Origin of the sequence: Eubacterium xylanophilum ATCC 35991 (genome assembly GCF_000518685.1) — a bacterium.
In the GTDB taxonomy this organism is placed as follows: Bacteria; Bacillota; Clostridia; order Lachnospirales; family Lachnospiraceae; genus Eubacterium_F; species Eubacterium_F xylanophilum.
This window is the reverse complement of sequence record NZ_JAEB01000010.1, coordinates 57,672-115,342: the sequence shown is the minus strand read 5'-3', so window position 1 is coordinate 115,342 and position 57,671 is coordinate 57,672. Positions and strand designations below refer to the sequence as shown.

Annotated in this window: 45 protein-coding genes and 1 riboswitch (2 of these 46 cut by a window edge); all 45 genes read right to left on the bottom strand. The window is 39.6% G+C overall.

Annotation, left to right across the window (positions count from 1 at the left end; all coding sequences use genetic code 11):
• Window positions 1–449, bottom strand: the 5' portion of a protein-coding gene (locus tag L877_RS11835) for a potassium channel family protein (RefSeq protein WP_051437624.1). Its footprint begins 202 nt before the window's first position; the window shows 449 of its 651 coding nt (coding positions 1–449); its start codon is at window positions 447–449; the stop codon falls past the left edge of the window.
• 12 nt (window positions 450–461) lie between these two features.
• Window positions 462–1,886 (bottom strand): potassium transporter TrkG, encoded by a 1,425-nt coding sequence (locus L877_RS11830; protein WP_051437623.1) that lies wholly within the window; start codon window positions 1,884–1,886, stop codon window positions 462–464.
• A gap of 211 nt (window positions 1,887–2,097) precedes the next feature.
• Window positions 2,098–3,003, bottom strand: coding sequence for a hypothetical protein (locus tag L877_RS11825; protein WP_034784880.1), 906 nt, complete (start codon window positions 3,001–3,003; stop codon window positions 2,098–2,100).
• A gap of 128 nt (window positions 3,004–3,131) precedes the next feature.
• Window positions 3,132–3,207: riboswitch (cyclic di-GMP riboswitch) on the bottom strand.
• A 202-nt stretch (window positions 3,208–3,409) separates the two neighbouring features.
• Entirely contained in the window at window positions 3,410–6,835 is a 3,426-nt protein-coding gene (locus L877_RS0102520; RefSeq protein WP_026834755.1) for a lectin like domain-containing protein, read from the bottom strand.
• A gap of 29 nt (window positions 6,836–6,864) precedes the next feature.
• A complete protein-coding gene (locus tag L877_RS0102515) occupies window positions 6,865–7,986 on the bottom strand; it encodes an aldo/keto reductase (RefSeq protein ID WP_156922963.1) in 1,122 nt (373 codons plus the stop codon).
• 137 nt (window positions 7,987–8,123) lie between these two features.
• Window positions 8,124–9,383 (bottom strand): leucine-rich repeat domain-containing protein, encoded by a 1,260-nt coding sequence (locus tag L877_RS0102510; RefSeq protein WP_026834753.1) that lies wholly within the window; start codon window positions 9,381–9,383, stop codon window positions 8,124–8,126.
• A 54-nt stretch (window positions 9,384–9,437) separates the two neighbouring features.
• Window positions 9,438–11,324 carry a leucine-rich repeat domain-containing protein gene (locus L877_RS0102505; RefSeq protein ID WP_026834752.1) on the bottom strand — a complete coding sequence of 629 codons (1,887 nt, stop codon included), beginning with the start codon at window positions 11,322–11,324 and terminating at the stop codon, window positions 9,438–9,440.
• 154 nt (window positions 11,325–11,478) lie between these two features.
• Complete coding sequence (locus tag L877_RS0102500) at window positions 11,479–17,946, bottom strand: immunoglobulin domain-containing protein (protein WP_026834751.1); 6,468 nt, start codon at window positions 17,944–17,946, stop codon at window positions 11,479–11,481.
• Window positions 17,947–18,144: 198 nt separating this feature from the next.
• Window positions 18,145–19,449, bottom strand: coding sequence for a hypothetical protein (locus L877_RS0102495; protein ID WP_026834750.1), 1,305 nt, complete (start codon window positions 19,447–19,449; stop codon window positions 18,145–18,147).
• Between the two features lie 53 nt (window positions 19,450–19,502).
• The gene (locus L877_RS11820; RefSeq protein ID WP_034784878.1) at window positions 19,503–19,901 is read right to left on the bottom strand and encodes an HAD family hydrolase; all 399 of its coding nucleotides are present in this window, start codon (window positions 19,899–19,901) and stop codon (window positions 19,503–19,505) included.
• Between the two features lie 10 nt (window positions 19,902–19,911).
• Window positions 19,912–20,562, bottom strand: coding sequence for a M15 family metallopeptidase (locus L877_RS0102485; protein WP_051437622.1), 651 nt, complete (start codon window positions 20,560–20,562; stop codon window positions 19,912–19,914).
• A 21-nt stretch (window positions 20,563–20,583) separates the two neighbouring features.
• Window positions 20,584–23,073, bottom strand: a complete 2,490-nt coding sequence (locus tag L877_RS0102480; protein ID WP_026834748.1) for a DEAD/DEAH box helicase family protein — start codon at window positions 23,071–23,073, stop codon at window positions 20,584–20,586.
• 53 nt (window positions 23,074–23,126) lie between these two features.
• Window positions 23,127–23,495, bottom strand: a complete 369-nt coding sequence (locus L877_RS0102475; RefSeq protein WP_026834747.1) for an arsenate reductase family protein — start codon at window positions 23,493–23,495, stop codon at window positions 23,127–23,129.
• A gap of 56 nt (window positions 23,496–23,551) precedes the next feature.
• Entirely contained in the window at window positions 23,552–23,713 is a 162-nt protein-coding gene (locus tag L877_RS14365) for a hypothetical protein (protein ID WP_242837108.1), read from the bottom strand.
• On the bottom strand, window positions 23,703–24,095 hold the full coding sequence (locus L877_RS14360; RefSeq protein ID WP_242837107.1) for a hypothetical protein: 393 nt from the start codon (window positions 24,093–24,095) through the stop codon (window positions 23,703–23,705). Before L877_RS14360 ends, L877_RS14365 begins: the two co-directional genes overlap by 11 nt.
• A 215-nt stretch (window positions 24,096–24,310) precedes the next feature.
• Entirely contained in the window at window positions 24,311–24,511 is a 201-nt protein-coding gene (locus tag L877_RS0102460) for a DUF4177 domain-containing protein (RefSeq protein WP_026834746.1), read from the bottom strand.
• 44 nt (window positions 24,512–24,555) lie between these two features.
• Window positions 24,556–25,083, bottom strand: coding sequence for a nitroreductase (locus L877_RS0102455; protein ID WP_026834745.1), 528 nt, complete (start codon window positions 25,081–25,083; stop codon window positions 24,556–24,558).
• 33 nt (window positions 25,084–25,116) lie between these two features.
• Complete coding sequence (locus tag L877_RS0102450; RefSeq protein ID WP_026834744.1) at window positions 25,117–25,476, bottom strand: MmcQ/YjbR family DNA-binding protein; 360 nt, start codon at window positions 25,474–25,476, stop codon at window positions 25,117–25,119.
• A gap of 54 nt (window positions 25,477–25,530) precedes the next feature.
• Complete coding sequence (locus L877_RS0102445; protein ID WP_026834743.1) at window positions 25,531–25,941, bottom strand: peptide deformylase; 411 nt, start codon at window positions 25,939–25,941, stop codon at window positions 25,531–25,533.
• Window positions 25,916–26,398 carry an NUDIX hydrolase gene (locus tag L877_RS0102440; protein ID WP_026834742.1) on the bottom strand — a complete coding sequence of 161 codons (483 nt, stop codon included), beginning with the start codon at window positions 26,396–26,398 and terminating at the stop codon, window positions 25,916–25,918. Before L877_RS0102440 ends, L877_RS0102445 begins: the two co-directional genes overlap by 26 nt.
• Before the next feature lie 98 nt (window positions 26,399–26,496).
• The gene (gene sfsA, locus L877_RS0102435; protein ID WP_026834741.1) at window positions 26,497–27,153 is read right to left on the bottom strand and encodes a DNA/RNA nuclease SfsA; all 657 of its coding nucleotides are present in this window, start codon (window positions 27,151–27,153) and stop codon (window positions 26,497–26,499) included.
• The gene (locus L877_RS0102430; RefSeq protein ID WP_026834740.1) at window positions 27,153–27,473 is read right to left on the bottom strand and encodes a hypothetical protein; all 321 of its coding nucleotides are present in this window, start codon (window positions 27,471–27,473) and stop codon (window positions 27,153–27,155) included. Before L877_RS0102430 ends, sfsA begins: the two co-directional genes overlap by 1 nt.
• Window positions 27,474–27,555: 82 nt before the next feature.
• Complete coding sequence (locus tag L877_RS0102425) at window positions 27,556–28,407, bottom strand: Cof-type HAD-IIB family hydrolase (RefSeq protein WP_026834739.1); 852 nt, start codon at window positions 28,405–28,407, stop codon at window positions 27,556–27,558.
• Between the two features lie 10 nt (window positions 28,408–28,417).
• Window positions 28,418–29,119: a 5'-methylthioadenosine/S-adenosylhomocysteine nucleosidase gene (gene mtnN, locus L877_RS0102420; RefSeq protein WP_026834738.1), complete on the bottom strand. Its 702-nt coding sequence runs from the start codon at window positions 29,117–29,119 to the stop codon at window positions 28,418–28,420.
• A 115-nt stretch (window positions 29,120–29,234) separates the two neighbouring features.
• Window positions 29,235–29,792: an elongation factor P gene (gene efp / locus L877_RS0102415; protein WP_026834737.1), complete on the bottom strand. Its 558-nt coding sequence runs from the start codon at window positions 29,790–29,792 to the stop codon at window positions 29,235–29,237.
• 92 nt (window positions 29,793–29,884) lie between these two features.
• The gene (locus tag L877_RS0102410; protein ID WP_026834736.1) at window positions 29,885–30,454 is read right to left on the bottom strand and encodes a TetR/AcrR family transcriptional regulator; all 570 of its coding nucleotides are present in this window, start codon (window positions 30,452–30,454) and stop codon (window positions 29,885–29,887) included.
• An 8-nt stretch (window positions 30,455–30,462) separates the two neighbouring features.
• Complete coding sequence (locus L877_RS0102405; RefSeq protein ID WP_156922962.1) at window positions 30,463–31,959, bottom strand: phytoene desaturase family protein; 1,497 nt, start codon at window positions 31,957–31,959, stop codon at window positions 30,463–30,465.
• 646 nt (window positions 31,960–32,605) lie between these two features.
• Window positions 32,606–33,298 (bottom strand): endo-1,4-beta-xylanase, encoded by a 693-nt coding sequence (locus L877_RS11810; protein WP_084554736.1) that lies wholly within the window; start codon window positions 33,296–33,298, stop codon window positions 32,606–32,608.
• 27 nt (window positions 33,299–33,325) lie between these two features.
• Complete coding sequence (gene pgaD / locus L877_RS0102390; RefSeq protein ID WP_026834734.1) at window positions 33,326–33,829, bottom strand: poly-beta-1,6-N-acetyl-D-glucosamine biosynthesis protein PgaD; 504 nt, start codon at window positions 33,827–33,829, stop codon at window positions 33,326–33,328.
• A gap of 12 nt (window positions 33,830–33,841) precedes the next feature.
• Window positions 33,842–35,161, bottom strand: a complete 1,320-nt coding sequence (pgaC, locus tag L877_RS0102385; protein ID WP_242837106.1) for a poly-beta-1,6-N-acetyl-D-glucosamine synthase — start codon at window positions 35,159–35,161, stop codon at window positions 33,842–33,844.
• A gap of 52 nt (window positions 35,162–35,213) precedes the next feature.
• A complete protein-coding gene (gene aroD / locus L877_RS13795; RefSeq protein WP_084554735.1) occupies window positions 35,214–36,455 on the bottom strand; it encodes a type I 3-dehydroquinate dehydratase in 1,242 nt (413 codons plus the stop codon).
• Between the two features lie 238 nt (window positions 36,456–36,693).
• Complete coding sequence (locus L877_RS0102370; RefSeq protein ID WP_026834732.1) at window positions 36,694–37,830, bottom strand: aminopeptidase P family protein; 1,137 nt, start codon at window positions 37,828–37,830, stop codon at window positions 36,694–36,696.
• Between the two features lie 16 nt (window positions 37,831–37,846).
• Window positions 37,847–38,803 carry a YqeG family HAD IIIA-type phosphatase gene (locus L877_RS14520; RefSeq protein ID WP_084554734.1) on the bottom strand — a complete coding sequence of 319 codons (957 nt, stop codon included), beginning with the start codon at window positions 38,801–38,803 and terminating at the stop codon, window positions 37,847–37,849.
• Window positions 38,804–38,837: 34 nt separating this feature from the next.
• Window positions 38,838–40,181, bottom strand: coding sequence for an ATP-binding protein (locus tag L877_RS0102360; protein WP_026834731.1), 1,344 nt, complete (start codon window positions 40,179–40,181; stop codon window positions 38,838–38,840).
• A 13-nt stretch (window positions 40,182–40,194) separates the two neighbouring features.
• Window positions 40,195–41,508, bottom strand: coding sequence for an ATP-binding protein (locus L877_RS0102355; RefSeq protein ID WP_207637218.1), 1,314 nt, complete (start codon window positions 41,506–41,508; stop codon window positions 40,195–40,197).
• 10 nt (window positions 41,509–41,518) lie between these two features.
• Window positions 41,519–43,294, bottom strand: a complete 1,776-nt coding sequence (gene argS / locus L877_RS0102350; RefSeq protein ID WP_026834729.1) for an arginine--tRNA ligase — start codon at window positions 43,292–43,294, stop codon at window positions 41,519–41,521.
• Between the two features lie 278 nt (window positions 43,295–43,572).
• A complete protein-coding gene (aroA, locus tag L877_RS0102345) occupies window positions 43,573–44,877 on the bottom strand; it encodes a 3-phosphoshikimate 1-carboxyvinyltransferase (protein WP_026834728.1) in 1,305 nt (434 codons plus the stop codon).
• Window positions 44,878–45,076: 199 nt separating this feature from the next.
• The gene (locus L877_RS0102340) at window positions 45,077–46,015 is read right to left on the bottom strand and encodes a transketolase family protein (protein ID WP_026834727.1); all 939 of its coding nucleotides are present in this window, start codon (window positions 46,013–46,015) and stop codon (window positions 45,077–45,079) included.
• A complete protein-coding gene (locus L877_RS0102335) occupies window positions 46,012–46,839 on the bottom strand; it encodes a transketolase (protein ID WP_026834726.1) in 828 nt (275 codons plus the stop codon). The genes L877_RS0102340 and L877_RS0102335 overlap by 4 nt, the downstream gene beginning before the upstream one ends.
• A gap of 26 nt (window positions 46,840–46,865) precedes the next feature.
• Entirely contained in the window at window positions 46,866–47,525 is a 660-nt protein-coding gene (gene fsa, locus L877_RS0102330; RefSeq protein WP_026834725.1) for a fructose-6-phosphate aldolase, read from the bottom strand.
• Between the two features lie 64 nt (window positions 47,526–47,589).
• Window positions 47,590–48,900 (bottom strand): bifunctional diguanylate cyclase/phosphodiesterase, encoded by a 1,311-nt coding sequence (locus L877_RS0102325; protein WP_026834724.1) that lies wholly within the window; start codon window positions 48,898–48,900, stop codon window positions 47,590–47,592.
• Window positions 48,901–48,950: 50 nt separating this feature from the next.
• Complete coding sequence (locus L877_RS0102320; RefSeq protein ID WP_026834723.1) at window positions 48,951–50,555, bottom strand: MBL fold metallo-hydrolase RNA specificity domain-containing protein; 1,605 nt, start codon at window positions 50,553–50,555, stop codon at window positions 48,951–48,953.
• Window positions 50,556–50,630: 75 nt separating this feature from the next.
• Window positions 50,631–55,928, bottom strand: coding sequence for a hypothetical protein (locus tag L877_RS0102315; RefSeq protein WP_026834722.1), 5,298 nt, complete (start codon window positions 55,926–55,928; stop codon window positions 50,631–50,633).
• Between the two features lie 122 nt (window positions 55,929–56,050).
• Window positions 56,051–57,094 carry an aldose epimerase family protein gene (locus L877_RS0102310; protein ID WP_026834721.1) on the bottom strand — a complete coding sequence of 348 codons (1,044 nt, stop codon included), beginning with the start codon at window positions 57,092–57,094 and terminating at the stop codon, window positions 56,051–56,053.
• Window positions 57,094–57,671, bottom strand: partial view of an aspartate--tRNA ligase gene (gene aspS / locus L877_RS0102305; protein ID WP_026834720.1) — the 3' end only. 1,222 nt of this gene lie beyond the right edge of the window; the window shows 578 of its 1,800 coding nt (coding positions 1,223–1,800); its start codon lies off the right edge, out of view; its stop codon occupies window positions 57,094–57,096. Before aspS ends, L877_RS0102310 begins: the two co-directional genes overlap by 1 nt.

The window sequence follows — 57,671 nt, the reverse complement described above, 5'->3', positions numbered from 1 at the left end:
ACACAAAGACCCTCACCGATATCTATATACTCCATAAAGTCTTCAGATATGAGTGTTCTCGCCATTCTCAGAGCTGCCTCTTCCTCTGGAATAACCACTTCTGTTGCTCCCATCTTTATTAGAATATCCTTAGTTGTAGAGTTTGGAGCTGTTGCAATAATACTGGAAATGCCCGCATTTTTTGCTGCAATAACACACATAATCGACTCTTCTAGATTTCCACCGCGATCTACAACTGCTATATCTGCATTCTCAAGCCCAATCTCCGACAGGGCATCAATACTTCTCATGTCGAGAGAAACAGCATAAGTAAAACGATGCGCATTTTTCTCAATTATTACAGAATCTGAATCTGCCACTATGGTCTCTGCTCCAGTCTTTCTAACCGCCTCTGCAAGCTTCATTCCATAACCGCCAAGACCTAGTATTGCATATGTCTTCTCTTTCATATCTTCCTCCTCTTATCCTATGTAAAAACGTCCACTGGCGAACTTAACTTGGTTTTTCCCTGTACCAGGACTAGCAAACAACAAAGCCATGGAAATAGGTCCTACTCTTCCCAAAAACATCGCTATAATGATGATAATCTGTGTCAAACTACTGAGAGACGCTGTCACATCTCGACTCAATCCCACAGTTGATATAGAGCTAACTGTCTCATAAACTGCATCCACAACATTTATTCCATCAATTGCAGATACCAGTATGGAAATAGACACTACCAAAAATAAATTAAGAGCAAATATTGCCGCAGCTTTGCGAATCTGCTCCTGAGATATTTTCTTGCCAAAAACAACCGCCTCATTGCGATTTCTGATAAATGAAACAAAGTTGAGACAAAGTACAAAAACCGTAACTGTCTTAACTCCTCCTGCAGTTCCAACCGGCGATCCCCCTATAAACATCAAAACATCTCCAAACAGAGCACTGCTCTCAGAAAGTCCTTTTTGAGAAATAGTCGTAAATCCGGCGGTTCTACAAGTGACAGATTGAAAAATGCTATTCATGATTTTATCATTTGTAGACATACCACCAATTGTCTCAGGATTAGAATATTCCAAGATGAAGAAGCACAAAGCGCCACCTAATATCAACCCAATGGTCAAAATCAAGACAAGTCTCGTATGCTCTCCAAACCGCCTCTTAGTTCTCTCATATCCCAGAAATCTTCTATAAGATTTGGTTAATGTAAGCCTTATATCGTACCAAACAACATAGCCCAAACCACCCAAGATTATCAATCCCATAGTTGTACACATAACCAGATAATCTTGATTAAAACCGATTAGACTATCTGGCCCAAGTATATCTATTCCCGCATTACAAAAAGCAGAAATCGATGTAAAGAGAGAATACCAAGCTCCCCTGACAATTCCATACTTGGGAATAAATCTAATGGCATAAAAGGCTGTTCCCAACAACTCCACAATCCAAGTTCCCAGTATGACCTCGTGGAAAAATGACGTAACATTCTTTAGACTCTCCAGATCATATGCATCTCTCAATACCAATCGGTTCTTGACAGAAATCCTCTTTTTGGTACAAAAAATAATAATCATACTCACTGCTACAATTCCAAGTCCACCCAACTGAATGAGCAAGAGAATCACAATCTTGCCAAACAAGCTCCAGTATAAATATGTGGGAACCACAACACCTCCGGTAACACATACGCTTGTTGTTGCGGTAAATAGTGCCGTCAAAAAGGATGTCCACTGTCCACTTGCCGAGGATATGGGAAGCATTAGCAACAACGCACCGAGCAATATAATTCCTAAAAATCCAAGCGGAATCAGCTGAACTGACGTAAGTCCCTTTTTTTCGGAACATTTTTCCATATCGCCCACTTTATCTCGCTCTTTTTTTCCTAAAAACTTAATATCCAAAAGCAAAACCCCTTTTTCATTTCTTTATTCTATTTTATCCCATTTCTGCTCAAATCTCAAGGGGACCTTAAGAGTTTTTGCCACTTTAATTACTAGGGGCTCTAGACGTGAAAAACCCGGGTGAGACAATCTCACCCGGACCTTCCACATTAACCGTCAGCATTTGCTATATGAAAATCTGGCACGTGTGTACCTGGCGTAAGCAAAAATATTACTCATCACTCTCGTCTTCGTCATCTGGCTCGTCTGGACTGTTGTCCTCTTCCATATCCTCGGAAACAATAACCTTGAGCTTAGCTTTCTTCTTTCCTATCTCCGCGGTAATAAATGCCGAGCCCTTACCAACAATAGTGAGTTCTCCCTTGCCATTCACTGTAACAACTTTTTTATTTGAACTTGACCAATCTACGCCCGATGAATACTTAATAGCTTTAGCATTACTAATCTTCTTACCCTTAAGTTTTGCTGTGAATGATACAGAAAGTCCATAATCCGCACCCTCTTCATCGACTTCATCATCATCATCTTCTTCATATTCATCATCTGCATCATCTTCATCATCTGCATCATCACTGCCTTCTTCATCATCCTCTTCCAATACGCTATCATCTTCATCATCGTCGTCATCATCATTTCCAAGATAAAGCACCAAGTTTCCTGCCTTATCAAGGTCGTCTCTATCCTCCACATTGATTGCGAGCTTACTAATGCTTACTCCATATACTGTGACTTTGAAGATCACTGTCTTCTTTCCCCACTTTCCTGTCACCTCCGCATCGCCAGCTTTCTTCGCTTTCATAACACCCTTCTTAACGCTCACAATTTTGCCATTTGAGGATGACCAGCTGTACTTTGAAGCCTTGTCAACACTAGCTGTATAATCCTCGCCAATTATCATTGTTACCTTTTTGGTGGTAACTTTTTCCCCTGCCTTTTTCTTACTTTTTTTACTTGCCTTACTATTCTTGCGTTTTTTACTTTTCTTACTCTTCTTACTCTTCTTGCTTACGCTAGCTTTAGCTGATTTCTTCGCCAGAAGAACTCCATCAGATACACAAAAACTCATTGTCAAACTCAATGAAAGCATAATTACTAAAAGTGTTCTTAATCCTCTCATATGTTTCCCTCCTTTGACTCATACAGTGCAATTCATCCTTGATTTACACTTCGCTGACAGTATCATATATTTTCCTCTAACATAAAAAAAACACACTGACTGGTTAACAGCACTAGCGTGTACATAATAATTGCAACTGGCTGACATTTTACAGTCCCTATAGCTTTGCGTCACAGGATTTCTCCTGCTTTGCCAAATGTTCAATTGTTAAGTGTATTATAACACAACATTTCTCTGTTGTAAACAGTTAATTTAAAAAAATTATTGTCTTACGAACAACGTGAGTAAGACCAGCAGTATGCGTTTCCAATTATTGTCTTACGACCGTAGGGAGTAAGACCAGCAATATGCGATTCCTTTAATGTCTTATGACTAGCAATATGCTCCCCAAAAATGCCAGGCTATATTAGCCTGGCACCCTTAATAATCTACTTCTGGCAAGAGTCTTCTTGCCTCGTTTCGCAACTACTCTCACATAAATCCTTTTATTCTTCTTGATTCTTTTGCCTTTAATCTTCGTAATCGTGGCGAATCTTACTCTCTTAGCTTTAATCCTTTTGGCTCTTCTAAAACGCTTCTCTCCCTTGTATCTAACCCAAATCTCATATCTGCTAGCGTCCTTGACAATTCCCCATCTGACACGGAGTTTTCTGCCCTTCAGTGATGCTTTGAGACCTTTATTAAGCAGCGCTACAAGATTTGTTTTTTTGTTCTTGCTCTTCTCTTTTACAATTGGAGCAGCCGTATTCACTGGCTTTGCTGTTGGCGTCGGCTTTGCCGTCGGCGTAGGCTTTGCCGTCGGTATTGGCTTTGCTGTTGGCGTCAGCTTTGCCGTCGGCGTTGGCTTTGCCGTCGGCATCGGCTTTGCTGTCGGTATTGGCTTTGCTGTCGGCGTAGGCTTTGCCGTCGGTGTCGGCTTTACCGTTGGTATTGGCTTTGCTGTCGGCGTCGGTGTTGGCTTTACCGTTGGCGTTGGCTTTACCGTCGGCGTTGGCTTTACTGTCGGCGTAGGCTTTGCTGTCGGTGCCACTGTTGGCTTTACCGTTGGTATTGGCTTTGCTGTCGGTGCCACTGTTGGCGCCGGCGTGGAAGATATAGCTTCAATTGTCTTACTAGTCAATGTCTCGCTCTCTTCACCATAATAATTATCATATATATACCATACTAGTTTTTCTTCCGGAATATCAACATAAGCGGAAACTTTTACTTCATATTCCTTGCCTGCTGCCAAATCATCCAAAACCAGCACAGTATTCTCCGCGCTAAACTTCTTAGATAACCACTCCTCGCTTCCCTTCTCGCGGTACTTAACATCATAGCCGGTTATTCCCGATTCACTTTGATCCTTTACAGTCACAGATATCTGTCCCGGCTCCTCTGTGAGCTTTATTATCTCTGCTTTTACCGGAATGATTACAAATTCTACAACTCGTGTTGAGTTTAAATCCAGCTCTCCTGCAGCTTTTACAACTGCATTTGCAACTCCACACTTAACATTGTCGACATACTCAACTGTATATTCTTTGCCATATTCAAGCGTCGTAGGAGAAAGCAAATTCGCTTTTGCCTCGACCTCTGGCTCTATTGACTCACCTGTGTAGGGCCATAATTTGCCAAGCTCAGTATATGAACTTTTCTTAATTCCGCACCATCCAATACCGACTCTTGAAATTGTTAAAGGATATACCGAAGTTCCTATTCCATCCACCGAAGCCGTGAGATATGTCTTTCCTTCAGACTTCGGAGTCAGTTTTACCTCTGAGCAATCCTTTTCCTCATTTGGCTCAATATCAAGCAGTTCTTCACCGCCCTTTTCAAGTGCCCACTTAATCTGTGCACCTTGAGGGAATTCCGCTTTATTGCCCCCTGTCAATTTTATTTTACATGAGAATGTCTTATCCCTAAATATGTACGGATCTCGATCGCCGGATATAATCATCTCCAAGTCATAGTCTTCACCCAAAACCTGTGTACAAAAGCCCTTGATTGGGAAATTGTCAAATGCCGGATTATCCAATCCAATCTCACTGGCAACCTCTTCCTTATATTGGCTCTTAGAATAGTCTTCCCACCTGCCATCGCGCATTATAAAACTCTCGTCCTCATTAATAATGCCTACACTATAAGTACTATAATAACCGTCATCTCCATATCCGATAGGCATATTTATGGAGTAATCACCACTTGGTGTCTTCTGAGTAACTACAATCGAATAATACTGCCCCCTCTGAAGTATAATCTTATCTATTCCTATGTTGTTCGAAACTTTTACAGCTTTTTTATGAAACCCTCCGTACCTATAGTCATCTTCCATTGTTCCCACAAGGACTCCATCCTCCGGGTTTTTGAACCCATCGTGGAGAATGTAAATCTCGTATTTAACATGAGTATTAGGCGTAACCGTTTGACAAGATACTTCGTTGAGTTGTTGACTGACCTCTGCCTTGAAAACATTGGCCATCTTACTCTCCTCAAGTAATTTAGTGTCCATCATATCTGTCACCTGCATAAAGTCGTGCTCATCCAGATAATAACCACTTTCCTGATTGGCCTTATCAAAAGAGAGTGCCTCAGGAAGATTCAATGATTGGTCATAATATGATATCCAAAAATATCCCGTGTGAACGGAATCTTGGCTGGCTTTGTACTCATATTTGCCTGTCTCTTCGTTGTAAACTCCCTTATCTTGACCATTTAAAAGTCCCCAATCGCCCCTGCCTTTATTGGGAAACTCTTCTTCTGCCGATCCCCAACTATTCTTGACGAGCCAGGCACCGTTACCACCATTGGTCGCACCTTCGTGAACTCCATCGGGGAACAAATCGCAAGATGGTTGGTGTCCCTCGACAAAATTCTCTCTAGGATAATTGTCGTCCCATCCTATAATCTCCACCGCGTGGTTTGCCCTTTCCTTTCTCCATGTATAATGAGCCCAATTCTTTGAAATATACATGCCCTCTTTCTTCAAATCTTGATTTGGATTATTGGAATCCGCATGAAACGCAATCTCAACACCCCTTTTAGCCATAAGCTGTTCCTTGATGGCCGCAGTTCCGGCGGGATTATATGCATAATCCCCAAGCTTGTCCTCACTAGCCGGAGAAGGCAAAACAAACGATTCCTCGAGTATATAAGACTGAGCAAATCGCAAACTACTGTCAATCGACCAGTCGTCATCCGCGCTATAACAGTAGTTATTAAATCCTCCGTCGAAGTATTGCTTGTCTATTCTTCCTGCCGCACCTTTGTATTTGTAGGCTTCTGATTTAGCTTCATAAACCGGACCATGTCCCGATGCAAATGCATTGGTCGCAAGGACAGGAGTCCCCCCAAAATCTAGGCGATCCGTTACCGAGACCCCCTCTTTATGATGATCCCCCTCACCGTACTGAGGGCTTGAGGGATCGTCCAAAAAAGTTGATGCAAAGTAAGCCAAATGTTTTTCAGAGAGATCAAGTGAGCTGGCATCTAGACCTTCTTTTTCTGCCAGACCTGATCCAAGAATGCTCGTCTCCGCCGCAGCGATAGCTGCAAACCCCCAACAAGTGCCGAACGGAAGTTGAGACTTCACCGGCGTAACAAGTCCCTTTTCCCTCATATCAAGTCGCTCAGGAAAAGACTCCGCTTTTTCAAGGAGTTTCCTCTTCTCGCGGATTGTATCAAACTCATATTGATCTGCCTTATTTAGTGTAATCTTGACATCTTGGGATTCATCAGTCTTGGCCTCAAGCACCGGGCAGCCAAATCCGACTGTCCCCCGCACTAAACTGTCAGCTCCAAACACCAGACAAAATGACATAATCAGCCACAGAACATTTCTGAAAACTCTCATCAAACCACCTCCCATACTTTGTAGCGGTTCTATGCGTCCAAAATCTCAGCTGCCTCCTTCATCAAGTCAATTATAGGAAGATGTTGTGGACACACGCTCTCGCACTGACCACAGGCTATACAATCCGAAGCTTTTCCACTTCTCTCTGTGAGAACATTGTAAAAGTTTTTGGATCTCCAATCATCCGGATAACGTCTCAATGTATTAATTGATCTAAATACATCCGGAATACTAATCTTGGATGGGCACCCATCACAGCAATACTTACAAGCTGTACAGCCAATCTGTGGCACACTTAATATCTTCTCAGTAGCTTCATCGATAAGCTTCAATTCCTCATCTGTTATCGGTTCAAAATTCGTAAATGTTTTGAGATTATCCTCCATCTGCTCTGTGTTGGACATTCCAGAGAGAACCGTCATAATTCCGGGCTGTGATGCCACAAAACGAAGAGCCCAAGAGGCAATCGAATCATTTGGTCGCATCTTCTTATATGATGCCTCTATCTCCGGATCCATCTCCGCCAGCATTCCTCCTCTAACCGGCTCCATGACGATAATCGGAATATTTCTCTTGACTAATATATCGTACAATCTTTGAGATCGCACAACCGGATTCGTTCTATCCAAGTAATTATACTGAATCTGAACAAATTCCACCTCCGGATGTCCATCGAGGACCTCCTCAAGAAGCTCTGGACTTCCGTGGAATGAAAAGCCAAAGTGCTTAATCTTTCCCTCTTCCTTCTTCTTCAGTGCCCAATTGAAGCAATCATATTTCTCATAGTTGTCAATATTTCCACCCTCTTCAATCGAATGAAGCAAATAAAAATCAAAGAAATCAACTCCAGTTCTCTCAAGCTGTTCGTTAAATATTCGCTCTACATCCTCCGCCTTCTTAATCTCCCATGCCGGCAACTTCGTCGCTAGCATAAATTCATCCCTATTATGTCTCTTCACAAGAGCCTCTCTTGCGGCTACTTCTGACTTTCCGCCGTGATAAATATATGCAGTATCCAAGTAATTCAATCCTGCCTCCAAATACTTATCAACCATCTGGCTCACCTGTTGAATGTCAACTTCTCCATCCTTTTCCGGAAGTCGCATCAGACCAAAGCCAAGCTTTGGCATTTTACTTAATTCTATCCCCATAGTGTTTCTCCTTTCTGTTTAAGAAACAAACAAAAACTTACTAATAATTTTAACATATTGCTCTGGGGATAGCAAGCGCATGTAGTGCCCGCCACTCAGCTTTCAACCTACGAAAAAATGACGCCGAAAATTTGCAATTAAATCTTATACCATTTATCAACATAATTCAGTGCGTCATATCTTTTATACCATTTCTTGTACAATTTAATAGATTCTTTTGGGACGGCTATTTCTCTGAAAATAGGTATTGGAGTGAAGCCGTCTTCGGAACCGCTTAATACAGGAGGTTTCTTTGCAGTAAAAGTAACTTTATGACAGCACGCATCCCAACCAAAGCCATGAAGTGTTGACGTCTTGAGATTCTTTGATAATACAGCATCGTCAAAACGACCCGGCTCCCAGTCCACCCCATCATCGGAACCAGCAATAACACTATAGTCGTCTACCATTTTTTTTACATGATTGGACATTTTATATGTGCCGCCTTTTGGACAAATAATTACTGCAAGAGATTTGTCTTTTGTTCGGTATATTGTCTGTTTGTCTCTTTTAAGATATTTGTTATTTTTTGATAATTTTACTTTTTTTATTGTATAACTATTTAGCCCTGAACAGTAAATATTTTTGAGTGTTGAAGGGAGTGTAACAGAAGTACATTTTAGCCTTTCAAACACACATGGAGTCAAGTATTTCACACCCTTCGGTACCACTATTTTTTTGCTCTTATTAAATATGACAATTAAATTTCCTTTTTTGTCAATAATGCACTTATTTTTTATCTTTAAATATTTATTATTTTTAGAAATATTAATAGTTTTTAATTTAGGGCATCTGTTGAAGCAGTCCCCTGCAATCTTTTTGAGCTTTGTTGAAATATTAACTTTTGTCAATTTATTGCACCCATAAAAAGTACATCCCTCTAATTCTTTAAGATTCTTTGGAAGGTTTATGGATTTGATATTAAGCCCGCTAAATGAAGTATAATAAATTTTATATATACTATCGGGCAAAATTATCTTGGTAATATGATTTGTAGTTTCATCGGAAGCCGAGCAACCATGGGCAATTTCCGCTATAATTCCAAACATATTTGCAGAAAAATCTTCCGTCTCCATACCACCTAACTCAACTACTTTCATGCCGTCTATCTTCCCCGGAACTTTGAAGGTTTTGTCCTTATTAGAACCTATTGAGATATCGGTGATCCAGCATGTCTTGTCGCTCTCATTCATTTTTCCTTTGAAGGTGCTTCCGTTAATTATCTTACTGAAAGTTTTTGCATTTTTCCATTTGTTCGGTGTTTTAGCACTTATATTATTGATATTTACTGTAAGTGAAAATGTCAATAAAAGTAGGAAAAATGCGATGATTGATAAATTATTTTTGGTTTGCTTCATTTATATGTCTCCTTTCGTTTAAAAAACAAACAAAATCTTACTATAAATCTTAACTTACGCTTTTTTACTTTTCACGACTTTGAGTTCTCTTTCGAACCATTTTCCGTATTCTTTTTTATTATTTACAATTCTGTACGGACGAATCCTCACATAAAATTTCCCAGGTTTCTTAGCCTCTTTGTACTTGAATTGGGTCGAATATTTCACAGGATTGCAATATTTATCAAAAATCTTCTTTGTGTGTTTTTTATCTTTAAACACTTGCAAGTGAATGCCCTTAGCACCATTTACATCTGTCGCATAAATATCCATCTTAATTTTCGATTTGTTCAGACTAAAGTTTCCGCCAAGCCATGAGAAAGTCTTAGAAAACTCAAATGGAAAATACACCTTTGTAGAACAACTATATGCTATAGCATTTGCGCTCATTTTCGTCGTAGGGCTAAGTATTTTAAGATCAATCTTATTCCAGCGATTACCGCCAAAACATCCATCCTCAATATCTTGAATATGCGCAGGAACGACTATTTCCCCTTTTCCAGCCCCATAAAATGCATTTTTCTCCAAAACTCTCAAATTAGTATTTTGCAATAGCTTGCTTACATTCAATGTGCTGCAATTCTCAAATGCCCCCTCAGATATCCTTGTGACAGCCTTAGGCAACTCCACTTCCTCCAGGTCAAAACAATTTCTAAACATATATCGAGGCAAAACATCAAACGAATTTTCAAATTTGACCTTGGTTATTTCGGAGTTAGCAAAAGACTCAACCAAAGTCTTAATAGTAGCAGGTATCACTACTTCTCGAACTTTAGTTTCAGAATACAAACTACAATCAATTTTCTCAACTGACGGTGCAATCTTGATATCCTCAAGTCCCCAACCATTCCACATACTCTCTAAATATGTGACATTGTCCGGAATACTTATCTTCGTTTCCTTGCCGTAGTATCCCCTGACAACATTGCCATCAGGTGTATATTCAAAGTTTTTGCCACTATACTTGCCACACAATAATCCACTTTTGAGTTTTACATAACCCGCATCTATCATCCCCTGTATAAAATTTGTATTATTGTGCATCTTATCCACAAGTTTATTAATCAACTCTTGTGACAGAGATTCTGCCTCAAAAACGACCTTGCAATTATGGGAAGCATAACTACCACTCTTAGAGGTTTTAAACATCTTCACATTTGCAGGGAAAACAATCTCAGCGAGATCTTTGCCCTTTATAATTCGCAAATCTTCTCCACCATAGATTCCGTATAAATCAACAACCTCGCACTCCTCAGCTACTTTGAGTTTCTTCACTCCACTAGCTACCATAATTAGTTCTTTGATATCTTTAGAATACACAACTCCATCTCTAAACCGGAATCTCGACTCCTTCTTCGCAAAAGAAAAATGTTCTGAGTCAAACGTATACAATACGTTCTTTTCTACTGGGGTAGTAAATACTGTTCTTTTTACTTTCCCATAACCAATAATAGAATTAGTTCTGTGAAAACCATTGATATACTCGTAATTTCCAGGAACATTTATCTCCTTTAAGCTTTTACATTGAAATGCTGAATCACCAATCGCTTTAACTGATTTTGGAACACTTACTTTCTTTAGTGAGCATTTGTAAAATGCCGCCGGCTTTATTTCTTTCAAGCCTTCTGAAAGCTTTACTGATGTAACCTTGCTACAATTCATAAATGCCTTGGCGGGGATCTTGGTGATTCCCTTTTTTATTACTATTTTCTTAATTCTTTTCTTTTGCGTCTCTGTCGGTGCATCCTTTTTTTTCATTGCACCTCGACCTTCTACATAATAAACACCTTTTTTGAGTGATATTTTGATTGCTGCATCTGCCTTTCTCACTGACATACCAGCACTTGTGATTCCAATTACTGCTAGCGTTAATGCGCTAATTGCTATAATGCTTTTTCTCATTTTGTTTCCTCTCTATTTGTATTATTTTTGTGAAATATCTATTCACAGCTACTATTATATTAGGAATATGTGTCAAAATTACGCGTTTCCCTTCTATTGCATGTAAAAGGTTGCGACACAGAGTGCCGCAACCAATATTCTCACAAACATCTATTTACTTTACTGTTATCTTAACCTTTGCTGTCTTCTTGCCAAGTTTTACTTTCATAACGCCCTTTTTCTTCTTCTTGCCTGCCTTAAAGGTGATGACAACTTTGCCGACCTTCTTAAGCTTTTTCTTGACTTTTCCTAATTTCTTAGGTACCTTGACTTTCAGCTTGTCTGTTGTCTTTTTCTTCTTTTTCTTGGCTGTCACCTTGAAAGTAATCTTAACTTTCTTATTCTTCTTGACAGTTATCTTTTTCTTAACTGCCTTGATTTTCTTAGTAGGATTCTTAGCCACCTTCTTAGCAGTGCTCGCTTTAGCTTTATTAGCCGTAGTCGAAGACGATGAGGATGATGATGATGAAGAAGTAGGTTCCACCGAACCATTCTTCAAAGCCTCTATGTCTTTTTGAAGTTGCTCTATCTTCGCATCTCGCGCAGCATCTTCCTCGACTTTCTTCTTTTCTGCTTCGATTCTAGCTTCATAGGTTGCTGTATCGTCTATGCTTTCAACCTTATATCCATATTGGCTGCTACCGGAGAATAAAAGCTCATACATGATTGCTTCCTCACCAGCAACGGCATTCTCGAAGAATATGATAGCCTTGCTTCCCTTTACTTCTATTGTTTTTCCAGCAATATCAGTAGCTTCAATATCACTTGCATTTTTGTCAGGATATATTGTTTCCTTGCCATCCGGTGTTATGATGTGAACATATCCAAGGATGATATTCTTAGCAGCTGCCATAGAAAATCTAGTTCCAGGAAGAATTAGGCTACACTGATCACTGAATTTAATTCGAAGTGATTTAGCTCCCTTAACTTCATATGCCTGAACATTATTTTCAACCATCGGAAGGATTGAGCTTGGAAGGGTACTTTGACATTCATCCGGAATACTTACAACAGATATCGTTTTACTTGTATGATATTCCTCATAACTGTCCTCGTTTCCACGAGTCACCTGACAACAATATGTATATTCTTTGAATGCGCTATCACCTGTTAACGGAGATTTGACACTGGCATACTTATCTGCCGCATCCGGTTTTGGATTCTTGTCCGTTTTTACCGTGAGAGTCTTGCTATTTGCTCCCTTTACTGCGACCAAATTGCCATCATCATCATAGGTATACCACTGATAATTCCAGTCCTCTCCATTATCTCCAACAATCGCTGTATAGGTAATGCTTCCACCTTCTACTACATAGTTTTTATCTGTCTTAATTCGGATTGCTTTATCCTCCATGGCGCTTTTTAGTTCACCTATGTATTCTATCTGATTTCCACCAGCCTTAACTATACATCTATAGGTTGTACTCATGGTTCGCCAGTTAATATTCTCATCAACTGTGATATCATAAGTTGACAGGTTTTTACCCTCTGCCAAAGTGACATATCGACCCTGTACATTATCATATGCTGACCAAGAATATACAATATCCAAACCTTCAGTTGCCACTGCAGAAGCATCCAAACGTATTTTTTCTCCGCCACTTACCCAGAATATTTCTGACTTTGACGAAATACCCTCATCGTAGTAGTTTTCATCAACAAGTACTGCGTAATTATCATCGGGATCATCATCTTCAACATACTTGAATTGAAGGATTCCATCTGTCTTTCTATAAAGCTCAAATGTTGCAGTAGCTTTACTATAACTATCCGAAACAGTACATCTATAGTAGCCTTGATCACCTGGTTGTGCATTCTTAACTACATATGTGCTGATGTCCTTTTTATCGGTAATCTTGTAAAATGTTTTGTTATTTGACGAATACTCCCATACGTAACTTAGACCATTTGGATCATCTGTTTTAGCAGTAACAGGAAGAGAGACATCCTCTCCGTCTTTGTATCCAACAAAAACTTTATAATCACTCTTTCCGTAATCATATTCCTCGGATTTCATCAAAGGACTAGATAGCGTTAATCCCATACTTCCTTTGAGAGTAAATTCAACACTATCAATTGGCTCCCCATCAACATTGCTAATCTCGCAGGTGTATTTACCGATATCATATGGTTTTACAGCTGCTATCTTGTACTGGGATGATGTAGCACCCATAATTGCAATGTCATTATTGTACCACTGATACTGAACTTCTCCTGTTCCTCTCAGTCGTTCAACTGTAAAGGTCACCGGTTCACCAAACTTTCTGGTGAATTCCGAATAATCATTGAGTGGACCAAATACTCTGATGTTACTCATTTTCCTCACTACATATACTTCATCAAATGCTAATAATCTATCTCCATTTGAATCATAAGAGTTCTTAAAATAAGCTTTCAATGTATAACGCCCAAAATCATTTTCAGTTAAAGTCTTTTCAATCACCGGACTCTTGACATCTAAATATTCGACAGAGAACTCATCAACCGGCAACCCGGTATCTGAATCCACACCTTTTTCAAATGTCCACTGATACAATAGGTCTTCTTCTGAATTAACATTTTCTACACCTATGCGTATCTTGTCACCAACGTTGTTTCGACCATTATCTTCGAAAGCACCGTATTCACCTACAAGATCATAAGTAAAATGTTTCTTGTTAATAGCAGGTTCAACATCAATTGTAACCCACTCTTTTTGTTTGTTCTCTTTGTCGCCATCAATAGTGGCTGTTACTGCACATTTGAATCTTGATTTTTTAAAGTCTTCTGACTTTAATTCCGGCACAGTATATGAACTTTTGTTGGCTCCCTCTATAATCTCATCCACACCGTTGACATTTACATACCACTGGTATTCAAAGTCAAGTTTGTGTGAATTACCATTGACTTGAATTCCAACTTCCATTGTCAGAGGCTTAGAATATTCTCCGGTAACCACTCCACCATCAAGATTTGCTGCAGCTCCCTTGATATATGGATGCCAAAATGCATCAACGTCTACCACGATGAATTGGACCTCTCCAACCTTGGTGCTATCTTCATAAACCGAACAAATATATGCGCCAAAATCTTCAACTTTAATATTCTTCAGCGAGAGAACATTTTTATTATTATCCAACTCACGACCTGCGAAAGTCCACTGATATCTTACATTATTCAATCCCTCCGGTGCTGTCACTTCTACAACTAAGTCTTTGTTCATGCCTTCGTTAACACTGACAAAGTTCGCACTAGGAGTTTTTATAACTATACCGTGGTCTTCTGATACGTAGAATGTTACTGCTTTAGCTTCGATGTATGTACTCATATCATCTGTAGCTTCTGTTCCTGCTGGAGCCGCATAAACATAACATGTATATGTTCCAAAATCCCCCACTGTTGCCGGATTTTTCTCATATACTTGTCCTGTGGATAGCTTTCCGGAAGAATTCTTGATAGCCTTTCCATCGTGATACCATACATATTTGAGTTCGTATTTGCTATCCTCTTCTTTAATTTGTGCATTTACTCCAAGAGAAATCTTATCTCCCACGGCAACTTTTACGCTTTGATCTGTTGTACGACTAGCATTTATCGTCACAAGTGGATTGGCATTTTGGATTTCAAAATATTCAGTTTTATTAATTAATGTCTTTGAAGTATCCTTGTTGACAATCTTAACATTCAACCTGAAATATGGCTCTTTGACATTTCCATTGTCATACTTTTCAACCTTATCCACTCTAAAAGTGTTATCAGCGTCTTCGGAAGATACCTGGATCCAATTTGATGACCCTATTTCGCGATTATAAACCCATCTGTACCAAGTATACTCCACTTTATAATTATCATTAGGTCCAGCATACTTTGATGAGATAATATTTACAGCTGAACCTATCGTAGCTGGAACAGCATATCTGTTGGTATATCCGTTCATTCCAGAAACACCGGATACGTAGCTGTTAACTATGCGCTCTGCCTGACCTTCTGCATATATTTTCTTTTCTTCAATTTTCTCACCTACATTCCAATAAAAACTATCTCCGTCTACGTAAGTATCCGAATTAGGATTCTTGTATTTGATTGTCAAACTTACATTGTAAGGGTGATTTAAATAACCTTCATCTGTAAGTGTTGCGATGTCATCTAACACAAGTTTATGCTTAAATGAGGATGAAGTATTATCTAGTTTTACGAGTTTACAATATACACCCACATCATAATTTGTATCAGTCTCTGGATCATACGTAACTCTCGTATTATAAATAGTATATCCATCTTTAATATTTGGATTTTGTGATAAATCCTTCAAGCTAAAATACTTATATTCCAGTGTACTCCACTCATACTTAATATCTGCCTTATCATTCAATACTCGTATTTCAGGCTTTGCCTCAAAGGACTCACCAACCGGACAAACATTGGTCTCTTTGTCAAATACCTCATACAGCTCGGCTCCATCGTTTGATATAACCTCATATGGCTTCTCAAGTATGCCTATTTCAAATGTACCACTTGTTTTATAAGCAACTTTCTTTTGGGAATCTCCCTTTTGGCACACAAGAAGAGAAACCGTATACTTTCCTCTATTGGCATTTGTTGCGTCAGGAACAACATATGTGGCACTATTAGCTCCCTCAATGATATTATCCTCATCGACTGAATCTCCCTTATACCACTGATATCCAGCAATTTCGTATCCATCTGACACAGCTGCATTCTCGCCTATTTTTACTTCTAGCGGAATATTTTTCTCGTCTGCATCAACTGATACTTTCTTTCCGTATACATATGCCGGTGCTTTTGGTGCATATATAATCTCATACTCTGTTTTATGTCTTGAAACCTCGGCATTATTCTTTCTGAGAACTGTCACTCGCTGAATATATCTAGTTGTAAGAGCATTGGCAGATGTTACCGAAGCATTGTTAAATATTCCTATTGAGGCAGTATACTTGTTGTCTCCAAGCGCAAGCTTAATTCCCGTCTCTGATTTACCGGTAATCGTAAGCTCTGACTCCGTTGTCAATGTGCCATAACCAAAAGGAATTCTCCTCTCTTCGCCTGTCTTTGGATCGGTAAATGTATAATCATAATATACTTCGTAATCTACTGATTCATCTCTGTTAAATAGTTTTTTTGTATCATATTTAGGCAGCTCCAAATCAGGGACTCCATCATTTTTATATATGTAAAATGTTCTGCTCTCCGGATCAGTATATGACACTGGATCGATCCATTTTACATTAATATCTATATCATTAAGTGCTATATTATCTTTGAGATAATCCTTGGCATCCTCGTATAATTTGAATGCATATTCATTTTCTCCATCCTTTAAGACTTTATCACCTGTCAAAAAGTGTGCATATGGAATATTTCCAACAGTTCCCAAGCTATAACGTCCATAGCCACTACTGGAGTTGGCTTTTACCAAGCCATCTTCCGCAATTAATTGAAAATAATTCATACCTGATTCTTTGAAAAGATCTGAATTGGTAACAAGCATTTCCTGCAAGTCATCAGTTGAATCGACTTCTGATAGTTTGACACCATCTACAGAATTATCGGCATTCTCACTCTTGGCCTTGATTGCCATGTAATAGAAGTTATCACCTTTATAGACCTTATCATAATATACAAAATAGTAGTCATACAAAGCTTTTCCAGATTCATCGCTCTCTGTGGCAAACTTCTCATAGATGAATTTGTTATCACCTTTTACATTTGCACACTTTGCGGTGTATTCGAAGTATTGTTTATATGTATATGACTCACCATCCTCACTTTTGAAGGCATATTCTACATTCAATCTATTGGTTCTATCTAGATTCTCCATGACATCAATGCCATCTTTTATACTTATATCAGCAAAAGAATTAAATACTACTTCTTTTCCATCATTTGCCCATAAGTATTTAAAAGAATTTGTATTGAAATCCTTTGGAGCTGTCGAAGCAAGCTTCACCTTAGGAGCTTTATATATCACGCGTTCGCCTTGACTGCAATTCATAATAAATTTAATATTATTGGTATCAAACTCAATTGGAGATTCGTAGATTACTGAAAGAGTATTTTCTCCTACATATGATTCTTCTAGATTTTTGGGACTTTCACCATCTACAATATCACCCTGATATAGCCCCGCTGTACTTGATAGATTTACTCTGATGGAAAAATCCACATTTTTAGATGAAGCTTTGTTACTTTCATAAAAACTCTCCATATCAAGAATATCATCATATGAAAAACTTGTTGTTTGATATTTGAGATTGTTATATGTTTCACCTTGGGATATTCTGATAACTGCTCCATCAACACTTGCGTTTTCTACAGTAGTAGAGCCCTTGCCTGCCTTCACAAGCTCTGGCGTAAAATTCCTTCCTAAACTAAGTTTTGTTGGATATTGTAAATAAAAAACATTTACTCCATCATTAAAAAGTGGTTTGCTGAGTTTCATTCCCGTTTTGTTGGGTTGTACCTTCTCAGCAGCTTTTACATAACCTTTTTCCTGAAAACTCATCGGCATGCTGAATGAAGATATAGCAAGGGCCACCACCATTGCCCCTGCAACTAATCTGTTGCAAAGTTTTCTTTTCTTCATAATCCTTCTCCTCTCTATTCTAGCTTCCCCTCGGGGAATAAGATGTGAATATTTCTCCTCCCAAAAGCATTCCCACTACATTTCCATTCTAACATAGATTGATACAAAATAAAATAGTCAAAATGCGATTATTGTCTTACGAACGGCAATATAAGAGGAGCTTAACTTAAACAAGCAAAGCTCCTCTTACTATAACTACTAATATACAATATCCTTTATTGTACTCTTTACTACAACATAGTCTCCATCCTCATAACAATCTGCATTTATTTTTTCTATAAACTCTTTTCTCTGCTTCTCTGATGGTAACATGAACTTCATTCCACATGACTTAGCACACGCAGTTGTGGGTTCTGACAGTGATTCCAACGAAAAACTCTTTCCAACATATACTGTCATATATTCTGATGTGTCTACCTTCTCTTCTTTGCTCTTATAGTTAATTAACCCAGCATACTTGAAGCAGTCATCCATGTCAACAACTCCTGAAGTATTAAAATATTCTCCAAGATTGAGTTTAATTTCACTTCTGAACCCAAATCTCTTAAACATACACCTCATAGATTTCATGTTATCACAGTATAGATTTTCTATTCCAAATAAAATCTCATCTGAATCAGCTAGAGTCAAACGACCAATATCAGAAAACAAATAGTCTGAATTAGGATTGGTAATTACTCCACCTTCTTGACCAATATACATCTCATATGCATTATCTTGGTCTTCATCAAGGTACCAAGCCATTACTGATTGATTTTGCTTTTCAGATAAATCGAGGGTTCCAAGCGCATTTTCTGGAATAGATATCTCCCTTTTTATCTCGATTCGTTCAATTCTCGCCCTCTCAATATTAGAACCAAAAAAGTAGCACTCATCATTTCTTATGTCATATAAATCCGGGCCAGTAGGATATTGATTAATTATTCCCCGATCATAATACGGTACAACTTTTGCTGGCTCAGCCATTAACCTGTCATCAGTCGGAATATGTGTTGGTCTTGCTGTTACAACAGGTGATTCTGATGGTTTTGCTGTTACAACAGGTAATTCTGATGGTTTTTCAGTTGTTTGGGCAGGTATTTTGGTACTTGGCACTTCGCTAGCTTTAGGATTTGACGTCGCTTTTACTGCGGGAGTTACCGAATTCTCAGCCTTATTTGACTTTGCAGACTTTACTGTAATTCGACACGCAAGCTTCTTTCCCATAACTTTACATTCAATTTTTGCCTTTCCTGGTTTCTTTCCTGCAACGACCACTTTTTTCTTTTTCTTGGAAAGCTTGAGCTTAACAATTTTCTTACCCGATTTAACTGTCCACCTAGCTTTCTTAGCTTGCCTGTCTGTAACTCCTTTGAGTCTAATGGTCTTTTTTCCTTTCACAGTGATACTTACTTGCTTACTGCTAAGCTTGACACTTCTTGCATCAACGGTTGCTGATGTTGCAATTACTGCTGCCATAGCAAGTATTGCAATTGTTATTTTATAGTTTTTTCCTGTTTTCATGATAGTTCTCCTTATTTATTTAATATTACCATATCATCTTTTGCTTTTCTTTATCAATCATACATTGTTCCCATTGTACAATCAGTCACAAAATTAGTTTGGCAAAACTTATCTCTTGTTGTATTAATAGCAATTGCTGTCCTCAATCCATCTGGCTTGTTGTCATTAATGAGTATTCTCTCTCCCTGTCCGGCATTGAATATAATCTGATCATATCTCACATGGTTTTCCCTTAAAAACTTCAAAGTATGAGCTTTTTCATAATCCATTCTCGCCGTCAATAGTATTATCGTGTCTTTCTCTGGAATACTCTCAAGGAACTCTCTGGCTCCAGGCAAAAACTCATCTCTTCCCATGATAAATGGTCCGTCATGAACAACTAGAGTTCCGTCCAAGTCCAAAATCCAAGTTTTAGGCATTGGTGAAATATGCAATTCTTCTGGTTCTAGCATATTAATTCTCCTATCTCTTTAGATATTCCGATGAAACCGGAAAGTTAAAATACGTATCTGGATAAGGCTCATCTTTCAACGCAAAGTGCCACCATTCACAGTCAATCGGTTCAAAACCATTTCGCACCATAATGTGTTGGAGCATCATTCTATTCTCAAATTGTTCCTCTGTAATCCCCTTGAAATCCGGATGTGAAACATGGCTAAACAAGTCAAATGGTCCGCCCATATCAACCTCCTTACCTGTTTTCATATCAAACAATGTAAGGTCTACTGCACTTCCACGGCTGTGGCTTGATTCCTTGGCAATATAACCCTTGCGGAACATTTCCTGCTTTTCTAAATCGGGATAAAAGTATGGTTTCATCCTGATATCAGTATCCTCAAGCCCCCAAAGCACAAATTGCTTTACAGCTGATGACGGACGATATGCATCAAAAACCTTAAATCGATATCCTAAAACCATTGCCTCGTTACTGGCCGCCTTCAGTGCCCTTGCGGCTTCCTTAGTTAACAGTGCAACAGGCTCCTCATATCCATCAATTCTCTCTCCTATGAAATTATAAGTGGAATGATATCTTATTTCTTGTATAATATGTGGTATATAATCCGCTAATACTACAAAATTTGACGGATCCATTGTTATATCTTTAATTGCCATATTAGTCATCTCTCCTTACATTTAGATTCTTTCCGCCCCATTATATCGTCTTTTATAATAATCCATTGCTCTGTATTCAATAACATCCTTCATATGAATGGCAAAGCTCTCATTGTTAATAATTGCTCTCATCTCCTCACATAAAGCCAAAGCACAACCTTCCTTCGGCACAAAGAAGCCTTTTCCAGATTCTTGCAAAAAATGAACTGGCATCTTGATAATCTTTTTTATGTGTTCTGCATCAGATACCTCTAGATACTTTTCATAAGTCATATTTTTATCGAGATCTCTCCAATTTGTTCCCGTACTGAAAAAGCGTTTCCAAGAGTCAAGAAGCTGTTCTTCCGTAACTTCCATCAGAATATTTCCCTGATTATAAAATGCCATAAGAACCGGCATTTTATAGACCTTAGTCATATTAGTTGTCTCCAGTAGATTGATAAACTCCCTTCCAACACTCTTGTAAAGAACTTCCTCTTCTTCTGTCAATTCACCAAGTTCATGGAGATAATCTATATATCGTTTGAATGGATTGTCCTTTGAATGCTCTATCGACAATTGATATACATCCTCTTCCATATATGTAAACAAATCCATTCGAAGAGGTCTCCTAGCCACTTTCTCCTTAACAAGGTAATACTCATTCTTTATCCTATCTCGCAATTTTAGTTTTTTCTTATCCATTTCGTGAAACAAATCGATAAGCCGCATATCAAAATCAACTATACAATCATCAGGAAGTTGGTCATGGTCTGCAGGATTATACTCCTTATTGTTCTTATTATACCCATCTGTGATATAATACCTAACATTTCCAGCTTTTTCATAATTACCTATGAAATCTAAAACATTCAAATATTCTTTATTCCTATCACGCCTTAATCCTCTTCCAAGCTGCTGAAGAAAAACAACCGGGGATTCTGTAGGTCTTAAAAAAAGTACCATGTCAACTGAAGTTATGTCAACTCCCTCATTAAACATATCCACAGAAAAAATAACTCGTACATCCCCATTTTTAAGGCTTTCTATTGCTTCGCTGCGATCTCTTGAATACTCTCCCGACGCATTGCTATATACTGCTACAGATGATATCCCCCTCTGTGAAAAAGCTCTTGCCATATCCTCCGCATGCGCCCTCGAACAACAAAATCCCAGTGCTCGCTTTGACCCGTACTTACAATAATACTTATATATCAAATTGTATCTTTTTTCGTTATCAATATATCTTTTATTAAGCTCATTTTCGTCAAAATGTCCACGAACAAGGTGAATGCCTTCGTAATCTGTTGTGTCATCGTAAATTCCATAATAGTGAAAAGGAACTAGCATCCCCTTATTAATAGCTTCTTTAAGTGGTAGTTCATATGGAACATTATAATCACATATTTCATATATACTTCTGCCATCCATTCGCTCAGGGGTTGCTGTCAAACCAAGCATAAATTCCGGATCAAAGTATTCAACAACTCTCTTATACTGGTCCGTAACACCATGATGTATTTCATCTATAACTAGATATTGAAAATAGTCTGATTTAAAGTATTTCTCATTCAAATATCTTTCGTTTCCAAGTGTTGAAACAGATGCAAAAATAACTGGTTTGTCTGAACATTTATTATCCCCATTAAAAAAGCCATAATCTCTGACTCCTCTTATATTCTCAAATGTTTTCGCTGCTTGCTTTAATATTTCTTCTCTGTGGGCTACAAATAATATTCTATCATATTTTCTTGAATCAAATGCCGCAAGAGCTGTCTTACCAATTCCAGTTGCTGCCAATACTAATGCTTTAGTCGCACCTTCTAATCGAGTGTTTTCTAGCGCGCACAATGCCTCAATCTGTGCTCCACGTGGTTCAAAAAATGGAATAACATTATAATCATCATTGATTTCAATATCATCATATTTATCTAAATCCTTTGACGCTGCCGGTCTATGCCAATTTTTTGAATACTCTCTTAAACGAGCATCGTCAATTAGTATGGAATGATTTTCAAATAAATCCTCAAATGTCGAATAAAACTTCTCATAATTTAATCTATCCGTCTCACTACTAAACCTATAGTTCCACTCAATGCCTGATGTTAGAGCACTTCTAGAAACATTTGATGAACCAATATAGATTTCACTGTGGTTCTGATAATGGAAAATATATGATTTGGGATGAAATGATCTGCCTTTTTCATTATAAAACTTTAATTCCACTCGATCCCCAAGTTCATGTTTGATAAGATACAGAGCAGATGGCTGGGTAATTCCCAAGTAATTACCCGTTAGTATTCGCACACGTGCCCCTCTGTTCAGAGCATTATTCAATTCTTTTAGAAGCATTCTCACACCAGATTCCATCAAAAAAGAAACGACAATATCTATCTGAACTGCTTCTTTTATACTCCTTATTAGCTGATAATATAGATACATTCGTTTATCTCTATCGCCAGTCATTACATCTGTGCGCGCAATATTTAGGTTTTTATCATCAATATTTTCTGCACTGTTTGATTTAAACATCTTTTCACCTTTTCTTAATCTACTTTCCCCTTTGGAGCGCCTTTCTAAACAATTTAACCATGGTCTTCTTGCCCTTCAAAGTGCTCAGCCCACTCCGATTCCTTAAAGCCGGTAATGACCACATTGTCAGCCACCACCAATGGACGCTTTACCAACATGCCATTAGTCGCAAGCAACTGCAATTGCTCATCTTCGCTCATTGTCTGAAGCTTATCCTTCAGCTTCATCTCCTTGTATAGCATTCCACTGGTATTAAAAAATCTCTTCAGCGGCAGTCCACTTTGAGCATACCATGTTTTTAATTCCTCATAAGTGGGATTTGACTCCACAATATGACGTTCTTCGTATATTATCTTGTTTTCGTCCAACCACTTTTTGGCCTTCTGGCAGGTTGAACATTTGGGATAATGAATAAATAACATATCGCACCTCACTTAGTTATTTTATTAATATGTGTATCTAAATTAACGTTGTATTATTATGATGCCTGGTCAAGGATATCATGAATGTACATCTTCAATCCTTTTTCTGTATCTATACCGTACTTCTGATTCACGGCAATATAATACTGCATAATCCTATCTTTGGGCAATAGTTCACTGGAAGGAATCGTCTTGCCGTAACCTTTTCTAGCTTCCATCCACGGTGTTTCTTGCCTTCTTATATGCCGCATCTGTCAACTTCTCTTTATTATCTACTAGCTTTTGTTTCATATATGCCGGAGAAGCTAAAGCAGCTTTTACAACATCGGAATACTCTTTGGAGGGAATCTGTCCCTCGAGATATCTAGGTATTGTCACTTCCCCAAATCCAAGTGCTAGCGACAATGGAGCTTTTCCAATTTTGTATATCTTCATAAGTTTTTCAATATCATCAATTGACACCAAACCTTCCACTGATCTAAACTGCTCATCAATCTCCTGAATATTTTTATCAAGAAGACCCGGTATACTCATTTTCTCGCCACATTCTTCACATATAGCAACAGTAATTCCAAATGTGTACTCCTTATCTCTAATCACTTTTATAATATTCTGTTTTTCTAAAGAATACTCCGTTTCTTTTCTGCACTCAATGCAAAAATCCCTTCGTCGTGACTCACTCATAGGGTACACCTCTCTTTCAAAAATTATTTAAAATAGTACTTAAACTGTATTATTTATTTCATTTCAGGTGAATACTCTAATCGAACCATTAAACATGCATTAACGGTTGCCACTCTATTTTCATTTCTCTCCTATCTTTCAAACACAAGCGTAAACACAGTTCTGTCTCCACCACCAAGCCCTGTATTTCCGGCCACAGTTGTTGTCATTTGTGAAAGTTTCCACCCATCTGCAGCCATTCTATTTAATGTATTGTCTAGCTGAGACAGATTCTTGGCATCATGTCCAATAAATTTTTCTTTTAATACTACCTGTACTGACTTATATTCCATAATAAAAGACCTCCTTTTTCATACTATTTTCATATCAAATTATTTTACTCCACCCAATAAACTCTTCCGTCTTTCCTTGCCGCAGGCTCAGGATTTTCGCAATCCGCATATCCGATGGCACAGTGTCCAACACCTTCCCAATCTCCTTCGACCCCCAAGTCTTTGAGGAGTTGTTTGTACTCTGGCATCTCAAACTCTTCCTTAGCACGGTGAATCCAGATACTTCCAAGCCCCAGGGAGTGTGCTGCAACCATGAGATTACCCATCACAAGGCTTCCGTCATATATACTAGTCCCACAGTTTTTATCTCTCAAAACAATGAGGATGACCGGCGCACCATAAAATGGATCGAAGTCTTCGCCCCATCCGCCAATCTGGCAATTGGACTTTGATATCTTATCTCTGAGTTCCTTGTTTGTTACTGCAATTATCATTGCACCTTGCTCTCCCCTACCGCTGGCAGCGTACAAACCAGCCTCCACGATAGTTTCAAGATCTTCTTTCTTCGGCATATCCACCTTGAACTTGCGAATACTCCTGCGTTCCATTAGTGATCTAATTGTTTCATTCATATAGTTTATTCCTCCTATTCTTATTAATCTTTTTTAACTTGTTGCCTTAAAACTTAAGTCTATATAATCAAATATTTCATCCAAATCAACAGTCCCATCTAATAGAATCGAAATCCATTTAGTCTTATTCATATGATATCCGCGAAATATTCCTTGCTGCTGAATAAGAACTTCCATTAACATCTCATCATCGATTTTTACATTTAAGATATCTACAACAACATCGCTCTTAAGTCCCAGCTTATCTTTGGATATATCCATTATTACCGCAAACCATTTTCTATTTTCCTTATGCCTCATGATAGCTGTATTAGGAAAATGTTGCCACAAATACTCTGGTTCGCTTTGATACTTCTCTTTTATATATTGGTAAACATTTTCTCTATATGTCATTTTGTCTCATATAATCCAATTGTCTGTGGATTACCGCTCCTCCTATCCATGAACTTATATTATAATTCCCTCAAGGTGGTCACATTCATGCTGTATGATCTGTGCCACATATCCGGAGAATTTTTGCTTTTGTTTTTTAAAGCTCTTATCTAAGTACTCCACCTCTATCTCCCTATAACGTTTAGTTTTACGAACTCCCGACAAGGATAAACACCCTTCCTCCGTCTCGTATTCGCCAGTTTTTTTTCTTATAATCGGATTTATCATAATCACATTGGCAAATCCCATTGATACGATGATAATTCGCTTTTTATAACCAATCATATTGGCAGCCATTCCGACGCAACCACTTGCGTTTGCTCCCAGTGTATCTTCCAAATCCTCTATTATCTGCTGATCTTCCTTCCCCGCCGCCACTGATGGTTGGCTGAGAAACATCTCATCTCTCACAATTTCTCTTATCATATTTTTCTTCCTCTAAAAACTTTTTTATCACAGGTCGAATAGGCGGAGAAATGTTCCGCAACTCCACTTCACATGGCTCGAAGAAACGAAGTTCCGTCAATTCACCGTCTTGCGACTTCGGCGTACCGGACCATTTTCGACAAATATATATAATTTCAACATTGGAAACTTCATCCCCGTTGGGATAGATATAGTGGGTCTCTGGCCCAGAATTAATATAAAAGAATTCGAGCTCTTCCGCCGTCAATCCCATCTCTTCCATCAACTCACGCATCGCACACTCTTCCACGCATTCATCGATTTCTACAGCTCCCCCTGCGTATCCCCACATGTGATTGTCGGAACGTTTTCCTAAGAGAATTCGGCCTTTTTCATCCACAATTATCACACTTGCCGCACACTGGATGATTGTCTCATGTCCAACATATTTTCGCATGTTCTGAATATATCCTGTCATTTCGCCTTTACCCCTTCTTCTGATTTTGTTTTGTGCTAACATCTATATTATAGCATGATTGGAAAGAATAATAAACCATAATTGTCATCGCTCTAATATCATATTATTTCCAGACTATCCGGTTCCACGTGACAAGTGAGAAATAGCACTTCCACACCTACTTTTCTTGCCTTCTCAAGCGCCTCTCCAAACTCAGGATGAGTATCAACATTGGGTCTAACCTCCACAATTCCATCCATCTGAATTACGAATGCAAGCACTGCTCTATAGCCCTCTTTGCGAGCCTTTATCAGTTCTTTTATATGTTTCACACCTCTCTCTGTCGGCGCATCCGGGAAGTACCCCATCCCATCTATCTCAAGCGTGCATCCCTTTACTTCCATGAGAGTTTTTTCCTGTAAAATATTCCTCTCGAGGTAAAAGTCAATTCTAGATGCACCATATGTGTACTCTGGGATTATCTTTTCATAATTCTGTTTTTCCAGCCACTCCTTCACAACTTTATTAGGTGCTTGACTATCTATATTGATTAGCATCCCACTCTGCTTCCTAGCTGCCACCAAATCGTACTTTGTCTTGCGTCCCGGTGTTCCGGGAGCATGAAGCCAAACCTCGCAACCGGGAATGAGTATTTCCTTGCATCTCCCTGTATTCTTCACGTGGACTATTTCAACTTTTCCCTCAATCTCTACCTCAGCGATAAAACGATTGGGCCGATTGATAAACTTTGCCTTTGTTATATTGGAATATTTCACTACCAATCCTCCCCTTCAAAGTCGTCATCAGGTCTCAGGTCAGAATTGAGATAGGCAGTATAACTGGCATTTGCTGCCTCACTTGCCTTTTTCTCTCTCCATCTCTCGATATCGCTGCATATAGCAAGCATCTCATCTATTACAAGTTCTATTTTTTTCGGTTTAACATTAATTAAATATCCGGTCATGCGCCTCATAGCCTTGGGGCTCCCAAGATTAGCAGCAATCGCATCACCTATTTCTGCCGGAAAACCCAGCTCTACCAGAGCTTTTACCATACAATCTTTCTCGTAATTCCATTTGATTTGATTATCTGTCATCCTGCTTCTCCCATTAAAACTAACTTACTTATATTGTTTTACAAACTCAACAATTGCCTCTAAGTCATTTTCATTATTTCTCCTATTCTTCAAACTTACTCCAATGTTTTTCAACAGCCTTAGCTATACCATCCTCATTATTGGAGGCGGTTATGTCATCTGCCACATCCAAGGCTATCTGCTCGGCGTTAGCAACTGCCACACCTAGTCCCACGTATTCCAACATCTCGGCATCATTGCCACTGTCACCAAAAGCCATCATCTCTGATGCTTCTATGTCAAGCTTATCACCAAGCCATTCAAGGGCACTTGCTTTGGAGACGCCACAACGCGTGACTTCTATATTGTTAGTTCCACCGGAAACTGAATTCAGCTCCGGATAGTTATTAAGTATTTCCCAAGTTTCATCATAGCAGATTCTATCGCCATTTTCGTCGGATCCAAAATTAATAGTGATTTTTTGTATGATTTCCTTGGATTCTGCTATATGTCTTGCCACACTATCTACAACGCGACGGGTGCTTCTGATGTACTCACGCATAGGCTCTGAAGTTGCCATCTTGTCAATTAACGGAACATTTTTCTTGCACATATAAGCGCCATCCTTGACGAATGGATCTGCCATAACGGGTAATGTCTCAAGGTCGAGAAGCACCGGGACCGCTTCAATTGGATCTATTCCGTCCTCGAGTAGGATTTCGCCTGTTTTGTTATCATATACTCCACCACCATTGTTGGCGATTATATAGCGCACTCCGGGAAGGTTTCTCACTTCCTCCGGAACTCCCGTAAATACTCGTCCAGTCGCAGGGACTACTTCGATTCCTATATCAACAAGTTTTTTTACAGTTTGCACTGTAGACGGAAGAAGGCACTTGTTGCTGTCAAGTGCCGTTTCATCCAAGTCAAAAGTAACTAGTTTTATCTCTCTCATAACTCAGCTATTATTCTCCAATCTTTTCTTCTAACTTAATTATATCCCATATCACCTCTTGAAGTTTTCTTCCATATACTTCATCATACGGAATGCCTTTCACCTCGTCGTTAGCTATTATTCTTATGGCAACCGCGGGAACATCAAGTTCATTGCAGGTTCTATATACTGCGAAGGACTCCATATCCTCACTAAGATGACCATATTGTTCGTGCAACCACTTGACTCTATCCGCTTCCTTGGTAAAGAAGTCTCCCGAGCCAAGAATTCCCTTATGCACAGTATTGGCTTTTTTTAGTTTCTCATAGAACTCACATACACACTCAGGTCTTGCCGACACACCTCTTTTCATATGGGCTCTCCAATTCTCAGGGTGAGATCCCTCGCCGAGTGACAGATTCGGTGTAGTCATATCATGTATATTATAAGCTTTCTCTCCGACAACTATGTCTCCCACCTTCACACTCTCCGAGTGAGTTCCGGCAGTTCCTTGATTAATTACAATCCGAGGAGCATACTTCTCTATGGCAAGAGTTGTTGCGAGAGTAGCATATACAAGTCCCATATTAGTTTTCTGTACTACTATCCCCATGGGCTCTGATTCATAGAAAACTAGTGATCCAACCTTAACTTCATTAACATTCTCTAACTTGCTAATATAATAATCGATTTCACTGTCAAGAGCACCTTGAATCAATATAATATCCCGCATTTTATTTCCTTTCCACTATTCCTCTAAAAACCTTTGTATAGTAAATGTGGCGTCCCAAATATGGAACACCACAAGTAATTAACTAATCCTTATATACCATTGTCAAAAATAGGGATTATACTCTCTTCAAGTACTCACCTGTTCTTGTATCAATCTGAATAACATCGCCCTGGTTAACGAAGATAGGTACGTTAACTGTAGCACCAGTCTCAACTGTTGCTGGCTTTGTTACATTAGTTGCTGTATCACCTTTTACGCCTGGCTCTGTCTCTGTAACTTCAAGCTCAACGAACATAGGTGGCTCAACTGAGAAAATATTGCCCTTGTATGATACCATCTTAACCATATCATTTTCCTTGACAAATTTCATTGTATCGCCAATCGCCTCATCTGTAAGAGCGATCTGATCATATGTCTCCATATCCATGAAGTTGTACATGTCGCCTTCAGCGTACAAATACTGCATCTCTTTTTTATCAATGTGTGCCTGTGGATACTTATCTGTAGGTCTGAAAGTCTTCTCTACGATTCCTCCATCAACAACATTTTTAAGCTTAGTTCTAACGAATGCAGCACCCTTACCCGGTTTAACGTGCTGAAACTCTAAAATCTGAAAAACAACACCATCAATCTCGATGGTCAATCCATTTTTAAAATCACCTGCTGAAATCATATTGGTTCCTCCTAAACATTTCTATGTTCTATTTTATTATAAGTGAGCTGATTTTTCAAGTAAAATTTTTTGACTTCTGGTTTATTCCCTATTTATTTCCTTAAAATGCCCATCAACCACTCAGGTTCAGGTGCCTCTAATTCCCGGTTTACCGCCATTTCCTCCATGACACCCTGAACCGATGCCCAAAAAATTCTCGCCAATGCTTCAGGGTCTCCTTCCCTAAAAATACCAGCTTTCTGCCCGAGGGCGATTCCCTCTGCAGTATCAGCACCTATCCCATCCACCGAAAATGCAATCTTTCTAGCTTCTTCCGGCATCCCGGCACGCCTCGCTTGTCTCATTAGGATGAACATATTGAATACCCAAGGTTCTTTCTCGGCATAATCAAAAAGCTCTCTCAAAAAACCACCGAGAAACATATCCATCGGAACATTTTCCGGTATCTTCGCACTCTTCGTCCCCTCAGCTCCCATCTTCACCAATTCTATGAGGAGTGCCTCCTTGGACTCAAAGTAGTGAAACATAAGGCCAACGCTCATGGACACCGCCTTCGCAATATCAGCGATTTTGGTCTCATGATACCCCCGCTCAACAAATAATTGTAATGCAGCCATCAGGATGGCCTTTCTGCGCTCTTCTTTTTGCTCTTTTCTTGACATATACCCTCCTAAATTTCGATACTTCTCTTCTGACTTTTTAATATCCTCTGAATTGCAAACTTCCCGCTGGTAACTGCCACCGGCAATCCACCTGTCCCCATTGTCCACTGTCCGGCAACAAACACATTATCAAGCCCCTTCAGTTTTCCCTTCATCCGAAACTGTTTGACTCCCGGTGTGGTGACAAAACTCATATAACTTCCGTGGTAGGCATTGCAATACCTCTCATAGGTAAGTGGTGTCCATGCGTCGAGAAATTCCATCTTTCCCGCCAACTCAGGGTACTCTGACACAAGCCTACGCTGGATTTCACGAACTAATTTCTCCTTCTCTGCTCTATACTCCTCATCTGTCATGGCTTTCCACGACTCGTAATCTCTATCGCGCTGCAAAATGCTTATCTGCATAACTTGTTTTCCGTCTGCACGAAAAATATCATCATAACCATAAAACTTTACAAACATGCGAGATATAGTTGTATTTCCGCACCTAAGTGGTTCTATTTCAAGAAAAATAGTCCGACCAACATCTATCCCGTCTTCTACGGCAAATGCAGCTTGGAAGCCACTTGTCGTAGGATAAGCTTTTTCATCTTCATAGACTCTCGCCAACTCCTTAGGCATATATTCTCTACCTAAAATCCTGTTAAAAAGAGTATATGTATCAATCGCAGGTACGACATAATCGCACGGAACATTTTCCCCGTCCTCTAGAACAATACTTGTGACTTTTTTACGATCCACTTGTACCTTATCAACAGACTTATTATACCATATTTGTCCACCTAGGTCACAATACTTTTTCTCCATTCTAAGCACCATCTGGAGAGAAGCTCCCACGGGAATATCTCCATTTCCATCAACCACCGTGGCATAAGACACAAGCAACGCATAGGTGGCATATTCCTTAGGTAAATAGTCACACATAAGCTTCTGCAAAAGTGGCGACCTGAACCGCTTTGCATACTCCTCAAGAGATATCTTGCCATATTCTTTCATCACCTTTGGAAAGTCCTTCATAGAGGAACCCATCTTGATATAGTCACTTATCCCCCACATTTCCATGGGTTTGTGAGCCGGCACTAAACATTGCTTAGAATACTCCACAGCCTTTATAAACTTTCTTATCTCTTCTTCATCTTCCGGAGAAATAGCAACCAATTCTCTCTCAGTTCTCTCTAGATCAACCCACAGCGTAGCTTCCTGTCCCTCATACCGAGATGAGTAAAACGCATCCATTGGCACGTACTCAGTATCATCACTCAAAGCACCTACTGTCTTCCAAACATCATAAAGTTCAGTACCCTTCTTAGTCCCGGTTAACCAGTGAATGCAGTTATCGATATGAAATCCCTTGCGATTCCACCCCATGCACTCACCACCCGGGACAGCATTCTTCTCTATAATCACAGTATCAAATCCCGCTTTCTTACCATATATTCCTGCAGTAAGTCCTGCAATTCCTCCTCCGATAATCACTAATCTTTTGTTTGAATTCTTTTTCATAGCTTTTCTTCCTTTCATCTTAACATTACTTTGCATATTCTCACACATCACATAATTCCGAGATAGCTTTGCGATTTGTTGAATATTTATTCATTGAATTTATATTCAGTATAATATTTTTTTCTTTGCTTGTCAAGTTTTTTTTATTGTCTTAAGAATTCTTCCCATGTATACGGATGTTTTCTTAAAAATTGACTTTTTTCATCCGTATTTATTTCCCATTTTGGCATGCCCCTTCTCTCTCCTGGGACCTCCTCATTCCACTTTCGGGGCATGCCTATTTTATATTCCCCATTTTGGCATGCCCCTTCTCTCTCCCGGGATCTCCTCATTCCACTTTCGGGGCATGCCTATTTTATATTTCCCATTTTGGCATGCCTATTCTATATTTTTTTCTCCACATCCTCAAGAAATGTCTTACGAACGACGTGAGTAAGACCAGCAATATGCGATTCCGATAATTGTCTTACGACCAAAGGGAGTAAGACCAGCAATAAATGTCTTACGAACGACGTGAGTAAGACTAGCAGTATGCGTTTCCATATGCGTTTCCTCTATATGTCTTACGACCGTAGGGAGTAAGACATTATAAAAAGCCGTCGCCTAGATAGAAGTATCCATCTAGGCGACGGCCCAGTAATCATTCTTATAAAGATAATCTCACAATACCATCTTCGCTCTTATCGATATTATAAGTAACTGTCTTTCCATCAACAGTAATTTCATATTCTCCCTTGAATCCATCAATTTTGAAAATTCCGTTCTCGTCAGTCTTAAGCTCACCCTCTGTGTGCCACTCCTCGTGAATCAGACGATAAAGCTCGTTGTATACCGGCTTTGTCGAGTTATCCTTGCGTATAATTCCACTCGGTGCTCCAAGCCATGCACCGTCTGCAAAATCCCATCCTGTGACTGCCTCTACAAGTGGATGCTCAAAGAGAATTTGATACATTTCAGCCCACTCCTTCTTCTGTCGCTCTTCCCCCTCAGGTGTTGATGGCCATTCATCAACCTGATAATCATTGAGATCCACGATATCAGGAGGCATTATCTCACCTGACAAAAGCGTATTTTCTGTAAAATGAAGTGGAAGGCCAAAGAACGAAAATCTCTCTAGCACATCCTCCAACCACTCGCGCCCCCTGTATCCCTGATGCTGATGGGTCTGGATGCCTATAGCTGAAATCGGAACTCCGGCGTTCAAACATCCATCAATCAGTATTCTATAGCTCTCCGACAAGTTAAAATCATTTATCAGAAGAACTGCATCCGGGTTAGCCGCTTTGGCTGCATCAAATACTTCTTTGACTAATCTTACTCCTTTAGTGTATACATTTATTCCACAGCTCTAATGTCGCGGAATATTTTACTTTTTATTCTTATATCCCATTCCCAAATCTTTTGGAATTATATTATGTTCCAGAACAATGTTGCGTTCTTCGCGAAACTGCTTAAGTTGCTCTGGTGTTATCTCAAACTTTTTTACTAATTCTTCATCTGTTACTTCCGGCAAAAACTCTCTTCTATGGAGCTTTCCAAACCTGACACGATTGTAATTTTTCCAGATAATTAAAATTACAAAAGCCAGCAAAAATGCTATAAGTAAAAATATATAATACAGCCTTGTTTCTTCAATCATTGCTCTATTATAAACCACAAACTCCGGTAAATACCACCCATGATCTATCGCCATATCTCCGTAAATCTCATATACCAAGTAGGATAGCATGAGAATCCATGCAAGGAAAGTTAATATCAACTCTATAACACGCTTCCACTTTTTTTGATGCCCCACTATAAGATGATCGTCTATATTGTAATCAACCTTCTGTTCATGAGGCTTTTCTCTTCCATTTATCTCAGCTTTCATCACAATCACCTTCTACTTTTTAGTGCTATCATTACCGCTTATCCCTCTATCCGGGCTACTCCACTTAGCTAACTTTTTGTTTCTTTTAAATAGTGTTGGAAGTGCCTTGATTACCAAGAATGCATTGATATACCAATACAAAAAAGGATACCAAACTGCTTCCACACTGTACTTAAATAAATGTGGATCATATCGACTGTCAAGCGCAATTGCAACTATGAATTGCAACAAGCACACAGACGATAAAAACAAACTCTTCCACAAATAAGGAAGTTGTATATAAGTATTATTGGTAAATAGATTGAAAATGATTATTATTAACATTAATAACCAACAAAGTGACCATAGTATAGAACACAACTGTTCTAGATATACAGGGAACAGTCGTCTAGATTTCCAAGATTTAAAAATATTAAAATGTCGTCTGAGAATCTCCATTCCTCCCGACGCCCAACGTCCTCTTTGCTTAGCCAGTCCCCTCACTGTCTCCGGAACAAGCATCATGCAAAGTGCTCGCGGTTCATATCTCACATCCCAATACTTCTTCTCCAATTTCCAAGTAACACCGATGTCCTCAGTAATCATGTCTCGGTCCCACAGCTCAGCATCCATAAGCGCTTTCTTCCTAAATGCCACTACTACTCCAGAGACCGTCATGACCTTTCCCCAAACTCTCTGTGTTCTCTTGATAAGACTGATTATACTTGCATATTCACAGAGCTGAATCTTGGCAAGCAAGCTATTGCGATTCCTAACGCGTGGATTACCTGTAACCGCACCCACTCTCTCTCCATTAAATCGGTTTGTAAAGTGCGGAACCATGTAATTTAACGCATCCGGCATAATATATGAATCCGAATCAACACCAACCAGTATCTCTCCATTTGATGCCAAAAGTCCGAGGTACAAGGCATTCGCCTTCCCGGCATTTTCCTTCTGATTGATGAATCTCATCATAGGATATTTGTCAAGAAGACTCTCTGCAACCTCCACCGTATTATCTGTTGATCCGTCATTGATTACAATAATCTCATAATTGGGATACTGTATCTCAGCCAATCTCTCGACAGTATTCTCCAATGTCTCCCCCTCATTATAACAAGGTACAAGAATCGAAACCATAGGTACCTCATACAACGGTATTGGCTTCTTCCTTTCGTTAGAAAAATAAAAAATGATACCCCCGGCCATCCAAAAAACTGCCATCAAAGCCGGATACCAAAACACAAACAACTCAATCGTTCGCAATGTAATATTCATACTAATCCCTTTCCATTCTCGACTTCCTGTCGAAACAAGCCACGCACCGCCACTTTCTCCACTTATTGGCACGCAACTTCACCATCAATCCTTTCTATAATTTTAGCATAAATCCGCCTTTTTTTCAACAAATCACATTATCCGTCAAACGAACTATCTCTCTTGCTATCTCCTCAGCCCCTCGACCATCAGTCTTCACTTCGATGGTAGCCGCCTCCTCATAAAATGGCTCCCTCTTTGCCATTAGTTCAGCTATATACTCTACATTCATATTGCCATTAAGAAGCGGTCTAGTGTTAGAATCCTTAACTCGTTCATATATGGTTTCAGGCTCAGCAGTTAACAGAACCACATCTCCCATATTCTGTAGCTTTTTGACATTGATTTTACGAATTGCCATACCTCCACCACAGGAAAGAATCATCGGCTCCATCCCAGCGAGCTCATCTAAAATCTCTGTCTCTATATCTCGAAAATATTCCTCTCCTTGGGATGCAAAAATATCCGAGATTTTCATACCTTCACGTTTTTCAATATAAACATCTGCATCAACTTCAGGTCTTCCGGTAATTTTGGCAAGCTCAGCTGAAATAGTTGACTTCCCAACCCCCATAAATCCTATAAGACTTATATGCCTGTTCCCGGAAAATATTCCGTCAAACAGCTTATTCACCTCATCTAACTCCACCTGCCCTGGAGCTGAAGCCTTACCAACACAGGCAAAAGTCACCTCAGATCCATAAAGTCCGCCGTATAGACGGGTTCTCTTGCCATACTCACCCATGCTCATTGTTATGATGGGATATTCCTTGTGATCCTTTTTATACTTCTCTGTCGAATCAAGCAGTACATCCACATCCTCAGCGCTCTTAGGCATACATGCAACTTTTCCCACATCTAGGCCATGTTTCCTACACTCATCAAGCTTATTGAAGATAAATTCTTCTGATGGAGTTTCAGAAAAATTGTGATAAGAACCAATAAGTTTGGAATAGTTGCCTCCTACAGTCAGCTTATCTCTTTGTTCTACTAGTGTAGTCACAACATCCTTGTATGCAACCTCAACATCAATAAAATCAGCATACCCATCTTTGAGTATTTCTTCTAAAACACCTTTATAATCAAATCTTGCACCATTTTCTTCGCCGCCCTCCTGAATAGTCCTAATGGTCACAATCAAATCCTTGTCTTTTATGGCTTTCTTCACCGCTCTAACGATTTCAAGTATTTCACTCTCCTCGCCCTCGAAGAAATCAACTCTCCACTCCACTAACTCAGCACGAAGCTCTGCATATTCTTCAGCTTTATCTATAATACTTTCTTTTGTCTTTTCCACAATGGGAATGCAGATTTTTGTACGATTCATAACTACTCCTCTCGTAACTGGTTAAGAAGGAAGAATCATAACTAAACGTCAATTCTTCCTAAATCATCCTATGAAGCTGTGTGTATAAAACTAACTATTCCCCAGCAAACTATAAAACAAATAATAATTGCCAGTAAAACAATGGCTAGCCCAATTAGCAATTTTTTAACCATTAAAACCACTCCTCCTCTTCTCTACTAGATAATCTATTAATCAATCGAATTGTTTTCAAATCATCCTATACTATCTCAATAAGCCCCTTACTTGACTCCGTTATATCCACACACCCATCTTCCTTCACAACCACAACATCTTCAATTCTCACTCCGCCAAAATTTTCTATATAGATTCCCGGTTCCACAGTGATAACCATGTCTGGTTCTATTATATCGTTACAATTAACTGAAAAATTAGGGTTCTCATGGATTTCCAATCCGACGCTGTGACCAAGCGAATGTCCAAAGTAGTCCCCGTAACCCTCGTCTCGGATAATTTTTCTCGCCAATTCATCTATCTCACTTCCGGTCATTCCGGCGTGAAGATTATCTATTGCATGCTGTTGTGCGCGGAGAACGAGGTTATAGATTTTTTTCTGTTTATCACTAGCTCGGCCGTAGACAATTGTTCTAGTCATATCGGAACAATATCCCTCTACCATGCAACCAAAATCCATTGTCACAAAATCTCCATCCTCAATCACTTTATCTGTTGGAACGGCGTGTGGCATTGCAGAATGCAAGCCACTCGCAACAATTGTATCAAAACTTGTCTTATCTGCTCCAAGTTCTTTCATATAGAATTCAATTCTTGCTGATATTTCACGCTCTGTTATCTTTTTCCCTGAAGCTCTTGATTTCTTAAAATATTCCATAATCTTATCAAAAGCCATATCGCCTATCTTCTCTGCCCTTGTGATAATCTCTATTTCTTCTACAGTTTTAACTCTTCTAAATGCGTCAAGTTTTGCTTCAAGCGGGCGAAAACTAATATTACATTTGGGAAAGTTTATCAACGAAAGCATCTTCATTTGATTAAAACTAGACATAGTCATCTTGGTATCTTCAAATCCAATAATAATCTTGGTTCCCTCTGAAAGAATACCACTCTTTTGCGCAGCTATCTTTAGGACAGTTCGCATATATCCCCCACTCATCTCATATACTTCAAAATCTTTTATCTCATTTTTTGCTGCGATGGTATATCTACTATCCGTCACTATAAAGCGCTCGTTCTCCATAAGACATACGAGGCCTTCTCCTGTAAATCCACTGATTTTTCGCATATTAGCCGGTGATGATGCTATAAGCATATATCGCAATTCACTTGCATCTGCATCTTCAGGCTTTTTTATTAATTCTTCTATATCTATTATCACAACTTATCTCCTATGACTATTTTTTTCTCTTTTCACTTGTCGATTTTTTCTCTTTGCCAACTTTTTCTGCTTCTGCAGCCTTCATCGCTGCTACTTTGGCTTTATCCGAAGCCTTCTCGGCTGATATCGCAGCACGCTCTGTCTTAAAAGCCGCCCATCCCTCTGCTCTGTGCACAGCTCTTTCTGCTGAAGCATTAGCTTTTTCCTTCTTAATTGCCGCTTTTTGCTCCGCTTTTTCCTTGAGAATCGCAGCCTTTTGCTCCATCCTCTCGGCCTTTTCAGAGGCACGTTCAGACTTTGCCTCCGCCCTCATAGCAGCGCGCTGTACATTCATGTCAGCCTTCATGACTTTCTTCTCCGCCTTACTTCCTGCCTTTTCTGTAGCTCTCTTCGCTGCTTTCGCCGCTTGCTCTGCCACAAACTCCACTCTCTCGGCCTTTTCAGAGGCGCGCTCTGCAGCCTTCAAAGCTTTTTCCTTTTTCTTCTTTAATTTATATTCACTGAGAACTATATTCTCCAGCTTTCTCTTTAGTACAATCTGTATTTCCTCATGTTTATCAATTGGCTTAACCAAGATATTTCTAATTCCGGTTCTCTTCGCTCCCCAAATATCCGTGAAAAGCTGATCACCGATAAATACTGTATTTTTAAGATTTGTTCCCATTATTTCCATAGCCTCGCGATATCCCCTACGACGAGGTTTATGAGCATTGTAAACAAAGTGAGCTCCAATCTTTTCATTGAACATACTCACTCTCTGTTTTTTATTGTTGGAAATCAGACAAAACTCGAAGCCAATCTCTCGCAATCTCTTGAACAGATTAAGTGCTCTCTGATTTGCCGGTTTTCCATGTTCCACAAGGGTATTGTCGATATCGAACAAAAGCCCCCTATAACCCATGGCATATAAATCTTCATATGCTATGTCATATGTTGACGAGACCGTCTCATCTGGAAAAAATCTTTCAAACATATTTACACAACCTTCCGCTTCTTCGTCCCCTTAGTTACTCCTTCGAACTTATACTAATTATAAACTGCTCCGCAACTCGTCCAGAGTATCCACCGTTTCGTAGGCTCCAAGCATTTGCCTTTAACAAAAGCTCCTTCTCGTCCATGTGAATATCCGGATTTTTCTTCGCCAACTCCAGAACAATATTCTCAAACTCCTTCTTCATAGGCTTTGAGAAATTGATGCTAATTCCGAACCTGGCCACCAGCGAAAGCTTCTCTTGCATGGTATCAGATCGATGCAACTCATCAGCGCTCATATCTGACCTGTCGCTCCATGTCTCTCTAATCAGATGACGTCTGTTGGATGTGGCATATATAAGCACATTATCCGGCTTAATCTCCAGTCCACCCTCGATAATAGCCTTCAAATACTTGTACTCAATTTCGAACTCCTCAAATGACAAATCATCCATATATATGATAAACTTATAATTCCTATTCTTGACAATCTCGATAATTCTCGATAAATCCTGAAATTGGTGCTTATATACTTCTATAAGTCTTAATCCATCAGGATAAAACTTGTTCAAAAGCGCTTTGATACAAGTGGATTTTCCCGTACCACTGTCTCCAAACAAAAGACAATTATTGGCGCGCTTTCCATCCACAAAAGCTTGCGTATTGGCAATCAACATCTCTTTTTGCATCTCATAACCAACCAGATCATCAAAAACCACATCACTTGTATGAGTAATCGGTGACAAGTAACACTGTCCCATTTCATCATGCTTCACTCTAAAAGCCTTATTTAATCCCATACTTCCAACGCCGTATTTTTGGTAAAATGTTCCGATGATTTCAAAAAACTTCTCTCCATCACTTGCGCCATCAAGTGCTCTATATAGTTCATAGACCTTTTCACTCACACTCTTGTTATATGTATGCTCTGACTTTGCAATAGATTTATACGATGTAAGAATATCAAAGGGATTCATGCCCAGCGGAACATTTATCTTGGAAAAATCATAGTTAAATATCTCATAAAAATTCTGCATATCCTGACGAACAATACTTAACGCACTTGCCTCCTCAATATTCTCCGCAAGACCCACTTTTTCACTGATAACACTGAATGGATTCTCATTGGTTGCAAGTATATATGATATATAGCACTTCCACAGATTCTCATTAAATCCATACTTTGTAGAAATATCAAGAAGTCGGTAAACTTGATTGTTGATTTCTCTTATAATATCACTTCTCTTCTCATCTGCCTCTTGTCCGACAGGTAAGCTCTGCAAGTGGTCAATCTCACGAAATACATCCCCAAGTTTCACCAAGATACTATCCTTATCAATATTTCTATACATAATCAAATTGCTAATATAATTATACATGTCAACCTCCGTTCTATAAACTCTCCAAATCCACCATCTCCAGTTTCTCTGAATCCGCTATCCTCTTAACGTCCTCAGAAAAACCGCCCTTACAAAACACATAATAGCGCTCAACAGGTTCCTTAAGTTCTTTACAATCTTCTTTTAACTTTTTAAAGTCCGCAAGGTCAAATCTACCATCTTGCCATAAAGCCCTTCCCACAAGCAAACCTTCCTTTTTGGTGCTTCCTATAATCGAAATTTTATTCTTCTTACCGAAAAATGTTCCGAAGGAATCATATGACACCGGAAGCTTATGATACTTATTCATGAGGCTTATATACTCCATGGCAACTTTCTCAAAAGTGATATTAACATATTCCTCTAATCCTTCTTTGACATATGCATCATAAAACTCATCCGCATCATACCATCCCAACTGGGACAAGTGTGGATAGATAAATTTGTACCAAAAATGAAGCAAGGGATCCTGGATTCCGTATATTCCCTTCATAGTCACATCTTTGGCCTTAGGCTCCCAGGATTTATACTTCCTAGCTATGCCAAGTTGAATCAAATTATTAATATATACACTTATCTTGGCTCTTTTAAATCCAGTCTTCTTAAAAATATAATTTAGTTTTAATTCATCTTCTGCCAGTGCCGTGAGAATAGTATTATAATATGTCAACTCTCTAAAAGACTTTCTCAAAAATCGTTCTACCTCGTTAACAAGTGGTGCCCCTGAAACTAGGAATATTTTCTTGATATTGTCAGAAATACCCTTAGTCATATCCCAATATCTGAGATACTCTGGAACTCCACCCAGAATACTATAGGCTGAGATAATCGATTCCGTCGAAGCATCTGGAAAGAGTTCTACCATTTCCAAAAATGATAATTCCTCAAGCTTTATCTTACATGTCACCAGGTCAACAAAGTCACCCAGTTCATCTCTATCCGTCTCTCTCTGTCCCCAAACAGTACTAGACGACATTAGTAGAATCATCACTTTGCCTGTCCAAGCCAGACCTCTCAGTCGCTTTTCAAACTCCTCAAAAAAGTCTTTATAACCTCTTATCAACAGAGAGACTTCATCCAGAATAAAACATACTCTCTCACCCGAGAGCACCTTGGCGTCCACTTGATCGATTTTCTTATCAAGATGACACATCTGCTCATCTTTCGATAGTTCTCTACACAAGTAGTATACATGTGATTTGTTCTTTATAAACTGCTTCGCTAGCTCAGTCTTGCCAATACCCTCGCGTCCGTAAATGATTGCTACAGGAATTCCACTCCCATTAAAATTCTCCTCAAGAGTGGAAAGTTCCGCTGAACGCCCCACAAACATTCAATCACATCCTTTCAGGTGCATCAAATCCAAGCAAATCAATACACTGCTCCAAAACTCTCTTAACAAGAATCAAGAGCTGAATATATGATTTTTTTCTATTCTCATCATCATTTCCAAGAATCTTGTTCTCATGATAGAAATGATTGAAACTGTCGCTTAACTCATATATAAACTGGCAAATTTTGTGAGGTGCCTTCTCCTCATATGCTGACTGCATTACCTCACCAAACTTGAGGAGCGATAGCTGCAACTTTATCTCGCTGTCACTATCAGCAGGTAATAGTGCGGTAGTATTCTTCTCATCCACAATACCGCCCTCTTCCTGATACTTAGCAAGAAGAGACTTGATACGAACGATTGTATAGAGAATATATGGTCCGGTATTTCCCTCAAAAGATGTAAATCTGCTGATGTCAAAGATATAATCCTTTGAAGCCTGATTGGACAAATCTCCATACTTGATGGCAGCAACTCCAACTTTCTCTGCAATCTGTGTCCCCTCTTCATCTGAGTAATCACGGTTTTCCTTAATCTTTGCAAGAACCTCAGCAGTTACATCTTCGCGCAAATCCTGAAGTCTAAGAACTCCACCATCTCTGGTCTTAAATGGCTTTCCATCCTTGCCATTCATAGTTCCAAATCCGATAAATACTAGGTTTGTGTCCTCGTCAACAAGACCAGACTTCTTAGCAGTTCTGAATACCTGAGTAAAGTACATGGACTGCCTCTTGTCCACAACGTAAATAATTTCATCAGGATTAAACTGCTGCTTTCTATCGACGATTGTGGCAAGATCAGTCGTTGCATAAAGAGTGGCACCATTTGATTTAACCACAATACAAGGTGGTATTTCCTTCTTGTCACTTTCCTCTGCAACATCTACAACAAGTGCACCCTCGCTCTCATGGAGCAATCCCTTATTCTTCATATCATCAATCATCTTAGGAATCAAAGGCTGCACATCACTCTCTTTGTTCCAAATGTCAAATTCAACATTCAACTTATCATAATTCTTTTTAAGGTCGGCAATCGATACATCCAAGATGTGATTCCAGATTGCTTTGAAGCCCGGATCACCGTTCTGGAACTTCGCCGTATTTTCCTGTGCCTCAAGAAGATAATCCTCGTGCTCCTTAGAATATCCACTGGCATATGGATAAATCTCACATAGCTCCTCAATAGTAAACGGAGCTTCCTTAGGATATTCTCCCTCAAAATTGTCATCAAAATATGGCAAATCCGGTTTTCTCTTGCTGAGCTCAGTGATAACAAGTCCTATCTGAAGCCCCCAATCGCCTAGGTGAACATCACCAACAATATCATCACCCATATATCTGAGAATTCTCTTCACACTCTCGCCGATAACTGCCGAACGAAGGTGTCCAACGTGCAGAGACTTGGCAACATTTGGTCCGCCATAATCAATAACAACCTTCTTTCCCTGCTTAGGAAGATTGATTCCAAACTTCTCTTCTGTTGACATCTCACTGATAAAACTGAGAATAAATTTCTCGCTCAAATTTATATTAATAAATCCGGGATTAACTGCCTCAATGCTCTTGAAAGCCTCATTGTCACCAACAGCCTCAAGAACATCATTGGCAATCGCTATAGGAGCTTTCTTGTACTCCTTAGCCGCCGCCATAGCGCCATTACACTGATACTGGCATAAGTCCGGTCTATTGGACACACTCACAAAGCCGTACTTTTTGTCATAACCGGCCTTTTCAAATGACTCCTCCATAATACTTTTAATACTCTCAATAATTGTTAACATAAACATTTTCCTTTCGTTTTTATTAAAACATAATTTAATTTCTTGTATTGTTTTAAAATATTCCGCCAAATCGACTCACATAGTCAACTTATCTGAATCAACGAGTTTGAATTCTACTATGGTAGACTTTTTTAGTTATCCTACATTTTTCGCGGCTCTACTCATGTCGAACAAAAAATACTCTTCATGTCTAATCCACAAAATTCGCCGGAACATTTATCTCGTTCTTCAATATAAAATCATGATTATATGGAAGAACCCTTTTATTATTGTACCACTTATATCTTCATTAAACAATCTAATATTTCAAAATAATTCTCAAAAGTTTTTGAGCAACATTCCGGATTAAGTATGACAACATCTCCTCTGGCAACCCCGAGAACTGCAAATGCCATTGCCATTCTGTGATCATCATATGTTTCGACTTCAGTTGGAACTATCTCACCCGGATAAATATCCATCCCATCTTCTCTTTCGTCAACCTTAATTCCCAGTCGTCTAAGCTCCGATACAATGGCATTGATTCGATCAGACTCCTGACGCCTTATATGCTCCACACCAGAAATACTTATCACACCATCTGAAAAAGGGGCGATGGCTGCAAGAGTCATGGTCTGATCGGAAAAATCGCTCATCCTTATATCAAGCCCTTTGAGCTTGCCCTCTGGTCCCTTAACCTCTATGCCAAGCTCTCCATCGCTTATCTCACATCCCATCTTTTCAAGGACATTCACAAACTTTATATCACCCTGGGTTGAGTCAAAGTGCACATTCTTTACGACAGCCCTTCCGGCGGTCACTGCTGCTAAAGCATAAAAGTAACATGCAGCCGATACATCTGGCTCAACCTGGTACACCATCTCTCTGTATCTTTGCCCTTTTCTTACTCTATATGTATTCTCATCTATCTGCTCAACCTCGGCCCCAAACTCCTTCATCATCTTGGTGGAGATGTAGACATAAGACTTTGCATCTCTTTCTCCCGTGAGCCTAATTGTCAAATCAGCATTTAATACAGGCGCAGATAAAAGCATTGCACTGAGAAACTGACTGCTCGCATCTATGTTAAGATCCACTTCATAACTCTCTTTGTCTGCCCTAAATGGTCGTATATGAAATGGAAATTCATATTCATTCTTCTCATATACAAACTCAACACCCATATCCTCCAAAGCTAAAAGCAAAGCCTTCATTGGGCGCTTTCTCATCTGCTCAGATGACTCTACATAATATGCATTTCCGGAAAAAGCAAGAAGTGCCGTTATGAATCTAGCTGCAGTTCCTGCACTTCCAACATATACATTTACTTCCTCTGATGATCTTGTTGGTTTTCCCTCAATTGTCACAGTATGGTTATCTTCATCAATTTCTACAATATAGCCAATCTCCATCAAGGCACTCATAAACACTCTAGAGTCATCACTAAAAAGAACTCCCTTTATAGTAGATTTTCCATCGGCAAGAGCACCCATCAAAAGCGCTCTATTAGTTATACTCTTAGAACCGGGAACCTCCACAATTATATCCTTTTCTCTAGGAAATTTCTTGCACTTATATCTTGTTTTAACATTTTGGTCAGCCATCTTACTCTGCCTCCAGTATTGTTTTCCACACACGGTGGTTAGTGATTATTCTTTCTTTTATCTAATAAATACAAACACAAAGGGCTGCCCACTAAGAACATGATTAGCGGGCCAACCCCTTGTACTAAATTTTATTCAATTTTCGCTTATGCATTATATCCATTAACCCCAAGATATAACGCATCCCATAACTAACATCTTACACAAACTCCTTTACCTTTGTGTAAATGCTATCTGCATCTAAACCGTACTTCTTAACCAACTCTACTGCTGGTCCCGACTCTCCAAATACATCATTAATTCCGATCTTCATTACCTTTGTTGGGCACTTCTCAGAGAGCACATCACATACAGCACTACCGAGTCCTCCAATCACGGAGTGCTCTTCAACTGTAACAATCTTACCAGTCTCCTTGGCTGCTGCGATAACAAGCTCCTCATCTAGAGGTTTGATTGTGTGGATGTTGATGACCTTAGCATCAATACCATCCTCAGCCAGCTTATCTGCTGCGGCGATACACTCTGATACAGGAAGTCCTGTCGCAATGATTGTTACATCCTTGCCTTCTCTAAGCACAACGCCCTTTCCTAATTCAAATTTATAATCTGAATTATCATTAATCACAGGAACTGCCAATCTTCCAAAGCGAAGGTATACCGGCCCTTTGTGTTCATAAGCTGCACGGACAGCCGCCTTTGCCTCTACATCATCACTTGGATTGATAACAACCATTCCTGGAATACTTCTCATCAAAGCAATGTCCTCGTTACACTGATGCGTTGCTCCGTCCTCTCCTACTGAGATTCCGGCATGTGTAGCACCAATCTTGACATTTAACTGCGGATATGCAATTGAGTTTCTAACCTGCTCAAATGCACGTCCTGCTGCAAACATGGCAAATGAACTAGCAAATGGAACTTTACCTGTTGTAGCAAGTCCAGCTGCAATTCCCATCATGTTGCACTCAGCGATTCCACAATCGATATGACGATCCGGAAAAGCCTTCTTAAATATTCCTGTCTTAGTTGCAGCTGCTAAGTCTGCATCCAAAACAACGAGATTATCAAATTCTGCGCCTAACTCTGCAAGTGCATTACCATAGCTCTCACGAGTAGCAATTTTCTTTACATCACTCACAGGGATTCACCTACTTTCTCCAACTCTTCCATGGCCTGTGCATACTGCTCGTCATTTGGAGCTGTTCCATGCCAACTAGCCTGATTTTCCATAAAGGAAACTCCTTTACCTTTGATACTCTTAGCAATAATTGCTGTAGGTTTACCCTTTGTAGCTCTTGCCTCGTCAAAAGCCTTCTTAAGATCATCAAAATCATGTGCATCTACGTTAATCACATGGAAATTGAACGCCTTAAACTTCTCATCAATTGGATATGGTGAGCATACATCATCAATATTTCCATCTATCTGCAAACCATTATTATCTACTATTGCAACAAAGTTGTCGAGCTTTCTATGTCCAGCGAACATAGCTGCCTCCCAAACCTGGCCTTCCTGGATTTCTCCGTCACCAAGCAATGTATAAACGCGGTAGTCATCTCCGCTCATCTTAGCAGATAATGCCATACCTACTGCAGCTGAAATTCCCTGTCCCAAAGATCCACTTGACATATCAACACCTGGAATATGCTTCTTATCAGGATGTCCCTGAAGATACGATCCTGTGTGTCTAAGTGTCTTCAAATCCTCTACCGGAAAGAACCCTCTGTGGGCAAGTGCAGAATAATATCCCGGTGCCGTATGTCCCTTACTCAATACAAAACGGTCACGATCTGCCTTATCCGGATTAGATGGATCAATATTAAGCTCTTCGAAGAAAAGATATGTATAAATATCTGCAGCTGAAAGTGATCCGCCCGGATGTCCAGACTTTGCACTGTGAACAGCTGTTACAATACCTTTGCGAACTTCGTTAGCTGTTTTCTTAAGTTCTAACGTATTCATTATATAGCTTCTCCTTAATTATGATTTTATTCACCAAATACTTTGATGTAGTCTGCCTGGAACTTTGCAATTCCCTGATCAGTAAGCGGATGCTTAGTCATCTGCTCAATTACGCCATATGGTACTGTAGCGATGTCCGCTCCAGCCAATGCACAATCTGTAACATGAATTGGATTACGAACACTGGCAGCAATAATCTCCGTGTTGATTTCAGGATAATTGTCGAATATAGCCGCGATTGTCTCAATGAGGTCAATTCCTGGCTGTGATATATCATCAAGTCTTCCAAGGAATGGTGATACATATGCTGCTCCTGCCTTTGCTGCAAGCAATGCCTGATTTGCAGTAAAGATAAGAGTTACATTTACCTTGATACCCTCTGAAGCGAGTACCTTAGTAGCCTTCAAACCATCTATAGTCATAGGAATTTTAACAACCATGTTTGGATGCAATGCTGCGATCTCACGACCTTCAGCTATCATTCCCTCAGCGTCGACTGTAGTTGCCTTAACTTCACCACTGATAGGACCATCAACGATTGCTGCGATTTCCTTAAGAATCTCCTCCTGGCTCTTACCGCCCTCTTTAGCGATAAGTGATGGGTTAGTTGTTACCCCACAAATCACACCCATATCGTTGGCTTTCTTGATGTCCTCGATTTTACCTGTGTCAACAAAAAATTTCATTACTATAAACCTCCTAAAATATTTATATTATCAAATGAGCTATCACTCACATGAATTTCGTAATCTAACTCGCTGAAATATCCAGCAAACGTTCAAATTGCTCCATAGGCATAGGCCTTGCATAAAAGTATCCCTGCGCCATATCACAATTAATTCCCTTGAGATAATCTGCTTGTTCTTCAGTCTCAACGCCCTCACATACAACTTTCTTGTCAAGCTCTCTGGACAGCTCAACTGTCTTTCGAATAATGACCTTACTCGTCCTGGATATCTGGGCTTCATCCAAAAAACCTTTGTCTAGCTTAATCACATCAACCGGTAATGACTTAAACAAATTCAGGGAAGAATACCCCGATCCAAAATCATCTATCGACCAGTGGATTCCAAGCTTCTTGACATCCCACATAATTGAGGATATCTCCTCCGGCGCATCCTCAAAAATTCTCTCTGTGAGCTCCAGTTCTATAAATTCCGACGGAATCTCATAGTGCTTAATCACCGAACTTATATCATCGATATATGTCTCACTTTTCAAGAGAACTCGAGATTGATTAACCGATATCGGAATACATGCCTTCTTACTTCCCAACCGGTTATGTATCATCTTACATACCTTGTCCAGAACATAAAAATCCATCTGCTGAATCATCCCATTCTCCTCGAACAGCGGAATAAATTCATCCGGATATATCATGTCACCGTCATCCGGAACCCATCTTGCCAAGGCCTCAGCTCCAACAAGCTTCTTATCTTCAATTCTAAACTTCGGTTGCAAATAGACTTTAAACTCGTCATGAGTTAGGGCATACACCATATGCTTTTCTATCTCTCGATCGTGCATCGCCTTCTTAAATCTCTTCTCATCATAAAAAGCCACATTGCTTTGTTTGACATACCTAAGTTTCTTTCTTGCGCTATTAACTTTTTCTACGATTTCGTTGCAACACTCTTCAACGTCCTCGATTATATATACTCCAACTCCAAGCCTCGGTGCCGCGTCCGGATATCTATCTCTAATCATATAATTGAATCCATCGCAGAACATCTGAAGTCTCTTCTCCAGTATATCCCGGCGTCCATCTTCCACCAATATGAGAAAATGGTCCGCAACGCTTCTACCATAACAAATACCGTTGAAGTTGTTCTGAAATAACTCTTTGGCGAGTAATCTCAGTAATTTATTAGCTGCTTTTCGAGTATATAAATTATTAACTCTCTCGAAATGTGCAATGTCAGTCGATACAATCGCCGCTGTTTCCACACCCTCAATTTTATCAAGATGTTCCTTCATCACTAGCTTGAATGAGTCCAAGTCATAAAACCCCGTCAACTCATCCCTGATAAAACCATTTGATCTATCAATAACATTATCCATAATTGTTATTTCATCTCCTCGGCGCATCCTGTGCCAACATCATTATGGTCCTATCTGTCCCATTTGTCACACAGCGAATTAATCTGGTCTGTGAACTTAGCTGTATCCTTATTACTGAGTCCTTCATTCTTACGGATTACAGCAGCCAAACGCTCTCCTGCCATAACAAGTCTACCAAATACATCCATAGCTCTCTTCTTGGATATCTCTTTCTTCTTAGCATATACCGGCTCGGCAATATGCTCGAACTCGCCTGTTATCAGATCAAACACAGTTCCACTATATGGAGCTACTGCTTCAATGCCATGTTCTTTCTTGACACATTCAGCAAAAGCTTCTGTAACTTTGTCTTCTCCGTGTACAACAAAAACCTTCTTGGGTTTCTGTTCCGTAAAGCCATCAATCCAATCGAGTAAGCCATTCTTATCAGCATGCCCGCTGATACCTGAAATCTTCACAATTTCAGCTTGAATATCAATCTCTTCTCCAAAAAGCTTCACACTGGTAGCTCCATCTAGCAAGCTTCTTCCCAATGTTCCAACAGATTGATATCCTACAAATACTACTGTGCTATCACTCCTCCACAAATTGTGCTTGAGATGATGTCTAATACGACCAGCCTCACACATACCTGAGGCCGATATGATGACTTTAGGATTATTGTTCATATTAATCCCCTTACTGTCATCGCTGGTAATCGATAAGCAAAGCCCCTTAAATCCAATCGGATTAATTCCTTTATTGACAAGCTCCTTAGCCTCTTCGTCAAAACAACGTTCTACATTCTTCCCGAAAATAGTCGTAGCCTCAACAGCCAACGGACTGTCTACATAAACTTCAAAATCAGGATAACTTCTTATCAATTCCCTTTCTTTTATCTGTCTGATAAAATAGAGTAGCTCCTGCGTTCTTCCCACCGCAAAAGCAGGAATGACAACATTACCACCTCTCTCAAAAGTCCGCTCTATAATATCAGCTAATTCACCAACATAATCCGGCTTCTCACCGTGAAGTCTATCACCATAAGTAGACTCCATGATAACATAGTCCGCACTCCTCGTGTAAACCGGATCTCGCAGAATAGGTTTGCTCCTATTACCAAGATCTCCAGAAAAGCAGAGAACACGCGTCTCTCCGTCTTCTGTAGCAAATATCTCAATACTTGAGGAACCGAGCAAGTGTCCTACATCAGTAAATCTTATCTCAATTCCGTCACATATATGTATCGTGCTATCATATTCACATGGAACCAAAAGCCTGATAGCTCCGATAGCATCCTCCATTGTATATAGAGGAACATAAGGCTCTCCACCAGAACGCTGTGCCTTCCTATTGCGCCACTCCGCCTCGAACTGCTGGATGTGGGCACTATCTCTTAACATGATATCACAAAGATCTGCTGTTGCCTTTGTTGCAAATACCTGTCCCCTAAATCCTCTCGCATATAACATAGGAAGAAGGCCAGTATGATCAATATGTGCATGCGTCAACAATATATAGTCTAGTTCCGCTGCATTAACTGGAATTTCCTGACTTTCAAACAGATTTCTCCCCTGTTGCATTCCTATGTCTACACAAAGTCTCTTGTCACCAATCTCAAGATAATGACAGCTTCCGGTGACTTCATGAGCTGCCCCCAAAAATTCAAGCTTCATACGCTGTCTACACCCCCAATTACGAACCAAATCATCTAACTATAATTATAGTCCAAAATCTATGATTTGTCTACCCTAAAAATCATCTCGTCTGGTGCCAATCTTGATGGCAACAATGCTACCAATTCCGAAGAATGACAAGCCGCAGACTATTATCCATAGTATCAAATTCATAGAATCTCCGGACTTTGGAACACTTCCTCCAGAGCCACCTGAACCAGTTGATGAAGAACTTCCTCCAGAGCTACCGGATCCGGTTGAACCTCCGGATACCGATGCCTTATCAGGATTCCCCTCGTTTTCATCGGAGTCATCTTCATCCGATGGCTCTGATGCATCTACAACCGGTTCTTCATTCTCACCATCTCCACTTGGAGCAACCGTTTCCTCTGCCACCTTATCAACATCACCCTTAGGCGCTGCCAACACAACATCTCTATAACATAGCGCATATGTGGAAAATTCTCCACTGTTGATTGTCACAGTTCGCTTTACCATATCCTGATCAGGTAGGAATGCAACGCTTCCCTTGTGAACACAGAGAACTGCGAATTCTCGCTCAATATTCTCATCTTCATTCACAAGCCAATCAGGCAAGTCTATAGTAATTGCTATTTTTCTCTTTAGTTCCGTAAGCTGGTTACTTTCACCGCCTGTGACATTCTTAAACAAAGTCAAATCAAGATACATTCCTATCGTATAACCCTTGAGATTAGCAATCAGCAATTCCTTCTCGGCTTGAGATACGCTTGCATCAATATTTTTAACTTTCAATGTAATATCAGCATTTGCGCCGCCATTTACCTCTTTGAGCTCCTTTTTCGTCAGAACATTTTCAGCCAAATCCTTCTTATCCGTCACAATCTGTCCCGTTGGAGCATTTTGGCCGATAACCGCTTTCTTATTAATTCTTCCCTCGGCATCTGCTTCAAGGCCTGTGTCTTCCTCAACGGCCTCGAAAGTCACCTTTTTCGTAGAACTATGTCCCGCTTTGTCAACAGCTGTAATAACATATACTGCATCTGTCTTAGCGGTTAGTGTAAACTCCGACTTTCCATTTTCGATTGTCTGCGAAACTCCGTTGATAGTAACATTTTCGAGGAAATTGTCCGTCACTGTAACTTTCCTATCCTCTCCGATATATGTTTTACCATCTTCTATTCCTGCAATTTCAGGCGTTGTAGTATCCCTTAGATATGCAATTGCAGTCTTCTTGTAGATCTCGCCTGTCTTCACATCTTGCACATAGAACCGCTCTATTCCATCGTCACTATCCTTGTCTATCCTTATCTCCCCGATTGCCTTCTTATCGTCTTCATCCCTCAGGAATTGATAGCCTTCCGAAGGCTTAATCACAATATCCGATACATACCAACCGTTCTCATTCATCTGCCCGGTCACAGTATACTGACCGTCTCTTCCGGCAACTGCAGTTCTTCTGATAACCGTCAGTGCCTCACCCTGGTACTCGAAATCATAGTTTTCAGCTGCTCCGCCCGTCGGTGTGATAACGACCGTCTCCCTGGCTCTCTCAGGAAGGTTAATCGTCGGAGCCACGTATCCTTCTGCACTATTTTCATTCTCTCCATTTACAAACCCAACAACCTGAATCACATCTTCAGTCTTCGGCCTTGTATTGTACAAGAGAACCTCACCGGCGTATTTTACCGTCAACGTCGCCTTGACAACATTAACCGTGCACTTTGCTGTGGCACTTTTTTGTCCCGTATAATGCACCTTAAACTTCGTGCTATAACTACCTACTTTGAGTCCTTCTCGGGCTTTCAAGTAAAATGTTCCGTCAGGTAACGTGCTAACTTCAAATTCATCTTCATTGTAGACAGTTACATCTGTTATCTTCGCATTGGCATTTCCATTGTCCTTTAATTTAATCGTTTTGCCACTATTAACCTTGTGGCCGTATATTAAATCAGGAAGAGCTATATCCTCTACTGTGGCTTCATAGGTCGCCTTGATAATTCTAAATGTCTTCTTGCTCTTGTTTCCTGCCCTATCCTCTGCAACTACTGTATAAACCGTCTCGTCATCATCTGACGAAATCAGAAAATCACAGGTACTGCTATTGTCATCTATGAACTTTCTCTTGCCATTTCCCGATGTGGTATCAGTTCCCTCATATACTACCACGTCATAGAGATTGGCGTCGGAAACCATGATTCTCCTTGAATCACATGTATACTCTCCACCATCTTCCACGTTAGATATGACAGGTGGTTCGGTATCGAATACCAACTCATCACTTGAGAGATATGTGACCAAACCGGCACCGTTTACGACCTTGGCATATATCGTAAGCTTTGAATTATCCGCAGCTGTGAGAGATAGAGAATCCCCCTCTTCCCAACCTGTTACTCGAGACAATTCATCTCCGGATAATTTACCTTCTGACTTGTAATAATATACGCCCTTAATACCACTCAAATCATCCTCTGCATCTATGTCTACATCTATGTTTTCTGCAAAGAAATTACCAAGTGTAATAGTATTAAGTAATCCCTTAATTGAATTCTTTTCTACATTAATCTTACCTGTAGGCGGCGTCGAATCCTTGGCATATCTAAAAGTAATTTTGTCGCTAATTTCACCTGTCTGAATGTTTTTGAGGAAAAATGTTTCGCTGGAAAGATCTCTGTCTGTCTCTATCGGAATATTTTCCAATGTAAAGCTAGATGGATCATCGCTTTTTGACAATGCAAATCCAGTCTTTGGTTCAATCGTCAACGTAGGACTTGTATACCAATCGACACCATCTTCACCATTATAAGCGTCTCCCTTATTTCCAAGTACATTATAATCGGCGAGAACTCGCTTCTTTACATTAATATATCCCGTTGTATATGCCATATCATAATCCGCTGCTTTTCCACCGCTTATGGTAATCACATGACTTCCAACCGTTGCGGATTGGCCCTCATAGTTATCAACCTTTGGAGCCACGTAATCCTTTGCAGTTTCTGCGGTCTCTCCGTAAACAAATCCAGTGACATTTATCTTACTATCTAATTCAATATTGGTTGTATAATACCATATGTCAGTTTCCGGGAACACTGCATTGAGATGAGCTTTCTTGACATTAAATACACATGTGCTAAGGATCTCTGAATCCGTATTATACGCTATTTTAACCCTTGCTCTATATGTACCAACATGAAGCTTATCTACCGGTGCTATCTTCGTGGAATCAACGATTTTAAACGCCTCAGGTGTTGTCCCCTCTTCATCTAAAATTGTGAGTCCTGTCACAATCGGATCATTTTCCTCATTATATGATCCAGCTCTAGTCAGGTCAAATCCCTTGGCAATTTCTTCGCCACCAGTATATCCATATTCCTTGCTTCCAAAATCGAGCTCAGGTGCGTTGACATCTGTTATTGGATCTACCATAGTAATCTCCACATAAGTTGTATTTCCGCTAGAATCCAATCCTGTTATAAAATACTTATAAACTGAACCGGTGTCCTTCGGAGAAACTATCTCAAATGTGGCATGTTTTTTTCCGTCCTTTTCCTTAATTGTATATGGAATCACCGCATCTGACGCGCTCTCAGCAGATCCAGACTCTGTCAAAGAACGTCTAATATTGACAGTTTCTAAGTTGACATCACTTACATCCACCTGTTTTTTGTATGCTACGCAGCGCTTGGAACCATCTATAGTAGCTCCGTCTAGCGTAATCTCTGGCTTCACAGCATCAATTGTAATATTTTCATTGCTTAGATATCCAACATTTCCAGCATAATCCACAAGTTTTGCATATACATAATAATTGGTGCTATCATTTTCTGTTGGAGCAATATCAAAATCTTTTCCCTCTATCCATGCCGATTCAGGTAGTGCCTTACAATCCACCTTAGAATCTGTTGTATAATAGAGGTGAACGCTCTTAACTCCACTCAGCGAATCACTGGCATTCACTGTACCTGATAATTGTTTACTTGACACAATTGGAGATTCATCCGCCCCATCAATACCAGAAAATACTATTTTTCCTGTTGGAGGTGTTGTGTCTATATTGAATACTTTATCTATACTTATCTTCTCCGATATATAACTCTCCGGAATCTTCTGCAAGTATATACCATCCACATTCTGCTTGCCCTGAGTCAATACAAGTGTTTCCTTGAACTCATTTTCGCTCTTTGAAATAAGGCATCCTGATGGTGGGCGAATTATAACGTCTTTATTGTACCATTCTTTGCCGTCTTTGTCTGTTCCGGCAACTTCTCCCTCTACGGAATATTTTCCATCAGGATTCCAATAACTTACCGTGTAAGTTCCCAGACTTACCTTATCACTCGCAGCAGCATAGTTTCTACTCTCATCAATTGTAACATAAACTTCTCTGGTTCCCACTTGATTTCCCGCCGTAGTCGTTGCAGTATCCGAACCATTAAAAGCATAATAAACATTAACATTTCCTATATTCTTATAATTTTCGGTCTTATTTACGGAAATACCCTGATCTGCACCATTGTAAATCTTGTCACTAATGCTATAATCAAGGACTGAACTTGGATCTGAATTTAATACCGGCTGTAAAGGAGCCTTTTCTATATTGACAGTTATATCATCACTCTTTTTGCTGGCTGTAGCTACTTGCTTTCCCTTCTTTAATGTAGCCACAACTTCACAATAATATCTATATTCTCCAGCCTGTATGTTCTCTGGAAGCACATACTTTGCTTTAGTATTGTCACCAACAACTTTTCCTGCACCCCCATCTGCATTCCTAATATACCATGTATATGAAAGAGTCACACCCTCCGTCTCGTCTCCAGGTGTTGCCTCAACTTCCATCTCGTGATCTGCCATTGCTATTTTTCCGTAAGTGGCTGTGATAGAATCCGTAACAGTACGGACGTTTGGTTTTGCAACCTCAATTGGTTCAGGTGTTTCAGTTGGACGCGGTGTAGAATCACCATCGTCTTTTTCATTGCCATTGCTATCACCATTACCGCTCTCATTGCTACCCTGATTCGAGCCTTGTTCCCCCTGATTTTGGTCATTATTATTGCCATTGTCTTGGTTGTCTTGGTTGTCTTGATTCTCTTTATCATCTTCGTTTCCACTAATAGCGCCACCTGACGCAGTGTTCCCCTCTAAGATGACATTATCATCATTTCCCGGCCCATTGGCTAATGTCGGGTAAATAGCCGTAATAAAAATAAGGGCAAGACTTGTAAGCACGACAAGCGCACGTACTCTTACCCTGTGAGTTCCAGCCTCAAAAAATATCTTTTTAAACAAGTGACTAATCGTCACGCAAATTATATATATACCCAATAACGGATACATAAGTATTTTGCACTTTTTTCCCACCTTCGCTATCAATTCAATCCAATCCATTTTCATACTTATCGCCTCTTTCCATAGACCTCAATTATGTAAAAATGCGTTTCCCATAAAAAAACCGATATACATATTGGGTGCAACACACCTAATATATATATCGGAATATTTTGATTAAATGTTAATTATTTTGCGCTAAAACGATATGTTGTTGTTGTCTGGAATTTTTCTCCAGCCTTAATCACACAAGACTCAAAACTAGGAACATTTACTGAGTTAGGGAAGTACTGAGTTTCGAGGCAAAGGCCTGTTCGCTTCGTGTAAACAGCGCCTTCTTTTCCGTTTTCCTTGTCAATAAAGTTTCCAGTGTAGAACTGCATTCCCGGAAGATCTGTAAACACTTCAACCACACGACCTGTGCTCTTCTCAGAAACTTCACACACCTTTTCCATTGCTCCAATTGGCTTGTCCAAAGCAAAGTTATGATCATATCCACCGGCAATCTTTATTGGCTTGTAATCAGCTTCAATACCATCTCCAATAACCTTCTTCTCTCTGAAGTCCATAGGAGTTCCCTCTACATCTTCCATGCTTCCATCAGGAATCAAATCATCACTTGTGAGAGTAATCTGATTTGCCTTAATCATAATCTCGTGATCTGTAATCATACCACCATTATGTCCCTTGAGATTGAAGTATGAGTGATTTGTAAGATTGCAAAGTGTATCCTTGTCAGAACAGCCTGAATAAGTAATCTTAAGTTCATTGTCATCCGTGAGCTCATATCTTACATTCAATTCAAGGTTTCCTGGATATCCTTGCTCCATATCAGGACTCACACGAGAGAAAGTCACTGCGTTATCTTCAACCTTAGCAGCATACATCACCTTGTGATATCCAGGTGTTCCGCCGTGAAGATTATTCTTACCGTCATTCTTCTCAAGCTGGTACGTCTCGCCATTTAACGTAAACTTAGCATCTCCGATTCTATTTCCGTGACGTCCGATAAATGCTCCGAAGAAGCATCCGTTAACTTCATATGATGCAACATCGTCAAAACCGAGAACAATATCTTCTAGCTTACCATCCCTATCTGCTGTAAACAAACGAACAATTACAGCACCGTAATCGATAACATCCACTTTCATACCATTCTTATTCTCAATTGAAAATAATGTTACTTCATTTCCATCGCTTGTCTTGCCGAATATACTCTTTGTTACACTCATTAGTTTACCTCCTGGTCGTTATTTTTTATTTCAATCCCCAATTCTTCCAACTGACTCTCGTCTACAACGTTTGGCGCATCAGTCAAAAGACAAGACGCATCTTTGGTCTTAGGGAATGCAATTACATCTCTAATACTATCTTCTTTTGCCATAAGCATAACCATTCTATCAAGACCATAAGCAAGTCCTGCATGTGGTGGAACACCGTACTTAAATGCATCCAAGAGGAATCCAAACTGATCATATGCCGCTTCTTTGGTAAATCCAAGACATTCGAACATTTTCTCCTGAATATCATTCTGATGAATTCTCACTGAACCACCGCCGAGCTCTGTTCCATTTAAAACGATGTCATATGCTCTAGCTCTGACTTTGCCGGGATCTGTGTCGATAAGATCAAGATCCTCCTCCATAGGCATTGTAAATGGATGATGCATAGCCTGATAACGTCCCAAATCCTCATTGAACTCAAGGAGTGGGAATTCTGTCACCCAAAGGAAATTATAAACATTCTTATCAAGCATCTCATTCTGTCTTGCAATTTCAAGTCTAAGATTTCCGAGAACATCCCATACAA

What these genes read in the sequence shown, in the direction of transcription:
- L877_RS11825 (WP_034784880.1), bottom strand. Translation starts at nt 3,003, where the DNA reads ATGAGAGGATTAAGAACACTTTTAGTAATTATGCTTTCATTGAGTTTG.
- L877_RS0102520 (WP_026834755.1), bottom strand. Translation starts at nt 6,835, where the DNA reads ATGAGAGTTTTCAGAAATGTTCTGTGGCTGATTATGTCATTTTGTCTG.
- L877_RS0102515 (WP_156922963.1), bottom strand. Translation starts at nt 7,986, where the DNA reads ATGGGGATAGAATTAAGTAAAATGCCAAAGCTTGGCTTTGGTCTGATG.
- L877_RS0102510 (WP_026834753.1), bottom strand. Translation starts at nt 9,383, where the DNA reads ATGAAGCAAACCAAAAATAATTTATCAATCATCGCATTTTTCCTACTT.
- L877_RS0102505 (WP_026834752.1), bottom strand. Translation starts at nt 11,324, where the DNA reads ATGAGAAAAAGCATTATAGCAATTAGCGCATTAACGCTAGCAGTAATT.
- L877_RS0102500 (WP_026834751.1), bottom strand. Translation starts at nt 17,946, where the DNA reads ATGAAGAAAAGAAAACTTTGCAACAGATTAGTTGCAGGGGCAATGGTG.
- L877_RS0102495 (WP_026834750.1), bottom strand. Translation starts at nt 19,449, where the DNA reads ATGAAAACAGGAAAAAACTATAAAATAACAATTGCAATACTTGCTATG.
- L877_RS11820 (WP_034784878.1), bottom strand. Translation starts at nt 19,901, where the DNA reads ATGCTAGAACCAGAAGAATTGCATATTTCACCAATGCCTAAAACTTGG.
- L877_RS0102485 (WP_051437622.1), bottom strand. Translation starts at nt 20,562, where the DNA reads ATGGCAATTAAAGATATAACAATGGATCCGTCAAATTTTGTAGTATTA.
- L877_RS0102480 (WP_026834748.1), bottom strand. Translation starts at nt 23,073, where the DNA reads ATGTTTAAATCAAACAGTGCAGAAAATATTGATGATAAAAACCTAAAT.
- L877_RS0102475 (WP_026834747.1), bottom strand. Translation starts at nt 23,495, where the DNA reads ATGTTATTTATTCATTATCCCAAATGTTCAACCTGCCAGAAGGCCAAA.
- L877_RS14365 (WP_242837108.1), bottom strand. Translation starts at nt 23,713, where the DNA reads ATGGAAGCTAGAAAAGGTTACGGCAAGACGATTCCTTCCAGTGAACTA.
- L877_RS0102460 (WP_026834746.1), bottom strand. Translation starts at nt 24,511, where the DNA reads ATGGAATATAAGTCAGTACAGGTAGTATTAAAAGAAAAATTTATTGGA.
- L877_RS0102455 (WP_026834745.1), bottom strand. Translation starts at nt 25,083, where the DNA reads ATGAATGAAACAATTAGATCACTAATGGAACGCAGGAGTATTCGCAAG.
- L877_RS0102450 (WP_026834744.1), bottom strand. Translation starts at nt 25,476, where the DNA reads ATGACATATAGAGAAAATGTTTACCAATATATAAAAGAGAAGTATCAA.
- L877_RS0102445 (WP_026834743.1), bottom strand. Translation starts at nt 25,941, where the DNA reads ATGATAAGAGAAATTGTGAGAGATGAGATGTTTCTCAGCCAACCATCA.
- L877_RS0102440 (WP_026834742.1), bottom strand. Translation starts at nt 26,398, where the DNA reads ATGACAGGATATATTCAGAACATGCGAAAATATGTTGGACATGAGACA.
- L877_RS0102430 (WP_026834740.1), bottom strand. Translation starts at nt 27,473, where the DNA reads ATGACAGATAATCAAATCAAATGGAATTACGAGAAAGATTGTATGGTA.
- L877_RS0102425 (WP_026834739.1), bottom strand. Translation starts at nt 28,407, where the DNA reads ATGAGAGAGATAAAACTAGTTACTTTTGACTTGGATGAAACGGCACTT.
- mtnN (WP_026834738.1), bottom strand. Translation starts at nt 29,119, where the DNA reads ATGCGGGATATTATATTGATTCAAGGTGCTCTTGACAGTGAAATCGAT.
- efp (WP_026834737.1), bottom strand. Translation starts at nt 29,792, where the DNA reads ATGATTTCAGCAGGTGATTTTAAAAATGGATTGACCATCGAGATTGAT.
- L877_RS0102410 (WP_026834736.1), bottom strand. Translation starts at nt 30,454, where the DNA reads ATGTCAAGAAAAGAGCAAAAAGAAGAGCGCAGAAAGGCCATCCTGATG.
- L877_RS0102405 (WP_156922962.1), bottom strand. Translation starts at nt 31,959, where the DNA reads ATGAAAAAGAATTCAAACAAAAGATTAGTGATTATCGGAGGAGGAATT.
- pgaD (WP_026834734.1), bottom strand. Translation starts at nt 33,829, where the DNA reads ATGAAAGCTGAGATAAATGGAAGAGAAAAGCCTCATGAACAGAAGGTT.
- aroD (WP_084554735.1), bottom strand. Translation starts at nt 36,455, where the DNA reads ATGAATCGTACAAAAATCTGCATTCCCATTGTGGAAAAGACAAAAGAA.
- L877_RS14520 (WP_084554734.1), bottom strand. Translation starts at nt 38,803, where the DNA reads ATGTTTGAAAGATTTTTTCCAGATGAGACGGTCTCGTCAACATATGAC.
- L877_RS0102360 (WP_026834731.1), bottom strand. Translation starts at nt 40,181, where the DNA reads ATGTATAATTATATTAGCAATTTGATTATGTATAGAAATATTGATAAG.
- argS (WP_026834729.1), bottom strand. Translation starts at nt 43,294, where the DNA reads ATGTTAACAATTATTGAGAGTATTAAAAGTATTATGGAGGAGTCATTT.
- aroA (WP_026834728.1), bottom strand. Translation starts at nt 44,877, where the DNA reads ATGGCTGACCAAAATGTTAAAACAAGATATAAGTGCAAGAAATTTCCT.
- L877_RS0102335 (WP_026834726.1), bottom strand. Translation starts at nt 46,839, where the DNA reads ATGAATACGTTAGAACTTAAGAAAACAGCTAACGAAGTTCGCAAAGGT.
- fsa (WP_026834725.1), bottom strand. Translation starts at nt 47,525, where the DNA reads ATGAAATTTTTTGTTGACACAGGTAAAATCGAGGACATCAAGAAAGCC.
- L877_RS0102325 (WP_026834724.1), bottom strand. Translation starts at nt 48,900, where the DNA reads ATGGATAATGTTATTGATAGATCAAATGGTTTTATCAGGGATGAGTTG.
- L877_RS0102320 (WP_026834723.1), bottom strand. Translation starts at nt 50,555, where the DNA reads ATGAAGCTTGAATTTTTGGGGGCAGCTCATGAAGTCACCGGAAGCTGT.
- L877_RS0102315 (WP_026834722.1), bottom strand. Translation starts at nt 55,928, where the DNA reads ATGAAAATGGATTGGATTGAATTGATAGCGAAGGTGGGAAAAAAGTGC.
- L877_RS0102310 (WP_026834721.1), bottom strand. Translation starts at nt 57,094, where the DNA reads ATGAGTGTAACAAAGAGTATATTCGGCAAGACAAGCGATGGAAATGAA.